We start from the raw sequence: 56333 nt of genomic DNA, 5'->3' as shown, positions 1-56333 counted from the left end.
GAGGTACGGGGAGTTGCCGCTGCGGCCGCGCAGGTCCTCGACGGAGAAGCGGCGTCGCGCCTCCGGGTCGTAGAGCACGACGTTCGCGGCGGCCCCGACACGACCCAGAAGGGCTCCTAGTCCGTGCCAACGACACGCCTCAGCACCGAACCCACCGCCGTCCTCGTCCTCGAGGACGGACGACGATTCCGGGGACAGGCCTACGGCGCCCGAGGCCGCACCCTGGGCGAGATCGTCTTCGCCACCGGCATGACCGGCTACCAGGAGACGCTGACCGACCCGAGCTACGCCGGCCAGATCGTCGTGCAGACCGCGCCCCACATCGGCAACACCGGGACCAACGACGAGGACATGGAGTCGCGCCGCATCTGGGTCGCCGGCTACGTCGTCCGCGACCCCTCCCGCGTCGTCTCCAACTTCCGCGCGCAGCGCTCCCTCGGCGACGACCTGGAGACCGACGGCATCGTCGGGATCTCCGGCGTCGACACCCGGGCGATCACCCGCCACATCCGCTCGGCCGGCTCGATGCGCGCCGGCGTGTTCTCCGGCGAGGACCTCGCCCTCCCCGAGGAGGAGCAGCTCGCGCTGGTCCTCGGCGGCCGGCAGATGCAGGGGCTCAACCTCTCCTCCTCGGTCTCGACCGACGAGCAGTACACGGTGCCTGCCCGCGGCGAGCGCGTCGGCTCGGTCGCGGTCATCGACCTGGGGGTGAAGACCTCGACGGTCAACTACCTCGCGGAGCGCGGCTTCGACGTCCACGTGCTGCCCGAGTCGGTGACCGCCGAGCAGGTGCTCGCGCTCGACCCGTCCGCGCTCTTCTTCTCCAACGGCCCCGGCGACCCCGAGGCCTCGGACCGCCACGTCGAGCTGCTGCGCACCACCCTGCGCGCCGACCTGCCGTTCTTCGGCATCTGCTTCGGCAACCAGCTGCTGGGGCGCGCTCTCGGCTTCGGCACCTACAAGCTCCCCTTCGGCCACCGCGGGATCAACCAGCCCGTGCTCGACAAGCTCACCGGCCGCGTGGAGATCACCTCGCAGAACCACGGGTTCGCCGTGGACGCGCCGATCGAGGGCGAGCTGGACTCGCCCGAGGGCTTCGGCCGCGTCGAGGTCAGCCACTACTCCCTCAACGACTCGGTCGTGGAGGGCCTGCGCTGCCTCGACATCCCCGCCTTCTCGGTGCAGTACCACCCGGAGGCGGCGGCCGGCCCGCACGACTCCAACCACCTCTTCGACCGCTTCCGCGAGATGGTCGTGCAGCGCACGGCCGGGCGCGGGGCCTCGGAGCCCACCGACATCCCCACGACCAGCAGCATCGGAGAGCAGAAGTAATGCCGCGCAGGGAAGACATCCAGAGCGTCCTGGTCATCGGCTCCGGCCCGATCGTCATCGGACAGGCCGTCGAGTTCGACTACTCCGGCACCCAGGCCTGCCGCGTGCTGCGCGCCGAGGGGGTGCGCGTAATCCTCGTCAACTCCAACCCGGCGACGATCATGACCGATCCCGACTTCGCCGACGCCACCTACGTGGAGCCGATCACGCCCAAGGCGATCGAGGCGATCATCGCCAAGGAGAAGCCGGACGCGATCCTGCCGACCCTCGGCGGGCAGACGGCCCTGAACGCGGCCATCCAGCTGCACGACCTCGGGATCCTCGAGAAGTACGGCGTCGAGCTCATCGGCGCGAGCTTCGAGGCGATCAACCGCGGCGAGGACCGGCAGATCTTCAAGCAGCTGGTGCTGGACGCGGGCGCCGACGTCGCGAAGTCCTACATCGCGCACACCGTCGACGAGGCGATCGAGTACGCCGAGGACCTGGGCTATCCCCTCGTCATCCGCCCGTCGTTCACCATGGGCGGCCTGGGCTCCGGCTTCGCCTACACCCGCGAGGAGCTGGTGCGGATGGTCGGCGACGGCCTGCACCAGAGCCCCACCACCGAGGTGCTCCTGGAGGAGTCGATCCTCGGCTGGAAGGAGTACGAGCTCGAGCTGATGCGCGACACGGCCGACAACACGGTCGTCGTCTGCTCGATCGAGAACGTCGACCCCGTCGGCGTGCACACGGGCGACTCGATCACCGTCGCACCGGCGCTGACCCTCACCGACCGCGAGTACCAGAAGCTGCGCGACATCGGCATCCGGATCATCCGCGACGTGGGCGTGGACACCGGCGGCTGCAACATCCAGTTCGCGATCGACCCGGCGGACGGCCGGATCATCGTGATCGAGATGAACCCGCGCGTCTCCCGCTCCTCCGCCCTCGCCTCCAAGGCGACCGGCTTCCCGATCGCCAAGATCGCCGCGAAGCTCGCCATCGGCTACCGCCTGGACGAGATCCCGAACGACATCACCAAGGTGACGCCGGCGAGCTTCGAGCCGACGCTGGACTACGTGGTCGTGAAGGTCCCGCGGTTCGCGTTCGAGAAGTTCCCGGCCGCCGACAAGACGCTGACCACGACCATGAAGTCGGTGGGCGAGGCGATGGCGATCGGCCGCAACTACGCGCAGGCGCTGCAGAAGGCGCTCCGCTCGCTCGAGAAGCGCGGCTCGTCGTTCCACTGGGGCGCGCAGGAGCGCTCGGTCGAGGAGCTGCTCGAGATCGCGAGGACCCCGACCGACGGCCGCATCGTCACCGTGCAGCAGGCGCTGCGCCTGGGAGCCACGGTCGAGCAGGCGTTCGAGTCCACGAAGATCGACCCCTGGTTCCTCGACCAGATCGTGCTGATCAACGAGATCGCCGACCTGGTGCGCGAGCACGACGGCCTCGACGCCGGACTCCTCCGCCTGGCGAAGGACCACGGCTTCTCGGACGCGCAGATCGCCGAGCTCCGCGGTCTCGACGAGGCGGAGGTCCGCCGCACCCGCTACGCGCTGGACGTGCGCCCGGTCTACAAGACCGTCGACACCTGCGCGGGCGAGTTCCCGGCGCTCACGCCGTACCACTACTCCTCGTACGACGAGGAGACGGAGGTCGTCGCCGCCGACCGCCGCAAGGTCGTCATCCTGGGCTCCGGCCCCAACCGCATCGGCCAGGGGGTCGAGTTCGACTACTCCTGCGTGCACGCCTCGTTCGCGCTCTCGGACGCGGGCTTCGAGACGATCATGATCAACTGCAACCCCGAGACGGTCTCGACCGACTACGACACCTCGGACCGCCTCTACTTCGAGCCGCTGACTCTCGAGGACGTGCTCGAGGTCATCCACGCGGAGTCGCAGTCCGGCGAGCTCGTCGGCGTCGTCGTGCAGCTGGGCGGCCAGACGGCGCTCGGGCTCGCCGCGGGCCTCGAGGCGGCCGGCGTGCCCATCCTCGGCACCACCCCCGCGAACATCGACCTCGCGGAGGAGCGCGGCGCGTTCTCGCGGATCCTCGACGAGGCGGGACTTCTCGCTCCGCGCAACGGCACCGCGACCGACCTCGACGGCGCCCGCGAGGTCGCGGTGGAGATCGGCTACCCGGTCCTCGTCCGTCCGTCGTTCGTCCTCGGCGGGCGCGGCATGGAGATCGTCTACGGCACGCCCCAGCTCGAGGACTACTTCGAGCGGATGGCCGGCGAGGGGATCATCGACGAGGCGCACCCGCTGCTGGTGGACCGCTTCCTCGACGACGCGATCGAGATCGACGTCGACGCGCTCTTCGACGGCGAGCAGCTCTACATCGGAGGAGTGATGGAGCACATCGAGGAGGCCGGCATCCACTCCGGCGACTCGGCGTGCACGCTCCCGCCGGTGACGCTCGGCCGCCGGCAGATCGACCAGGTGCGGGAGGCGACCCTCGCGATCGCGCAGGGCGTCGGCGTCCGAGGACTGCTGAACGTCCAGTTCGCGATCGGCCAGGGCGTGCTCTACGTGCTCGAGGCGAACCCCCGGGCCTCGCGCACCGTGCCGTTCGTGTCGAAGGCGCTGGGCATCCCGCTCGCGAAGGCCGCGTCGCGCCTGATGGTGGGCGAGACCATCGCCGCGCTGAAGGCCGAGGGCCTGCTGCCCGAGCGCGACGGCTCCGACGTCCCGATGGACTCTCCCATCGCGGTGAAGGAGGCGGTCCTGCCGTTCAAGCGCTTCCGCACCAAGGAGGGCCAGATCGTCGACTCGCTGCTCGGGCCCGAGATGCGCTCCACCGGCGAGGTCATGGGGATCGACCGCGACTTCCCGCGCGCCTTCGCGAAGAGCCAGGACGCCGCGTACGGCGGCATGCCGGCGAGCGGGACCGTCTTCATCTCGGTCGCCGACCGCGACAAGCGCTCGATCGTCCTGCCCGCGCTGCGCCTGCGTCAGCTCGGCTTCGACATCCTCGCGACCGAGGGCACGGCCGAGGTGCTGAATCGCAACGGGATCCAGGCCCGCGTGGTCCGCAAGTACAGCGAGACCGCCGAGGGCGACGCGCCCTCCATCGTCGAGCTGATCGCCCGCGACGAGGTCGACGTGGTGATCAACACGCCCAGCGGAGGAGCGACCCGCGCCGACGGCTACGAGATCCGCGCCGCCGCGGTCGCCGCGGACAAGCCGCTGTTCACCACGATCGCCCAGCTCGCGGCGGCGGTCGCCTCGCTCGACGCGGCGAACGAGCCCTTCGAGGTGACGAGCCTGCAGGACTACGCCCTGCGCCGCGCGGAGCGCACCGCGTGAGCGGCGGCGCGGCGGGCACCGCCTCCTTCGGCTCGCGCCTCGAGGCGGCGTTCGCCGCGCACGGCCGGCTCTGCGTCGGGATCGACCCGCACGCGTACCTGCTCGACGCGTGGGGCCTCGCCGACGACGCGGCCGGGCTCGAGAGCTTCGGCCGAACGGTCGTCGAGGCGGCGGCCGGCCGTGCGGGCGTGGTGAAGCCGCAGATCGCGTTCTTCGAGCGGCACGGCTCGGCGGGCTACGCCGCGCTCGAGCGCGTGCTCGCCGACGCCCGCGAGGCCGGACTGCTGGTGATCGCCGACGTCAAGCGCGGCGACATCGGCACGAGCGTCACCGCCTACGCCGAGGCGTGGCTCCGGCCCGGCTCGCCGCTCGAGGCGGACGCCATGACCGCGGCGGCCTACCAGGGGCTCGGCTCCCTCGAGGGGATGCTGACCCTCGCCGAGGAGGCGGGCAAGGGCGTGTTCGTCCTCGCAGCCACCTCCAACCCCGAGGCCCGCCCCGTGCAGCGCGCCCTCGTGCAGGACGGCGGCCGGGCGGGATCCACCGTGGCACGCGCGGTCGTGGCGGACGTGGCATCCTGGAACGACGCTCACGCTCGCGCGTCGATCGGCTCGGTCGGCGTGGTGCTCGGCGCCACTGTCGCCCTGGGCGACTTCGGCATCGGCATCGACGAGCCGCTGCACCCCGCACTTCCGGTGCTCGCGCCCGGCTTCGGCCACCAGGGCGCAGCCGTCGCGGACGCGCAGCGGCTGTTCGGCGCGCTGAGCGCCGCCACCATCGTCAGCGAGTCGCGCAGCGTGCTCGGCGCCGGCCCCTCGGGGATCGCGGCCGAGATCACCCGCCGCGCGACCGACATCCAGGAGACCCTTGTCCGCTGAAACCGTCAGCCCCGATCCCGGCGCCTCCTCGCGCCCGGAGGCCGTGCGCCGTCCCTCGCCGCCCGAGGTCGACCGGCGCGCCGCCTCCGAGGCCGCGATCGCGGCGCGCCGTGCCCGCGCCGCCGTCAAGAAGGCCGTCGCCGCCGGACGCCGCCCCGCGACCGCCGTGCTCGCGGCGGCCCAGGCCGAGCCGCTCGGAGTCGAGGGGCGGATGCGCGTCAGCGAGCTGCTCCGCGCCGTGCCCGCACTCGGCGTGGTGAAGACGCCCCGGGTGATGGACCAGCTGCGGATCGCCGAGTCGAAGCGCCTCGGCGGGCTCGGCCGGCGCCAGGTCGAGGGCCTGGCGTCGTTCCTCGAGGAGCGGGAGTCGCGGCAGCGCCGCCCCGGCCGCAACCGCCTGCTCGTCCTCGCCGGTCCGACCGCGGTCGGCAAGGGCACCGTGTCGACCTACATCCGCGAGAACTACCCGGACGTCCTGCTCTCGGTCTCGGCCACCACCCGGGCCCCGCGTCCGGGCGAGGTGGACGGCGTCAGCTACTACTTCGTCGACGACGCCGAGTTCGACCGGATGGTCGCGGCGGGGGAGTTCCTCGAGTACGCCGTCGTCCACAACGCTCACCGCTACGGCACGCCCCGCGGCCCCATCGACGCCGCGCTGGAGCAGGGCCGGCAGGTGATGCTCGAGATCGACATCCAGGGTGCCCGCCAGGTGCGCGAGCGGATGCCGGACGCGCGGCTGGTCTTCCTCCTGCCGCCGAGCTGGGACGAGCTGGTCCGCCGGCTGGTCGGCCGCGGCACCGAGAGCGCGGAGGAGCAGGAGCGCCGTCTGGCCACCGCGAAGGTGGAGCTGGCCGCGCAGGACGAGTTCGATTTCGCCGTCGTCAACAGCACCGTGCCCGAAGCGGCCCGCGAGGTCGTAGAATTGATGTCGCCTCGTGCCGACGGCGCGCCCGCTGACCCGGGCCGCTGACACCGGGCCACCGACCACCTCCGGGCCGACGCCCCGGGTCCCACCGGGCACACGCCCCTCGGAGCCCGCGCGCCGTGTTGCTCCGGAGCCGCAGATCGGCGCTGATGCGCCTGCAAGGAGACATCCATGGCCAACAACCTCGGCATCATCGACCCGCCCATCGACGAGCTCCTCTCGAAGGTCGACTCCAAGTACGCGCTGGTGATCTTCGCCTCCAAGCGCGCCCGCCAGATCAACGACTACTACGCCGACCTCCACGAGGGCAGCCTGTTCGACAACGTCGGCCCGCTGGTCGACTCCACCATCGACGACAAGCCCCTCTCGGTCGCACTGCACGAGATCAACGAGGACAAGCTCGTCGCCAAGCCCCTCGCCGAGTAGTCCCCTCCGGGTGGGCTCCTCTCTCGAGGCCGGCCGACGGCTCAACGTCGTCGTCGGCATCACCGGCGGCATCGCCGCGTACAAGGCCGTCGGAGTCGTCCGCGCGCTGGTCCTCGCGGAGCACGACGTGCACGTCGTCGCGACCGAGGCCGCGCTGCGCTTCGTCGGCAAGCCCACCCTCGAGGCCATCTCGCGGAACCCGGTGCACACCGAGCTCTACGAGGGCGTCGCCGAGGTCCGGCACGTGGCCATCGGCCAGGCCGCCGACCTCATCGTGATCGCGCCCGCGACGGCGCACACGCTCGCCAAGCTCGCCGCCGGCCTCGCCGACGACCTGCTCGGCAACACGGTGCTCGCGAGCACCGCCCCGCTCGTGGTCGCCCCCGCGATGCACACCGAGATGTGGGCGAACGCCGCCACCGTCGCGAACACGGCGGTGCTCCGCTCCCGCGGCGTGCACGTCGTCGGCCCCGCGGTCGGCCGCCTCACCGGCGCCGACTCGGGCCCCGGCCGCATGGAGGAGCCCGAGACGATCGTGGCGGAGGCCCTCGCCGTCCACGCCCGCTCCGCCTCCGCCCGCCGCGACCTCGCGGGCGTGCGCGTCCTCGTGACCGCCGGCGGCACCCGCGAGCCCCTCGACCCGGTGCGCTTCGTCGGCAACCGCTCCAGCGGCAGGCAGGGCGTCGCGCTCGCGCTGGCCGCTGCGGCCCGCGGCGCGGAGGTCACCCTCCTCGCCGCGAACCTCGACGTGCCGGCGCCGGAGGGCGTCACGGTCCTCCCGGTGGGCACCGCGCTCGAGCTGCGCGAGGCCGCCCTCGCCGCGGCCCCCGGCGCGGACGTCGTGATCATGGCCGCGGCCGTCGCCGACTACCGGCCCGCCGCGGTCGCCGACGCGAAGATCAAGAAGGAGCAGCAGGGCGACCGTCTCGTCCTCGAGCTCGTCAAGAACCCGGACGTCCTCGCCGAGATCTCCGCCTCCCGGCGGGAGGGGCAGATCGTCGTCGGCTTCGCCGCGGAGACCGAGCCGGACCGGGACGCGATGCTCGCCCTCGGCCGCGCCAAGATCGCCCGCAAGGGCTGCGACCTGCTCGTCCTCAACAGGGTGGGCTGGGCCGAGGGTTTCCAGAGCGACAGCAACGCCGTCGTGGTCCTCGATCGGGCCGGCGATATAGTTGGCGAGGCCTCGGGCAGCAAGGCGGAGGTGGCCGATCGCGTCCTCGACGCGGTCGTGCGCTAGCCCCGCCGGTCCGCCCGCCCAGGCGCCGATCGCCTGCCGCCCGGCATCGCGCCCGCCAGGCCACTCCCGGTACGAACGACCCCGGTCCGCACGAGCCGGGACGAGAAGAGAAGCATGACCTCCGGTCCCCTCCGCCTGTTCACCTCCGAGTCCGTCACCGAGGGCCACCCGGACAAGATCTGCGACCAGATCTCGGACCGCATCCTCGACGCCCTGCTCCGCGAGGACCCGCACAGCCGGGTCGCCGTCGAGACGCTGGTCACGACGGGGCTCGTGCACGTCGCGGGCGAGGTCTCCACGAGCGGCTACGTCGAGATCCCCAAGATCGTGCGCGACACGATCGTCGAGATCGGCTACGACTCCTCGGAGAAGGGCTTCGACGGCCGCTCCTGCGGCGTCTCGGTCTCGATCGGCCAGCAGTCGCCCGAGATCGCGGCGGGCGTCGACACGGCGCTCGAGGTCCGCTCCTCCGAGGCGGGCGAGGACGCCTTCGACCGCCAGGGCGCGGGCGACCAGGGTCTGATGTTCGGCTTCGCGACCGACGAGACCCCCGAGTACATGCCGCTGCCGAGCTGGCTCTCGCACCGCCTCGCCGAGCGCCTGGCCGCCGTCCGCAAGTCGGGCGAGCTCGACTACCTCCGGCCCGACGGCAAGACCCAGGTCACCATCGGCTACGACGGCACGACGCCGTCCACCATCGACACCGTCGTCCTGTCCACCCAGCACGCCGAGCACGTCAGCACCGAGACGATCCACGCGGACATCGCGGCGCACGTCATCCGCCCCGTGCTCGAGACGGTCGACCTCGACTCCTCCGCCGTGCGCCTGCTGATCAACCCGACCGGCCGCTTCGAGATCGGCGGGCCTCAGGGTGACGCCGGGCTCACCGGCCGCAAGATCATCGTCGACACCTACGGCGGAGCGTCCCGCCACGGCGGCGGCGCGTTCTCGGGCAAGGACCCGTCGAAGGTGGACCGCTCGGCCGCCTACGCCATGCGGTGGGTCGCCAAGAACGCGGTCGCCGCGGGGCTCGCCTCGCGGCTGGAGGTGCAGGTCGCCTACGCCATCGGCAAGGCGGCCCCGGTCGGCCTCTACGTCGAGACCTTCGGCACCGGCACCGTCTCCGACGAGACGATCACCGAGGCGATCCGCTCGGTCTTCGACCTGCGCCCGGCCGCGATCATCCACGCACTCGACCTGCTCCGCCCGATCTACGCGCAGACCGCGGCTTACGGCCACTTCGGCCGGGAGCTCCCCGACTTCACCTGGGAGCGCCTCGACCGGGTCGACGACCTGCGCTCCGCCGCGGGCCTCTCGTAGCGGGCGCGGCGGCGATGGCGACGAGCGGAGCCGTCGCGCGCGTGCTCCTGGACTCGCCCCTCCCGCAGCTCGACCGGCTCCTGGACTACGCGGTGCCGGAGGCGCTGCGCGGCGAGGTGGTCCCCGGCGTGCGCGTGCGGGTGCCGTTGCGGACCGGAGGCCGGATCGCCGACGCGTTCGTCGTCGAGACGGGGGAGGGGACCGAGCACGCCGGAGCGCTCAGCGGCATCGAGGAGCTGGTCTCGCCGCTCGTCGTGCTGACCCCGGAGGTCTGGGCCCTCGCCCGCCGGGTGGCCGACCGCGCCTCCGGAGGCGCGAGCGACGTGCTGCGCCTGGCCGTGCCGCGCCGCCACGTCCGCGTCGAGAAGGCGCGACTCGCCGCGGGTCCCGCTCCTGCGGCGCCCGCGGTCGAGGCGGGCGGCGGGACGGGCTACCCCGACGCCTCCTTCGCGGGACTCGCCGAGGGGGCCCGGCTGGCGGTCGGCGCCGTGCCGGCTCCCGTGAGGCTCGACTCGGGCGCGTGGGTCGGCGGCTGGGCCGTCACGCTCGCCGAGCTCGCCCGGGACACGCTCGCCGCGGGCCGCGACGCGATCCTGGCCGTCCCCGACTACCGCGACCAGGAGCAGCTGGAGCTCGCTCTCGCCGCCCTCGTCCCCGCGGAGGCGGTGGTGCGCCTCGATGCGCGGCAGAAGGGCGCCGAGCGCTACTCCGCCTTCGTCCGCTGCCTCGATCCCGGGCCGCGGGTCGTCGTCGGCAACCGCTCCGTCCTCTACGCGCCCTCCTCCGCCCTCGGCCTGATCGCGCTCTGGGACGACGGCGATCCGCTCTTCGCCGAGCCGCTCGCGCCCTACGCGCACGCCCGCGACGTCGCCCTGGTGCGGCAGGAGCAGAGCGGCGCCGGCCTCGTCCTGCTCGGCAACACGCGCACGGTCGAGGTCGAGCGGCTCGTCGAGATCGGCTTCGCGACCGAGGTGGAGCCGCGGCCGAGCCGCCGCCCGCACGTCGTGCCGACCGCCCAGCAGTGGGCGGCCGACGAGCACGACGCGGCAGCGCGCATCCCCTCCTCCGCCTGGCGGGAGGCGCGGAAGGCCCTCGACTCCGGTCCCGTGCTCGTCCAGGTCGCGCGCCCCGGCTACGCGCCGGTGGTCGCCTGCGCCCGTTGCCGGACCGTCGCACGCTGCAACCGCTGCCAGGGTCCGCTCGGCGTGCACTCCGAGGGCGGGCGGCCGAGCTGCGGCTGGTGCGGCCTGATCGCGGCCGACTGGACCTGCTCCGTCTGCGAGGCGACGGCTCTGCGCCTCGTCTCCCTCGGCGCGGGCCGCACCGCGGAGGAGCTCGGACGCGCCTTCCCGGGTGCCAAGGTGATCGTCGCCGACGGGCAGCGCCCCGTGCTCACCCTCCCCGACGAGCCCGCGCTCGTCGTGGCCACGCGCGGGGCGGAGCCGCGGGCCGACGGCGGCTACCACGCCGTCCTGCTGCTGGACGGCGAGCGGATGCTGGCCCGCGAGAGCCTGCGGGTCGCCGACGACGCGCTCCGCACCTGGTCGAACGCCGCGGCGCTGGCCCGCCCGGGCGCGCCGGTCCTCCTGGTCGGGGTCGGCGGCCGGCTCGCGACCGCCCTGGCGACCTGGCGGCAGGCCGAGTACCTCCGGGCCGAGCTCCAGGAGCGGCGCGCTCTGCGCTTCCCGCCCGCGGTGCGCCTGGCCACGGTGAGCGGCGACGCGCACGCGGTGGAGGAGGCGCTCGACGCGCTCGACGAGGACGACCGGCACGAGGTCCTCGGTCCTGTCGGGCTCGAGGACGGCTCCGTCCGGGCGATCGTCCGGTTCGACTACGCTCGCGGTGCGGATGTGGCCGCGCGCCTCCGCTCCGCCGTGATCCGCAACGCCACGCGCCGTCGTCGCCCGCCGACCACGCCCGGCCGCTTCCGGCCGGCCCCCCGGCTCCGGGTCCGTCTCGACGACCCCGACATCCTCTGACTCCCCAGGAGACCCCCGTGCGCCTCGTCTTCGCCGGCACGCCCGCCGCCGCCGTTCCGACCCTCCGCGACCTCGCCGCCTCCGCGCACGAGGTCGTGGCCGTGGTCACCCGGGAGGACGCCCCGGTGGGACGCAAGCGCGTGCTCACCCCCTCGCCGGTCGCCGTCGTGGCCGAGGAGCTGGGGATCCCGGTGATCCGGGCGAACCGCCTCGACGAGGACGTGACCGACCGGATCGCGGAGCTCGCCCCCGACCTCGGCGTGATCGTGGCCTACGGCGGCCTCGTCCGGCAGCGCCTGCTGGCGGTGCCGCGCCTGGGCTGGATCAACCTGCACTTCTCCCTGCTGCCGCGCTGGCGCGGGGCGGCTCCCGTCCAGCGGGCGCTGATGGCGGGCGACACGCGGATCGGCGCGAGCGTCTTCCAGCTGGTCGCCGAGCTCGACGCCGGTGACGTGTACGCCGAGCTCGCCGTCGACGCGGGGGAGCGCACCGCGGGCGAGCTGCTGACGGAGCTGGCCGCGAGCGGCGCCGGCCTCACCCTCGGCGTGGTCGGCGCGCTGGAGGAGGGCACGGCCGTCGCGACTCCGCAGGCCGGAGAGGCGACCCCCGCTCCCAAGCTCGACGCCGCCGACGGCCGGATCGACTGGAGCCTCCCGACCGGGCGGGTCCTCGCGCTCGTGCGCGGAACGACTCCCGAGCCCGGAGCCTCGACCGCGGTGGGGAACGCGCGCCTCAAGGTGCTCGCGGTCCGCGCGGCCGAGGGGGACCTCGCTCCCGGCGTCGTCCGCCTCGACTCGGGGCGCGCCCTCGTCGGCACCGCGGACGGAGCGGTCGAGCTGGTCACCGTCCAGCCCGCCGGCAGGACCCCGATGGCCGGCGCCGCCTGGGCCCGCGGCCTGCGCGAGAGCACGGTGCTCGCGTGAGCGCCCGTCGCGAGGCCGCTCCCGCCCGGCGGGTCGCCTACGACGTCCTGCTCGCGGTGAGCGGGTCGGACGCCTACGCCAACCTGGTCCTGCCCGCGCGGATCAGCGCCGCCGGCCTCTCGCCCGCCGACGCGGGACTGGCCACCGAGCTCTGCTACGGCACTCTGCGGATGTCCGGCTACTACGACCGCGTGATCGCCCTCGCGGCCGGCCGGTCCGTCGAGAGCATCGATGCGCCGGTGCTCGACGCGCTGCGCCTGGGCGTGCACCAGCTGCTCGCGACCCGCGTGGCCCCGCACGCCGCGGTGAACGAGAGCGTCGCGCTCGTCGCGGCCGGCTCCTCGCGGGGAGCGGTGGCCTTCGCCAACGCCGTGCTGCGCGCGGTCTCGCGCTCGGGCGCCGGCGAGTGGCGCGAGCGGGTCTCCGCGGCCGCGGTCTCCGGGGACGACCGGATCGCCGCGCTAAGCTCCCACCCCGTGTGGATCGTGCGCGCCCTGCGACGGGCGCTGGCGGCGGAGGGGGCGGCCGACGAGCTCGACGCGCTGCTCGCCGCCGACAACGCGGCTCCGCGGGTGAACCTGGTGGCTCTGCCGGGCCTGGCGTCTCCCAGCGAGATCGCCGACGCCGAATCCGACCGGTTCTCGCCGGTCGGCATGACCAGCACCGGCGGCGACCCGGAGGCGTTCCCCGCGGTGCACGAGGGCCGCGTGCGCGTGCAGGACGAGGGCTCCCAGCTCGCCGCTCTGGCGCTCTCCCGAGCACGGCCGGTCCGCCCGGGCGAGCGCTGGCTCGACCTGTGCGCGGGACCCGGCGGCAAGGCGGCGCTGCTCGCGGCGGAGGCGCGCGCAGGAGGGGCGGCGCTGCTCGCCAACGAGGTGGTTCCGGGCCGCGCGGGCCTGGTGCGGCAGGCGCTGGCCGCCGTCGATCCGTCGGTCGAGGTGCGCACCGGCGACGGGCGCGACCTGGGCGACGAGCAGCCGGGATCGTTCGACCGCATCCTCCTCGACGCGCCGTGCACCGGTCTCGGTGCGCTGCGGCGTCGGCCCGAGGCGCGCTGGCGCAAGTCCGCGGCCGACGTGGAGCCGCTGGCCGCCCTCCAGGGCGAGCTGCTCGACTCCGCGGTGAGGGCTCTCGCTCCCGACGGCCTGCTGGCCTACGTGACCTGCTCGCCGCACCTCGGCGAGACCCGGCGCGTGCTCGCCCTCGCGCAGGAGCGGCACGAGCTCGAGCTCGTCGACACGCCGGCCGTGCTGCGCGCGCTGACGGCGGACCCGCTCCCGCTGCCGGAGGGCACCCTCCACGTGCAGCTCTGGCCGCACCGGCACGGCACCGACGCCATGTTCGTGCAGCTCCTCCGCCGCCGGCCCCTCGAGGCGGCGTCCGGAGACGCCTGAACCCTCCGGAGCGGGAACGCGCTCGGCCGGGCGGACGCGGAGGACGCTCCGATCTAGGCTGGAGGCATGCCCGCACGGATCAACCCCAGCATCCTCTCCGCCGACTTCGTGAACTTCGAGGCCGAGCTGCAGCGCATCGCCGGAGCCGACCTCGTGCACGTCGACGTGATGGACAACCACTTCGTGCCGAACCTCACCTTCGGGCTGACCATGGTCCAGCGCCTCCAGGACGTCTCGCCCCGGCCGCTCGACCTGCACCTGATGATCGACGACCCCGACCGGTGGGCCCCCGACTACGCCGAGACCGGCGCCTTCTCCGTGACCTTCCACGCCGAGGCCGCGCGCGACGCCGTGGCCCTGGCGCGGCGCCTGCGCGAGATCGGCTCGCGGGCGGGGATCGCGCTCAAGCCGGGCACGATGGTGGACGACTACCTCGACCTCCTGCCCGAGTTCGACCAGGTCCTCGTGATGACGGTCGAGCCCGGCTTCGGGGGCCAGTCCTTCATGGAGGAGACGATGCCCAAGCTGCGCACCCTCCGGAACGTGGTGGACCGCACCGGGCTCGACGTCTGGCTCCAGGTCGACGGCGGGATCGCTCCCGGCACGATCGAGATCGCAGCGGAGGCGGGAGCCGACACCTTCGTCGCGGGCTCCGCGGTCTTCGGCGCGGACGACCCGGAGGCCGCGATCGCGTCGCTGCGCGAGACGGCGACCGCTCACCTGCACCGGCACTGAGGCGGCCCGCGCCCGGCCGCCGTATAGACTTCCCCGGTGAAAACTTTCGACGACCTCTTCGCTGAGCTGGGCGAGAAGGCCGCCGCCCGTCCCGAGGGTTCGGGCACCGTCCGCGAGCTCGACGCCGGCGTGCACTTCATCGGCAAGAAGATCGTCGAGGAGGCCGCCGAGGTGTGGATGGCCGCCGAGTACGAGGGCGACGAGCGCACCGCCGAGGAGATCTCGCAGCTGCTCTACCACCTGCAGGTGCTCATGCTCGCCAAGGGACTGACGACGGCCGACGTCTACCGGCATCTGTGAGCCCCGCCCCGCTCGCCGGGGTGCGTATCCGCTCCGCGCCGTCGCGCCCGCACGCTCCCCGAGGAGCCGTGCCGCCCCCTGAACAGCCGTCGAGTCATGAAGGACGTCCCGTGACCACCACCCCCGCCCCGGCGCTCCTGCGCGTCGCCGTCCCCAACAAGGGCTCCCTCTCGGAGACCGCCGGTCAGATGCTCGCGGAGGCCGGCTACACCGGCCGCCGCGACCCGAAGGAGCTGCACGTCGTCGATGAGCGCAACGGGGTGGAGTTCTTCTACCTGCGCCCGCGCGACATCGCCACCTACGTCGGCTCCGGCGCTCTCGACGTCGGGGTCACCGGCCGCGACCTCCTGATCGACTCCGGCTCCGAGGCGCGCGAGATCGCGAGCCTCGGCTTCGCGAACTCCACCTTCCGCTTCGCCGGGCCCGCCGGCCGCTACGACGAGCTCGCGCAGATCGACGGCCTCCGCGTGGCGACCAGCTACCCGGGCCTCGTGGGCCGCTTCCTCCGGGAGCACGGCGTCGAGGTGACGCTGATCCGCCTCGACGGCGCGGTCGAGTCCGCGATCCAGCTCGGCGTCGCCGACGTCATCGCCGATGTCGTCGAGACCGGCACCACGCTCCGCAAGGCCGGCCTCGAGATCTTCGGCCCGGTCATCCTGGACTCGACCGCCGTCCTGGTCTCCGCCGCAGGGGAGCCCGAGGGCATCCCGGTGCTGCTGCGCCGCCTGCAGGGCGTGCTGGTCGCCCGCGAGTACGTGCTGCTCGACTACGACTGCCCCGTCGCGCTCCTGGAGAGCGCCACGGCGATCGCCCCGGGCTTCGAGTCCCCGACGGTCTCGCCGCTGCACGACGCCGAGTGGGTGGCCGTCCGCGTGATGGTGCCGCGCTCGGACATGAACCAGGTGATGGACCGCCTGTACGACCTGGGCGCCCGCGCGATCCTAGTCACCTCCATCCACGCCGCGCGCCTGTAGAGGGGGAGCCGATGAGTCTCGCCGTCCGCGTCATCCCCTGCCTCGACGTCGCCGCCGGCCGCGTCGTGAAGGGCGTCAACTTCCAGAACCTGCGCGATGCGGGCGACCCCGTCGAGCTCGCCCGCCTCTACTTCGAGCAGGGCGCCGACGAGCTGACCTTCCTCGACGTCACCGCCACGGTCGACGACCGCTCGACCACCTACGACGTGGTGCGGGCGACCGCCGAGCAGGTCTTCATCCCGCTCACGGTCGGCGGAGGCGTGCGCAGCGCCGAGGACGTCTCGCGACTGCTCGCGCACGGCGCCGACAAGGTGGGCGTCAACTCCGCCGCGATCGCCCGGCCCGAGCTCCTCGGCGAGATCGCCGACGTCTTCGGCGCGCAGGTGCTCGTGCTCTCGCTCGACGTCAAGCGGAGCGACGCCACGGCGTCCGGCTTCGTCGTCACCACCCACGGCGGACGCCGCGAGACCGAGCTCGACGCCCTGGCCTGGGCGGCCGAGGCCGTCGAGCGCGGCGCCGGGGAGCTGCTGGTCAACTCCATCGACGCCGACGGCACCAAGCAGGGATTCGACCTCGAGCTGATCGCCGCGATGCGCGAGCTGAGCTCCGTGCCGGTCATCGCCTCCGGAGGCGCCGGCGCCGTCGAGCACTTCGCTCCGGCCGTCGACGCGGGAGCCGACGCCGTGCTCGCCGCCTCCGTCTTCCACAACCGCGAGCTGACGATCGGCGACGTCAAGCGCGCGCTCGCCGCCTCCGGGATCGAGATCCGATGACCCCCGCCGAGCTCGACGCCGTCCTGGACCGCGCCGCCTTCGATCCGACCGGGCTCCTGCCCGCGATCATCCAGCAGCACGACACCCGCGAGGTGCTCATGATGGGCTGGATGGACCGCGAGGCTCTCCGGCGCACCCTCACCGAGGGCCGCGTCACCTTCTGGTCGCGCTCGCGCCAGGAGTACTGGCGCAAGGGCGACACGTCCGGGCACGCGCAGTACGTGCGGGGTGCCGCCCTCGACTGCGACGCCGACACCCTGCTGGTCCAGGTCGAGCAGATCGGCGCAGCCTGCCACACGGGCGAGCACGCCTGCTTCGACGTCGACCCCCTCGTGCCGTTCACCGGCCTCGGCCCGGCGGAGTGAGCATGAGCGGACGGCGGCTGAAGTACACGGCGATCCTCGGGGTCGTGCTGCTCGCCGCGCTCGAGCTGACCGCCTCCACCCAGACCTGGTCCACGCTGACCCTGGCCGCGATCGAGGGGGAGGGCCAGCGGATCGACGTGGCCGGGACCGTCGCCGCGCCCGCGCTCTCCGCCCTGGCGCTCGCGGGCCTCGCTCTCGCCGCGGCCCTCGCCATCGCCGGCCCCGTCTTCCGGATCGTGCTCGGTGTGCTCCAGGCCGTCCTCGGCGCCTCGGTGGTGCTCGCGGCCGCGACGGCACTGGGCGACCCCGTGCGCGCCGGCGCCTCGCTGGTCACGGAGGCGACCGCCATCGCGGGGGAGCAGTCCGTCGCCGCGCTCGTGGCCTCGTCCTCCGCGACGGCCTGGCCCGTCGTCGCCCTGGTCTGCGGCGTGCTCACCGCGTTGCTCGGGATCGGCGTCCTCGCGACCTCGCGCCGCTGGCCGGGAGCGGCGCGGAAGCGCGCGTCCCGCTTCGAGCCCGCCGACGGCTACGGCCACGGCGCGTCGACCGTGCAGACGGACGACGGCGACATCGATCCGGTCGTCTCGTGGGACGAGCTCTCGCGCGGCGACGACCCCACCTCGGGCCGCTGACACCGGCCGGGGTCGTGTCCGGCGGTCCGGCATCCCCGCCTCCTGCAGGCGGCTGCGCAGGCGAGTCCGGGGCCGGGCGCTCAGGCGCCTCACGCTAGACTGCTCTGGTCCCGATGCACCCCCAGGAGGAGACCCATGAGCACCGAGCACGACGACGACAACCACGGCCACTCGCCCGCAGCGTGGACGGCCGTCGTCATCATGCTGGTCGGATTCACGATCGGCACGATCGCGTTCTGGTTCGACGTGCCCCTGGTGGTCTGGCTCTCGGCCGGCCTGGTCGTGGTGGGTCTGCTCGTGGGAATGGGCATGGCCAAGGCGGGCTACGGCGTCAACGGCGCGAAGGCGAACCCGAAGGCGCGCGCCTAGGTGCTCGCCGACCTCACCGCCGGCGCCCTGGCCGACGCGGCCCGGCGCCGCGAGAGCGCCCCGCTCGAAGCCGTCGAGCGCCGCGCGCTCGCCCAGGCGCCCGCCCTCGACGCCCTGGCCGCACTGGCCCCCGCCGAGCGCGTCAGGATCATCGCCGAGGTGAAGCGCGCCAGCCCGTCGCGCGGAGCCCTCGCCGACATCCCCGTCCCCGCCGAGCTGGCCGGACAGTACGAGCTCGGGGGAGCGAGCGCGATCAGCGTCCTCACCGAGGAGCGCCGCTTCAAGGGGTCCCTCGCGGACCTCGAGGCGGTCCGCGAGCGCGTGTCGATCCCCGTCCTGCGCAAGGACTTCGTCGCCGAGCCCTACCAGGTCCTCGAGGCCCGCGCGGCCGGAGCCGACCTGGTCCTCCTCATCGTCGCCGCGCTCGAGCAGCCCCTGCTCGCCGAGCTGCACGCCCTCGTCCTCGAGCTGGGGATGACCCCGCTCGTCGAGACGCACTCGGCCGACGAGCTCGAGCGGGCCGCCGACCTCGGCGCGCGGCTCATCGGCGTGAACGCCCGCGACCTCTCCACCTTCCAGCTCGACCGCGACCTCTTCGGCCGCCTCTCCGAGCGCTTCCCCGACGACGCGGTGAAGGTGGCCGAATCGGCCGTCCTCACCGCCGACGACGTCGCGCACTACCGCGGCGCCGGAGCCGACGTCGTCCTCGTGGGCGAGGCTCTCGTCACCGGCGGCGACCCCGTCTCCACCCTCGCCGGCTTCCTGGCGCACTGACCACTCCGATAGGCGGTACCCCCATGGCACTCCGGGATGAACTCGGCCCCTACTTCGGCGAGTTCGGCGGACGCTACGTCCCCGAGTCCCTCGTCGAGGCCCTCGACGAGCTGAGCGCCGAGTACGAGCGCACGAAGGTCGATCCCGCGTTCGCGGCAGAACTGATGGAGCTGCACCGCAGCTACACCGGCCGTCCGTCGATCATCACCGAGGTGCCGCGGTTCGCCGAGCACGCCGGCGGAGCGCGGATCATCCTCAAGCGCGAGGACCTCAACCACACCGGCTCGCACAAGATCAACAACGTGCTGGGCCAGGCGCTGCTCACCAAGCGGATCGGCAAGACCCGCGTCATCGCCGAGACGGGAGCGGGCCAGCACGGCGTCGCGACCGCCACGGCCGCCGCCCTGTTCGGCCTCGACTGCGTGGTCTACATGGGGGAGGTCGACACCGAGCGCCAGGCCCTCAACGTCGCCCGCATGCGCCTGCTCGGCGCCGAGGTGATCCCCGTGACGACCGGCTCGCGCACCCTCAAGGACGCGATCAACGACGCGATGCGCGACTGGGTGACGAACGTGGGCACCACGAACTACATCTTCGGCACCGTCGCGGGCCCGCACCCGTTCCCGGCCCTCGTCCGGGACTTCCAGAAGATCATCGGCGAGGAGGCGCGCGAGCAGGTCCTCGAGCTCACCGGCTCGCTGCCCACCGCGGTCACCGCCTGCGTCGGCGGCGGCTCCAACGCGATGGGGATCTTCCACGCCTTCCTCGACGACCCCGAGGTCCGCCTCGTCGGCTTCGAGGCCGGCGGCGACGGGATCGAGACCCCCCGCCACGCGGCGACCATCAGCAAGGGCCGCCCCGGCGTCCTGCACGGCGCCCGCAGCTTCCTCCTCCAGGACGAGGACGGCCAGACCGTCGAGTCGCACTCGATCTCGGCCGGCCTCGACTACCCGGGCATCGGCCCGGAGCACGCGTGGCTCTCGAGCATCGGCCGCGCCGACTACCGCGCGGTCACCGACTCGGCCGCGATGGACGCGCTCATGCTGCTCAGCCGCACCGAGGGGATCATCCCGGCGATCGAGTCCGCGCACGCGCTGGCCGGCACGCTGGAGCTCGGGCGCGAGCTCGGCCCCGAGGCCACCATCCTGGTCAACCTCTCGGGCCGCGGCGACAAGGACATGACGACCGCTGCGCACTACTTCGGCCTCATGGACCAGGGCGCGGTGCAGTCGTGAGCGGCCGCGGACCGAGCGTCGCCGAGACCGTCCGGCGCCGGAACGAGGAGGCGGCGGGCGCCCTGATCGGCTACCTCCCCGTCGGCTTCCCCGACCTGCCGACCAGCATCGACGCCGCCGTGGCCATGGCCGAGAACGGCGTCGACGCGATCGAGCTCGGTCTGCCCTACTCCGATCCGGTGATGGACGGACCCGTCATCCAGGAGGCGACCCAGGCCGCCATCGCGGGCGGCTTCCGCCTCCGCCACGGCTTCGAGGCCGTCCGCGAGATCCGGGCGCGCGTCGACGTGCCGGTCCTGGTGATGACCTACTACAACCCCGTCCTGCAGTACGGGGTCGAGCGCTTCGCCACCGATCTGGCCGAGGCCGGCGGGTCCGGCCTCATCACGCCCGACCTGATCCCGGACGAGGGCGCCGAGTGGCTCGCCGTCTCCGAGCGGCTCGGACTCGACCGCGTGTTCCTCGCGGCACCGTCCTCGACGGACACGCGCCTGCGCCAGGCCGTCGACTCGAGCCGTGGATTCGTCTACGCGGTCTCGACGATGGGCATCACCGGCGCGCGCACCGATGTCGACTCCGCGGCCCGCGCCCTGGTCGACCGCCTCCGCGCCGCCGGCTCCGAGAGCGCGTGCGTCGGCCTGGGCATCTCGACCGGCGAGCAGGTCGCCGAGATCCTCGCCTACGCGGACGGCGCCATCGTCGGATCCGCCCTGGTGCGGGCGCTGGCGTCCGGCGGGGTCGACGCGGTCGCCGAGACCTCCCGCGGCCTCGCCGAGGGCACCCGCCTGCGCTCCGCGCGCTGACACCCTCCCGCTACAATCGGGATGCCCACCGGGGCGCGGCCGAGCCGCGCCCGGGGGACCCCCTCCTTCGAAAGGTCGAGTACCGGTGTCCGTACCGCTGAGCATTCCGAGCCCCCCCGACGCGTGGAGTCAGTACGACCTCACGATCGGCACCTTCACGCTCGCGATCCACACCTACGCGCTCTGCATCCTCGCGGGGATCATCGTGGCGACGATCATGACGAACCAGCGCCTCAAGCGCCGCGGCGCGGAGCCGTGGGTCGTGCTCGACATCATCATCTGGGCCGTGCCGCTCGGCATCGTCGGCGCCCGCGCCTACCACGTGCTCACCCACCCCGGCGACTACTTCTACGACGGCGCCGACCCGTGGGAGGTCGTCCGCATCTGGAACGGCGGCAACGCAATCTTCGGCGGGCTCATCGGAGGCGCGGTCGGCGCGTTCATCGGCTGCCGCTGGACAGGAGTGCGCTTCTGGACCTTCGCCGACGCCCTCGCCCCCGGCATGCTCGCCGCTCAGGCGCTCGGGCGCCTGGGCAACTGGTTCAACCACGAGCTCTTCGGCCTGCCCACGACCCTGCCCTGGGGCCTCGAGATCGAGACCACCAACCCGGCCTTCCCCGTCGGCCTCCCGGCGGGCACGCTCTTCCACCCGACCTTCCTCTACGAGATCCTCTGGAACGTCGTCGGCATCGCGGTCATCCTCCTGCTCGAGCGCCGTCTCAAGCTGCAGTGGGGCACCGTCTTCGCCGCCTACCTGATCTGGTACGGGATCGGCCGCGTCTGGTTCGAGTCCATCCGGATCGACCCGAGCGAGTTCTTCTGGGGCATCCGCACCAACGTCTGGGCCGCGCTCATCGCCGTGGTCATCGGCCTGGTCCTCGTGGTGATCCAGAAGCGCGAGCACCCGGGCGCCGAGCCCTCGGCCTACCGGCCGGGTCGCGAGTGGACGCCCGCCCCGGCTGCGGTAGAATTCGAGGACGTCGAGTCCGACTCCGACGACACCACCACCCCTGCTTCCGGCACCGACGCCGAGAAGCCGACGGTCTCCCGCACCTGACGGAGGTCGCGGAGCCTCCGCGACCGCCTCCCGGGTGCCCGACACCTCCACGACCGCCCCATCGCGGCGCAGCCACGAGCGCTGCCGCGGGCGGGTCGTCGTGCAGGCACCGCCGGCGGCGCGCGACGCTCGCGCCACGGCAGAACCCTGCGGCCCTCCCGATCGGGGAGCCGCTCCTCCTCCACCACCGCGGGCCAGCGACGTCCCGATCAGCCATCACCCCCGTGAGGACGGTTCCCATGGCCTCCGCCCAGCCCTCGACCCCGGCCCGCGCCGTGCCCTTCCTGGGCATGCCGCCGGCGCAGGGGATGTACGACCCGGCCGCCGAGAAGGACGCGTGCGGTCTCGCGATGGTCGCCACCATGCGCGGCACCGCCGGCCACGACATCATCGACGCCGCGCTGAACGCGCTGCGCAACCTCGAGCACCGCGGCGCCGTCGGCTCCGACGCGGGAACGGGCGACGGCGCGGGGATCATCACGCAGATCCCGGACGAGTTCCTCCGCGCGGTCGCTCCCTTCGAGCTCCCGCCGCTGGGCCAGTACGCGGTGGGCAACGCCTTCCTCCCGGTGGACGTGTTCGAGCGCGAGCGGGTCAAGTCGACGATCGCCGACATCGCCCGCGAGGAGAACCTCGCCGTGGTCGGCTGGCGGTCCGTGCCCGTGCAGCCCGACGAGATCGGCACGCTCGCCCGGGCCGCCATGCCGGCGATCGAGCAGCTGTTCATCCGGAGCGAGCTGACCGACGAGAGCGGCACGCCCCTCTCCTCCGTGCGCCTCGACCGCCTGACCTTCCGCCTGCGCAAGCGCGTCGAGCGCGAGCTCGAGGTCTACTTCATGTCGCTCTCGAGCCGCACGCTCGTCTACAAGGGCATGGTGACGACGCTCCAGCTGGAGCCGTTCTACCCGGACCTGTCCGACGAGCGCTTCGCGTCGAAGCTCGCGCTGGTGCACTCCCGGTACTCCACCAACACCTTCCCCTCGTGGCCGCTCGCTCAGCCGTTCCGGATGATCGCGCACAACGGCGAGATCAACACGGTGCAGGGCAACCGCAACTGGATGCGCGCGCGCCAGTCGCAGCTGAAGAGCCGCGAGCTGGGCGACCTGGCCCCGCTGTTCCCGATCGTCTCGCCCGGCCGCAGCGACTCCGCCTCGTTCGACGAGACCGTCGAGCTGCTCAATCTGGCCGGCCGGTCGCTCCCGCACGCGATCATGATGATGGTGCCGGAGGCCTGGGAGAACCAGGACGGCGCGCTCGACCCGAAGCGCCGCGCGTTCTACGAGTACCACTCGATGCTCATGGAGCCGTGGGACGGCCCGGCCGCGATCGTCTTCACCGACGGCGAGCTCGTCGGCGCCACCCTCGACCGCAACGGGCTCCGACCCGGCCGCTACGTCGTCACCGACGACGGGCTCGTGGTGCTCGCCAGCGAGATCGGCGTGCTCGACATCGACCCCGCGAAGGTGGTCCGCAAGGGACGCCTGCAGCCCGGCCGCATGTTCCTGGTCGACACCGAGCAGGGCCGCATCGTCGAGGACGAGGAGATCAAGGGGCAGCTCGCCGCCTCCGGTCCGTTCGAGGAGTGGCTCGAGAAGGGCCGCATCAACCTCAAGGACCTCCCCGAGCGCGAGCACATCGTGCACACGCCCGCCTCGGTCAACCGCCGCCAGCGCACCTTCGGCTACACCGAGGAGGAGGTCCGCCTCCTCCTGCTGCCGATGGCGCGCGCCGGTGCGGAGCCGCTCGGAGCGATGGGCTCGGACACCCCCGTGGCCGTCCTGTCCAAGCGCCCCCGCCTGCTCTTCGACTACTTCACGCAGGCCTTCGCGCAGGTGACGAACCCGCCGCTGGACTCGATCCGCGAGGAGGTCGTGACCTCGCTCCGCCTGGGCCTCGGCCCCGAGCGCAACCTGCTGACCGCCGGTGCCGAGCACGCGCGCCAGGTCGTCCTCGACTTCCCGGTCATCGACAACGACGAGCTCGCGAAGATCCAGCACATCGCGCCGCGCCCGCTGAGCCACATCACCACGACGATCCGCGGCCTCTACCGCGTCGACGCGGGACCCCGCGCGATGCAGGACCGCATCGACGAGATGTGCGACGAGGCCGACGAGGCCATCGCCGCGGGAGCGCAGTTCCTGGTGCTCTCGGACCGCGACTCCACCAAGGACCTCGCGCCGATCCCCTCGCTGCTGATGCTCGCCGCCGTGCACCACCACCTCATCCGCACCGAGAACCGGATGCGAGTGGGGCTCGTGGTCGAGGCGGGCGACGTCCGCGAGGTGCACCATGTGGCGACGCTCATCGGCTACGGCGCCTCCGCGGTCAACCCGTACCTGGCGATGGAGACCTGCGAGGACCTCGTCCGCAGCGGCATGCTGTCGGACGTCTCGCCGGAGAAGGCCGTGAAGAACGTGATCAAGGCGCTCGGCAAGGGCGTGCTGAAGATCATGTCCAAGATGGGCATCTCCACCGTGTCGAGCTACGCCGGGGCGCAGACCTTCGAGGCCGTCGGCCTCAGCCAGGCGTTCGTCGACCAGTACTTCACCGGCACCGTCTCGAAGCTCGGCGGCATCGGCATCGACGTCGTCGCCGAGGAGAACGCCGCGCGTCACCGCGCCGCGTACCCCGAGGACGGCGCGATCGTCGCGCATGAGCGCCTGGCGGTCGGCGGCGAGTACCAGTGGCGCCGCGACGGCGCCCCGCACCTGTTCAACCCGGACACGGTGTTCCGCCTGCAGCACTCGACGCGCAACCGCCGCTACGACGTCTTCCGCGAGTACACGAAGATGGTCGACGACCAGGCGAGCTCGCTGATGACCCTCCGCGGCATGTTCAAGCTCGACACCGCGGGGCGCACGCCGATCCCGATCGACGAGGTCGAGCCGGTCGAGGCGATCGTCAAGCGCTTCTCGACGGGCGCGATGAGCTACGGCTCCATCTCGCCGGAGGCGCACGAGACGCTCGCCATCGCGATGAACCGCCTCGGCGCCAAGTCGAACACCGGCGAGGGCGGCGAGGACACCGAGCGGCTGCTCGACCCGGAGCGCCGCTCCGCGATCAAGCAGGTCGCCTCGGGCCGCTTCGGCGTCACGAGCATGTACCTCACCCACGCCGACGACATCCAGATCAAGCTCGCCCAGGGTGCCAAGCCCGGCGAGGGCGGTCAGCTCCCGCCCACGAAGGTGTACCCGTGGATCGCGCGCACTCGGCACGCGACCGCCGGTGTCGGCCTGATCTCGCCGCCGCCGCACCACGACATCTATTCGATCGAGGACCTGAAGCAGCTGATCTTCGACCTCAAGCGGGCGAACCCGTCGGCGCGCATCCACGCGAAGCTGGTCAGCCAGTCGGGCATCGGAGCGGTCGCCGCCGGCACCGCGAAGGCCCTCGCCGACGTGATCCTCGTCTCGGGTCACGACGGCGGCACCGGCGCGAGCCCGGTGAACTCGCTCAAGCACGCGGGCACGCCCTGGGAGCTCGGCCTGGCCGAGACCCAGCAGACGCTGATGCTCAACGGCATGCGCGACCGCGTGGTCGTGCAGGTCGACGGCCAGATGAAGACCGGTCGCGACGTCGTCATCGGCGCGCTGCTCGGAGCCGAGGAGTTCGGCTTCGCGACGGCTCCGCTGATCGTCGAGGGCTGCATCATGATGCGCGTCTGCCACCTCGACACCTGCCCGGTGGGCGTCGCGACGCAGAACCCGGAGCTGCGCCAGCGGTTCTCCGGCAAGCCCGAGTTCGTCGTCAACTTCTTCGAGTTCATCGCCCAGGAGGTGCGCGAGTACCTCGCGCAGCTCGGCTTCCGGAGCGTCGACGAGATCGTCGGCCACCGCGAGCTGCTCGACGTCGACCAGGCGATCGAGCACTGGAAGGCGAGCGGGCTCGACCTGACGCCGATCCTCGTCGGACCGGTCTTCACGGCGGAGGAGCCTCGCCGCCACGGCCGCGCGCAGGAGCACGAGCTCGAGCACCACTTCGACAACGAGCTGATCCGCCTCGCGGCGAACGTGCTCGACCACCGCGGCACCGTGCGGATCGAGCGCGAGATCAAGAACACCGAGCGCGCCGTCGGCACCATGCTGGGCCACGAGGTCACCGTCCGATTCGGCGAGAACGGCCTGCCGGCCGACTCCATCGTCGTGTCGCTCCGCGGCTCGGCCGGGCAGTCGCTCGGAGCGTTCCTCCCCGCCGGCATCACGCTGCGGCTCGAGGGCGACTCCAACGACTACGTCGGCAAGGGCCTCTCGGGCGGCCAGATCGTGGTGCGGCCGGACCGCCGCAGCACCTTCGACGCCTCGACGAACGTGATCGCGGGCAATGTGATCGGCTACGGGGCGACCCAGGGCACGATGTTCATCCGCGGGATGGTCGGCGAGCGCTTCCTGGTCCGCAACTCCGGCGCCACCGCGGTGGTCGAGGGAGTGGGCGACCACGCGCTCGAGTACATGACCGGCGGCCTGGCGGTGATCCTCGGCGAGACCGGGCGGAACCTCGGCGCCGGCATGTCGGGCGGCACGGCCTACATCCACGGCCTGCGCCGCGAGCTCGTGAACCGCGACGCGATCGCCTCCGGCGAGCTGACCCTCTCCGAGCTCGGCAGCGCCGACGTGGAGATCCTGCGCGACCTGCTCGAGCGGCACGTCGCGGAGACCGAGTCGACCCTGGCCCAGGGGATGCTCGACGATTTCGACGGAACGGTCTCGCGCTTCGTCAAGGTACTGCCCCGCGACTTCGCCGCGGTGCTCGCGACGCGCGCATCCGCTGTGGAGGAGGGGCTCGACCCCGACGGCGACGTCGTCTGGGGACGGATTCTGGAGGTGACCGGTGGCTGATCCCAAGGGGTTCCTGAAGGTGCAGGACCGGGAGCTGCCCAAGCGGCGTCCCGTGTCCGTCCGCCTGATGGACTGGAAAGAGGTCTACGAGCAGGGCGACTCCGCCGTGCTGCGCCGGCAGGCGGGCCGCTGCATGGACTGCGGCATCCCGTTCTGCCACAAGGGCTGCCCGCTGGGGAACCTGATCCCCGAGTGGAACGATCTGATGTGGCGCGGCGAGGGCCGCCAGGCGATCGAGCGCCTGCACGCGACGAACAACTTCCCGGAGTTCACGGGCCGGCTCTGCCCGGCGCCGTGCGAGTCGTCCTGCGTGCTCGGCATCAATCAGCCCGCCGTCACGATCAAGCAGATCGAGGTCTCGATCATCGATCAGGCCTTCGGCAACGACTGGGTGCAGCCGCACCCGCCGGAGCGCCTGACCGGCAAGACCGTCGCGGTCGTCGGCTCCGGCCCGGCGGGGCTCGCCGCCGCTCAGCAGCTCACCCGCGCCGGGCACACCGTCGCGGTCTACGAGCGCGACGACCGCATCGGCGGCCTCCTGCGCTACGGGATCCCGGACTTCAAGATGGAGAAGAAGCACCTCGAGCTCCGCCTGAACCAGATGAAGGCCGAGGGCACCCGGTTCCGCGCGGGCGTCGACATCGGCTCCGACATCACCTGGGACGACCTGCGGGCGCGCTACGACGCGGTCGTGGTCGCCACCGGTGCTCTCGTGCCGCGCGACCTGCCGATCCCGGGTCGCGACCTCGACGGCGTGCACTTCGCCATGGAGTACCTCGTGCAGTCGAACCGCGCGATCGCGGGCGACCGCGTCTTCGAGCAGATCTCGGCCGAGGGCAAGCACGTCGTCGTCCTGGGCGGAGGCGACACCGGAGCGGACTGCATCGGCACCGCCCACCGCCAGAAGGCCGCGTCGGTCACGAACCTGGCGATCGGGCAGCAGCCGCCGTCGCAGCGCCCGGACAGCCAGCCCTGGCCGATGGACCCGACCGTGTTCGAGGTCTCGAGCGCCCACGAGGAGGGCGGGGAGCGGATGTTCCTCGCGTCGACCGTGGAGTTCCTCGCGAACGAGGGCGGCGAGGTCCGCGCGGTGCGCGTGGCCGAGACCGAGTACCTCGACGGGCGCCGCGTCCCCAAGGCGGGCACCGAGCGCGAGATCCCGGCCGACCTGGTCCTGCTCGCCCTCGGCTTCACCGGCCCGGAGGCGGACCACCTCGGCCGCCAGCTCGACGTCCCCTTCACCGAGCGCGGCAACGTCGCGCGCGGCGACGCCTTCGAGACCACCGTCCCCGGCGTCTTCGTGGCCGGCGACGCCGGGCGCGGCCAGTCCCTGATCGTCTGGGCGATCGCGGAGGGCCGCTCCGTCGCGGCCGAGGTCGACCGCTACCTCGAGGGCACGACCCAGCTGCCGGCGCCGGTCGGCCCCAACGACCGGGGCTTCACGCTCTAGTCCCCGGGACGCGATAGTCTCGGCCCGCCAGCAATCAGCTCACCCTCCCCGCTAACGACGCGCCTCCGGGCGCAGAACAACGGAGCACCCCCTCAATGAGACGAGCGAAAATCGTCGCCACCCTCGGCCCGGCAACGTCGTCGTACGAGACCATTCGTGCGATCATCGACGCCGGCGTGGACGTGGCCCGCATGAACCTCAGTCACGGAAGCTACGACGTCCACGAAGGCATCTACCGCATCGTGCGGAAGGCCGCGGACGACGCCGGGCGCGCGGTCGCGATCCTCGTCGACCTGCAGGGTCCGAAGATCCGCCTCGGCAAGTTCGAGGGCGGCCCGTACGCCCTCGCCGAGGGCGACGTCTTCACCATCACCACCGAGGACGTCCTCGGCACGCGCGAGCTCTCGGGCACCACGTTCAAGGGCCTCCCGGACGACGTGAACCCGGGCGACATGCTCCTCATCGACGACGGCAAGGTCGCTGTCCGCGTCACCGCCGTCGAGGGCCCCCGGGTCGTCACCGAGGTCGTCGTCCCCGGCAACGTCTCGAACAACAAGGGCATCAACCTGCCCGGTGTCGCGGTCAACGTCCCCGCCCTCTCCCAGAAGGACGAGGACGACCTCCGCTGGGCGATCCGCCTCGGCGCCGACATCATCGCCCTCTCCTTCGTGCGCAACGCCAGCGACATCGAGCGCGTGCACGAGATCATGGCGGAGGAGGGCCGCAAGGCTCCCGTCATCGCCAAGATCGAGAAGCCGCAGGCGGTCGACAACCTGCAGGAGATCATCGACGTCTTCGACGGCATCATGGTCGCCCGCGGCGACCTCGGCGTCGAGCTGCCCCTCGAGGCGGTGCCGATCGTGCAGAAGCACGCCGTCGAGCTCGCCCGCCGCTGGGCGAAGCCGGTCATCGTCGCGACCCAGATGCTCGAGTCGATGATCGAGAGCCCCCGCCCCACGCGGGCCGAGGCCTCGGACGTCGCGAACGCCATCCTCGACGGCGCGGACGCGGTCATGCTCTCGGGCGAGACCAGCGTCGGAGCCTGGCCCGTCGTCACCGTGCAGACCATGGCCCGCATCGTCGAGTCCACCGAGGAGCACGGCCTGGAGCGCATCCCCCCGCTGGGGAGCAAGCCCCGCACCCAGGGCGGATCCGTCACGCTGGCCGCCGCCGAGGTCGCCGAGTTCGTCGAGGCGAAGTTCCTCTGCGTGTTCACCGAGTCGGGCGACTCGGTCCGCCGCATGACGCGCCTGCGCCACGGCATCCCGATCATCGGCTTCACCCCCGAGCCCGCCGTCCGGCGCCGCATGGCGCTGAACTGGGGCGTCCAGTCCTTCGTCACGCCGCGCGTCAACCACACCGACGCGATGTTCGCGCAGGTGGACGCGGTGCTGCTCCGCGAGGGCCTCGCCCAGGCGGGCGAGACCGTGGTCGTCGTCTCCGGATCGCCCCCCGGGCGCGCCGGCACGACGAACGACATGCGGGTGCACATCGTCGGCTCGTCCAGCTCGGCCGACAGGGTCGAGAACTGGGACCACTGAGTCCAGCACCCCCGGAGGGCCCGGTCGCGCGAGCGGCCGGGCCCTCCGGCGTTCCCCGGCGGTCCGCGTGGCGGGACGCGCCTCCGCGGGCGGATACCGTGGACCCATGCGACTCGGCGTGCTCGACATCGGCTCCAACACGGTCCACCTGCTCCTCGTCGACGCGCACCCCGGCGCCCGCCCGGTGCCCTACCGCTCGCACAAGCGGAGCCTCGCTCTCGTGGCGCACCTCGACGAGGCGGGGGAGATCACCGAGCGTGGCCAGCGCGAGCTGATCGCGTTCGTGACCGAGGCCGCCGAGGTCGCCCGCGAGCACCGCGCGGAGGACCTGCTGGCGTTCGCGACCTCGGCGATCCGCGAGGCCGGCAACGGCGCGGCGGTCCTCGACCGGGTCCGCGCCGAGACGGGCGTGCACCTCCAGGAGCTCGGCGGCGAGGCGGAGGCGTCGGCCACCTTCCTCGCCGTGCGCCGCTGGTTCGGCTGGGGCGCGGGCTCGATCCTGGACCTCGACATCGGCGGCGGCTCGTTCGAGCTCTCGATGGGCGTGGACGAGGTGCCCGAGCTCGCCGTGTCGGTCCCGCTCGGAGCGGGGCGGGTGACGCGGGACCTGCTGGTCGGCGATCCCGCCTCGGCCACGAGCGTGAAGGCTGCCCGGCGTCACGCCCGCGAGGTGCTCGCGGAGCCCGTCCGCGGCTTCCTCGCCCTGGGGCGCCCCGACCTGGTCGCAGGCACGTCGAAGACCTTCCGGTCTCTGGCGCGGATCACCGGCGCCGCTCCGAGCGCCGCCGGTCCGCTGGTGCGCCGGGAGCTGCACCTGGTCGACCTCCGGCTGTGGTCCGCTCGCCTCGCCGCGATCAGCGCGGCCGACCGCTCAGCGCTGCCCGGCGTCTCCGCTCTGCGGGCTCCGCAGCTGCTCGCGGGCGCTCTCGTCGCGGAGGCGGCCATGGACGCCCTCGGCATCGAGACGCTGGTGATCTGCCCCTGGGCCACCCGCGAGGGGCTGATCATCCGCCGCTTCGAGCTGCTCGACGCGCAGATCCAGCGCGAGGACGTTCAGCTCAGCGCGATGCTGTAGGACAGCGACCGCCGGCCGCCCGGCTCGAGGACGATCTGGCGCGGCTTGTCGACGATGTCGCCGTCCCAGCCCTCGGGGGTCGGGACGCTCCGCCAGGGCTCGAGGCAGACGAACGGGGCCCCGACGGGCTTCCACACGCCGACCACGTCGAAGTCCCCGGTGTCGACGACGATCGCGCGGGCGGCGCCGTCGGCCTCGAGCCGGAGGGTCCGCCGGCGCGGCTCGTCGAAGATCATCACGCCCTCCTCGAAGTGCGCGTCGTCCACTGTCAGGACCCCGTCCTCGAGCGGCGCCGGGTGGCGCGCCTCGAGCAGCAGGTTCTCCGGAGCGCGGCGGTACCCCTCCGGCTCGGGCTGCGCGAAGCGGATGCGGTGCTCGCCGCGGCCCTCGGGCAGCGGCAGCGCGAAGGCCGGGTGGTTGCCGAGCGAGAAGCCCAGCGGAGAGGGACCCCTGTTCTCGACGGTCTGGGTGATCCGGAGCGAGGCGCCGGTCACGGCGTAGGCGATGAGGAGCGTCCAGTCGAAGGGGAACACCGCGCGCGTGGCGTCGTCGCTCCGGAGCCGGAACACCGCCTCGTCCGCCGAGACGCCCGCGAGCTCGAAGACCCGGTCCCGCGCGAAGCCGTGCTGCCCCATCCGGTGGTCCGCGCCGTCGTGGTGCAGCGTGTCGCCGGGGAGGCGCCCGATGATCGGGAACAGGACGGGAGCGTGCCGGCGCCACTCCGGGCCGGCCTGCCACAGGTACTCGCGGCCCTCGTCGTCGCGGAGGGACGTCATCTCGGCCCCGGCGGTCGTCAGGGCGAGGCGCAGGCTCTCGCTGCCGAGGGTGAGGACGGTGGGCGCGGGGGAGTCGCTGCTGGTCATCCTCCGATTCTGCCCGTCACGCGGTGCGGGCGGGGGTGTCGGCGGCGCGTGGCAGCATGGGGCGGTGCCTCCCGAGTCGACCCCTTCCTCCTGGCGCGCCCGCGTCGGCGAGCTCAGCGGACCCGCCGAGGCCGAGTCGCCGCCCGTCCTCACTCCGATCGGGCTGCAGTTCGAGCTGCGCCGGCTGGTGCGCCGGGCCGACGATCCCTGGCGGGCGCCGGCGAGCGAGCGCGTCACGGCGAAGACCTACGACGCCGCCGAGCGCCGCGACCACCGTCTGGCCACCCGCCCCGTCGTCCGCGGGCGCGGGGGCGCCTGGAACCGCACCACCCTCACCTGGAAGTCGCTGAACTTCCAGACCCACCGGCTCTCGCTCGACCCCGCTCACCAGCGCTGGTTCGCCGAGTTCGCGGCCCTGCACCGCGCCACGCGCACCGTCCACCTGGGGCAGGACCCCGACTGGATCCACCTCGACGACTACGAGAGCCCGCTGCTCTGGCGGCTGCTCGAGCAGGCGCAGGCCGCCGGGATCCCGCTGCTCGCCCCGGAGAAGGGCGCGGTCCGCCTCGCCGGTCCCGCCCATGTGGCGGTGACGGTCTCGGCGGAGGCGGGAGGCCTGCGGCTGCGGCCCGTCCTGCGGATCGACGGCGCGGAGCACGCACCCGAGTCGGCGCGTCCGGTCGCCCGGCACGGCGTCTACGCGGTCGAGGGCGGCGATCCGTCCTCGCTCCTGCTCGCGCCCGCGTCCCTGCCCTTCGACGACGAGGAGCTGCGGCTCCTCGACCACCCCGAGGAGACGGAGGTCCCGGCGGAGGACGTGCCCGAGTTCGTCGGCGAGCACCTCCCCGCCCTCCGCGGCCGCGTCGCGGTGCGCGAGGAGGGCGTCGACCTCGTCCTGGACGATCCGGAGCCCCCGCGCCTGGTCTGCACGGTCTCGTTCGAGCCGCGGCGCGCCGTCAGCGTGGGCTGGCACTGGCGCCGCTCGGCCGATCGCGCGGGCGAGCTCGACGGCACGGCCGACGCCGCTCTCGAGCGCGCGGTGCTCCGCCGGGTGCGCTCGGTGCTCGGCGAGGCCGGGTCCGCTCTCGTGCCGGAGCCGGGGACGAGCGCGGTCCTGCGCGGGGCCGAGGCGGCGGTGTTCGTGGTGGAGCAGCTCCCGCAGCTGGAGGGGATCGGCGGGGTCCGGATCGAGCGCGAGGGCGCGGCCCCGGACTACCGCCTGCTGACCGGACCGCTCACGCTCACCATCACCGCGGTCGACACCGAGAGCGCCGACTGGTTCGACCTCGGCGTCGTCGTGACCATCGGCGACGCGACCGTGCCGTTCCTGCCCCTCTTCCGCGCTCTGGCCGCGGGCGGCGACCGCATCCGCCTGGTCGACCACTCCTACCTCTCGCTCGCGCACCCCGGCCTCGACCGGCTCCGGGAGCTGCTGACCCGGGCGGACGAGCTCGAGGAGTGGGAGACGGGACCGCGGCTCGGCCGGCACCAGGCCGGGCTGTGGAACGAGCTGGAGGAGCTCGCCGACGAGAGCGTCCCCTCCGACGCGTGGCGCGCCGTGCTCGACTCCGCGCTGGCCGCCGGGTCGCCGGAGGACGTGGAGCCGCCGGAGGGCCTGACCGCCCGGCTGCGTCCGTACCAGCGGGCGGGCTACGCCTGGCTCGTGCACCGCCTCCGTCACGGGCTCGGCGGGATCCTGGCCGACGACATGGGCCTCGGCAAGACCCTGCAGGCGCTGGCCATGATGCTCGACGCGGTCGAGGAGGCGGGCCGCGCCGGGATCCGCCGCGCGCCGTTCCTCGTGGTCGCCCCCACCTCGGTCGTGCCGGGCTGGCGCTCGGAGGCCGAGCGCTTCGCGCCCGCCCTGCGCGTCCACGTCGTCGCGAGCTCGCGGGAGGGCGCGCTCGACGCGATCCCGGCCGACGCGGACGTGGTCCTCACCAGCTACGCGGTCCTGCGCCTCGGCGGCGAGCGCTGGGCGTCGAGGACGTGGTCGGCGCTGATCCTCGACGAGGCCCAGTTCGTCAAGAACCCCGCCTCGCAGACGCACCGGGCCGCCCGCGGGGTCGGCGCGCCCGTCACGCTCGCGCTCACCGGCACACCGCTGGAGAACTCGCTCGACGAGCTCTGGGCGGTCCTCGCCCTGGTGGCGCCCGGGCTCCTGCCGCCGCTGCGCCGCTTCCGCGAGGAGTACACCCGGCCGATCCTGCACGCGGAGGCGCCCGTCGGCATCGCCTCGCCCGATCTGTCCGAGGGACGGACCGTCAGCCACACCGAGGGCGCGCGCCGCCGCCTCGAGAGACTGCGCCGGCGACTGCGTCCGTTCCTGCTCCGCCGCACCAAGGAGGCGGTGGCGCCGGAGCTCCCCGAGAAGCAGGAGCAGACGATCGAGGTCGCGCTGACGCCCGCCCACCGGGTGCTCTACGACGGCTACCTCCAGCGCGAGCGGCGGAAGCTCCTGGGCCTGGTCGACGACCTCGACCGGCAGCGCTTCACGGTGTTCCGATCGCTCACCCTCCTGCGCCTGCTCGCGCTCGACGCGTCCCTGGTCGACCCGGCCTACCGGCACGTCCCGTCCGCGAAGCTCGACGTGCTCGTCGAGCAGCTCGACGACGTGATCGCGGAAGGCCGTCGGGCCCTCGTCTTCAGCACCTTCACCTCGTACCTGGAGCGGGCGGGGGAGCGGCTGCGTCGGCGCGGCATCCCGTTCGTGCAGCTCGACGGCTCCACGCGGGACCGCGCGGGAGTGATCGAGGAGTTCCGCTCGGGAGCCGCGCCCGTCTTCCTGATCAGCCTGAAGGCGGGCGGCACCGGGCTCACCCTCACCGAGGCCGACCACGTCTTCATCCTCGACCCGTGGTGGAACCCGGCGGCCGAGGCGCAGGCCGTCGACCGCGCGCACCGCATCGGCCAGGAGCGGCGGGTGAACGTGTACCGGCTGGTGGCGACGGACACGATCGAGGAGAAGATCGTGCGCCTCCAGGAGCGCAAGGGCCGCCTCAGCACGGCGGTGCTCGACGAGGGCGAGCTCTTCGCCCGGGCGCTGTCGGCCGACGACGTCCGCGAACTGCTGGCCGAGTGACCACGGCCCCACGAAGGGTGACAGAACGGCCAGCCGCGGCCCAGGATCCGAGCGCACACTGAGCGGATGAGACGCCGCCGCCCCCGCCCCCGCGCCGACTGGATCGTGGCACTCGAGAAGGGCGACGACGCCGGGCTCTTCGGACCGGGCAGCGCGGTCTGGGCGGTCAACGGCGGCCTGCCCACGATGATCGCCGGAGTGCGGGCTCTGCTCATGCAGACCCTCCACGCCGGAGCGATGGCCGGTGTGCACGACCACTCCCGCTACCGCGAGGACCCGATGGGCCGGCTCGACAACACGGTCCGCTGGGTCCTGACCACCAGCTTCGGCGACACCGCCGCGGCGAGCGGAGCGGCGCGCTGGGTGACCGGCGTGCACGAGCGGATCGTCGGCTCCTACGAGGACGCCGGCGGGCGTGAGCGCTCCTACTCGGCGCAGGACCCCCGCCTGCTGCTCTGGGTGCACGACGCCTTCACCGACGCGTTCCTCGGCGCCCACGAGATCTGGGGCGGACGGATCCCCGGCGGCCCCGACGCCTACGTGCGCGAGTGGGCCGCCTCCGGCCGGCTGCTCGGAGTGCAGGATCCGCCCGAGAGCGTCGCGGAGCTCCGCGCGCAGCTCGCCGGATTCGCGGGCGAGCTCAAGCCCGACGCACGCGTGCACGAGGCGGTCGGCTTCCTCCGCGACATCCGGCTGCCGGGCGAGGCGGGCGTGGTCTACCCGCTGCTGTTCGCCGGCGCGGTCGCCTCACTCAGCCCCGAGGTGCGGAGGCTCCTGGGCCTCCGGCGCCCGTGGTGGCCCGCGATCACGGCGAACCGCCTGCTGTTCGTGTTCCTGGGCCGGTATCTCGGCCGGGTCTCGCCGAGCGAGCAGGCCGCGATCGACCGCATCGCCGGCCTCGACCAGGTTCGTACGGGCGCCTGACGCTCTTCCCGTACACCTGTCCGGGAAGTGGTAGACTGACGTCGATGACTCCCGCCCGCCTCGCCTCCGTGCCCGCGGCGGAGTCCCCCTCGGCGCTCGGCTCCGCCGATCCGCGAGCCCGGCGCACCCGCCGCCGCGTGTTCGACGCGGTCGAGCGGCTCGTCATGCAGAGCGACGGCGAGAGGGCCGAGGGCATCGCGGTGAGCGACATCGTGCGCGAGGCCGGGATCAGCCGCAGCTCGTTCTACGCCCACTTCGACGACGCGGCGGGAGTCGCCTCCGCGCTGCTCCGCCAGGACCTCGTGGTCGCCGACGTCGCCGAGGGCGATCCCGCCGACCGCTCCGGAGCCGACGCCCTGCAGCGCGGCTACTCGCGGCTCGTCGAGCGGCTGGTCGACCGCCACGCCTTCCATGCCCGGCTCCGCGCGCGGCCCTCCGCCCGGGTCGCCTCCGACGACGCCGTGCTCGACACGGCGCTCGCCCTGCACCGCGAGGTGCTCGCCCGGGTCGACGTCCCCGCAGCGGTCGACCCCGAGCTCACCGCGGTCTTCGCGGCCGGCGGCGTCCTCTCCGTGGTCGGCGCCTGGCTCGCCGGCTCCCTCGACGGCACCGACGAGGAGCTGGTCGAGCACCTCGTCGCGCTGCTCCCGGCCTGGCTCGCCGCGGCGCCGCTGCGCCCCCTGGACTCCTCACTCCCACCACGCCCCACGACGAAAGGCACGACATGATGACATTCGAGGTCGGCGAGACCCTGGTCTACCCGCACCACGGAGCGGTGACGATCACCGGGCTCGAGAAGCGCTCGGTCAAGGGCGTCGAGAAGACGTTCATGACGATGAACGTGCACACGAGCGAGCTCACCATCACCCTCCCCGTCGAGAACGCCGAGCTCGTCGGCGTCCGCGAGATCATCGACGACGCCGGAGTCCAGGCGGTCTACGACGTCCTGCGCAGCGACGTCGCGGAGGAGGCCAGCAACTGGTCCCGCCGCTTCAAGGCCAACCAGGAGAAGATGGCCAGCGGCAGCGTGTACCGCGTCAGCGAGGTCGTCCGCGACCTGTGGCGCCGCGAGCAGGCGGGCGGCGTCTCGGCCGGCGAGAAGCGGATGCTCCTCAAGGCGCGTCAGATCCTCGTGTCGGAGCTCTCGCTCGCCCTGAAGGGCACCGACGAGGAGGCCTCGGCCAAGCTCGACGAGGTCCTCGCCTCGGCGATCTGACCCCGCGTCGCGGCGGGTCGGCTCACTCGGGCCGGCACGCCGCGATGATCCTCGCGGCGACCTCGTCCTGCGAGGCGGAGCCGTCGATCCGCACCAGGAGCTCGCGCTCGTCGTAGACCTCCGCCAGAGGAGCCGTCTCGCGCTCGTAGACCTCGATCCGGTTCCGCACCACCTCGGGGTCGTCGTCGGCGCGGTCCTGCTCCTGCGCCCGCACGTGCAGCCGCTCGAGGACCACGTCCGCGTCGGCCGTCAGCAGCACGACGCACGAGAGCGGCGTGCCCCGCTCCTCGAGGAGCTCCGCCAGCGCGTCCACCTGGGCGAGCGTGCGCGGGTAGCCGTCGAGGATGAACCCGTCCCGGGCGTCCTCCTCGGCGATGCGCTCGGCGACCAGGGCGTTCGTCAGTTCGTCCGGCACGTACTCGCCGGCCTCCACGAGCGCCCGCAGACGCCGTCCGAGGTCGGTGCCGTCGGCGACGTGCGCGCGGAACAGATCGCCGGTGGAGATCGCCGGCACCCCCAGCTCGCGCGACAGCACGGCCGCCTGGGTGCCCTTGCCCACGCCGGGCGGGCCCATCATGATGACGCGCATCGCTCGTCCTCCTCGGTGTCGTCAGGCGATGCTAGCGGTGCGGAGCGGGGTGGCCGGTGCACACCGCGCCCGTAGGCTGGCGGGACGAGCCGAGGAGGAGCGATGCCCGCAGCACCCGGGGCCGAGCAGGCCGCCGCCGATCTGGCCGCGCTCCTGCGCGAGCTCTCCGCAGAGCTCGACGCCCGCGGCATCGCCGACCAGGCCGTCGCCGAGCTGCGGACGCCGCGCGCGATCCTCGGCTTCCGCCGCAAGCCGGTGATGGCGCCGGTGACCCGCGCGTGGCGCCTCGGCGTGGTGCTCCTCGGACGCGAGGGCGAGCTCCTCGCGACGGGATCGGTCACTCGTGCCGTCGCTCCGCTGCACGCCAACAACCAGTCCGAGTCGCAGGAGGCGCGCCGCGAGATCCGGCGCGCCGCCTTCGACGGTCCGTTCCAGGAGGGCGAGATCGTCAACTACGGCTGGCGGCGCCTCGCACTGGACGCCGCAGCGCTCGAGTCGGGCCAGGAGCCGCTGGCCCTGCGCGGCTCCGAGGTGCTCGTGCGCTGGGCGCCCGGTCTGGGCGAGCAGGGACTGATGCCGCTGCGCCGGTACCTGGCCGACCGCCTCGACCTCCTCGAGGCCGACTAGCGCCGGGTCACTCCTCCTCGGCCACCGGGTGGAACCACGGCGGGTAGACGGCGACGCGGGGAGAGGCGTCGATGCCCTCGAAGAGAGCCTTGACGCGGTTGCGGGCGGCGACCGACGCCACGCCGACCGTCGCGACGCCCTCGAGCGGGAAGCGCTCGGGCACGAGCGCCTCGGCGCTGCGCAGGGCCGGCTCGTCGACCAGGAGGCGCGCGAAGGTGCGCACGAGCGCGTCGCCCTCGGTGAAGCGCGTGAGGACGTGGGAGGCGTCGCCGTCGCTCAGGACCGGGGCGGAGGCGAGCGAGCCCACCAGGACGACGTACTGCGAAGCGGTGGTCTCGTGGGCGCTCGGCGACCAGTGCGGAGCGACCCGCTCGCCGCGCAGGTCGGCCCAGAGGGCGGCGTCGGGGGAGAGGAAGAAGGGCACGAAGCCGGCGACGCTGACGCCGTCCTTCACCTGCACGGCACGGCGGTGCTCGCGGGTGGTCTCGGCGCTGACGTCGATCGCGGGGCGCTCCTGGAGCTGCTGGTCCGCCAGGATCGCGCCGGCGGCGACGATCGCCTCGAGGTTGTCGAGGTGGGTGACGTGGTAGATCCGCTGCGCGGCGATGTCGACCTTCGGCAGGGGCTTCTCGCGCGCCGTGCCGCGGGCGGCGGCGCGGGCGGTGGCCGCACGGGAGGTCCCGGGCACGCGCGCGGGGGCGCGGGTGGCACGGCCGACCTGCTCGGGGAGCTTCTTCGGGGTGCAGACGTCGCAGAGCGCGATGTCGAGGCCGTGGATGCATTCGGTGGGCACTCTGGATTCCTTCTGCGCGCGGGCTCGGGGTTCCGCCGCAGGGACGACGTTACGCGACCGGGGCCCCCGCGCGTCCCGGCGGCGGGGATCTGCGGAGCCGCGGCGTCCGCCCGGGCATCCTCTGGGAGGCGCCGGAGCACCGCTCCCCGCCGCGTAGCGTGAGCGGGATGAAGCGCGTGCCGCCCGCCGAGGGCCAGGAATCCGTCTGGGACTACCCGCGACCCCCGAGGGTCGAGACCACCACCGAGCACGTGGTCGTGCGGCTGGGCGGCGTCGTCGTCGCCGAGTCCCGCGACGCTCTCCGCGTCCTCGAGACGAGCCACCCTCCCGTCTACTACCTCCCCGTGTCCTCGTTCGCGCCCGGGGCGCTCGAGCCCGCGCCCGGCCGCAGCATCTGCGAGTTCAAGGGCGCGGCCTCCTACCTGACCGTGCGCGGGGGAGGAGGAGCGGTCGCGGAGGCGGCGGGCTGGACCTACCCCGAGCCGATGGCCGGCTTCGAGGCCCTCGTCGACACCGTCGCCCTCTACCCCGGCCGGATGGACTCCTGCACGGTCGACGGCGAGGCGGTCCAGCCGCAGCCGGGCGACTTCTACGGCGGCTGGATCACCTCGCGCGTGGTCGGTCCGTTCAAGGGCTCGCCGGGCACGATGTTCTGGTGAATCAGACGGGGGAGGGCGGACCGAGCGGATCCTGGACGAGGACCGCTCGTGCGGCGTCGATCCCCGAGGCCTCCAGCGTCCATTCCGGCCGCACCAGGGTCTCCGGTGTGACGCGGAACCGCAGCTCCTCGACCGGCGCACCGTCCGGACCGACGATCCGGTGCGTCCCGTTCGGCCGGTAGCCGAGGGCCTCCGAGACCCGGATCGAGCGGGTGTTCCAGGCGAGAGCGGCGCTCTCGGCGACCTCGGCTCCGAGGTGGTCGAAGGCGAGGAGGAGGACGGCCGCTCGCATCTCCCGCCCGAGGCCGCGGCCCTGCGCCGAGCGGGTGAGCCACGAGCCCGAGGTCAGGGTGCGGGTGGCGGCGAAGGACTCGGCGACCACGTCCTGGCAGCCGACGACCCGGCCGTCCTCGACCACGGCGAACGCGACGCGCCACGACTCCCGCGTCGTCTGCGCGCGCTGCGACCAGTGGAAGCGGGCGAGCTCGCCGGGCAGGCGCTCCGCCGGCGCCTCGGCCCAGGGGGAGGGGAACGGCGAGCGGCCGCTCTCGTGCACGCCCGCGAGGGCTGCCTCGGCGAGAGGGCCGAGGTCGGCGTCGCGGACCGGATGCAGCTCGAGCCGCGGCGTGCGCAGCTCCAGCGAGAACAGGGGCCAGGGGTCGGTGCTCATCCGACGACGCTAGCGAGCGGAGGCGCGCACCGCGCGACCAGGCGGGTACCGGTGGTGGGACTCGAACCCACAAGCCCTCTCGGACAGAGCATTTTGAGTGCCCCGCGTCTGCCATTCCGCCACACCGGCTCATCACCAGCCCGTCGAGAATACCGTAGGCTCATCGGCGTGACTGACCAGGAACCCTCGTCGACCGCACCCCGTCGGGTCGTCGTCGCCGAAGACGAATCCCTCATCCGCCTCGACATCGTGGAGATCCTCCGCGACAACGGCTTCGAGGTCGTCGGCGAGGCCGGCGACGGCGAGACCGCTGTGGCCCTCGCCACCGAGCTGCGCCCCGATCTCGTCATCATGGACGTCAAGATGCCCCAGCTCGACGGCATCTCGGCGGCCGAGCGCCTCTCGAAGGCGCACATCGCGCCCGTCGTCCTGCTCACCGCCTTCAGCCAGAAGGAGCTCGTCGAGCGCGCCAGCGAGGCCGGAGCGCTCGCCTACGTCGTGAAGCCCTTCACGCCCAACGACCTGCTGCCCGCGATCGAGATCGCCCTCTCGCGGTACGCCCAGATCCTCACCCTCGAGGCCGAGGTCGCCGACATGGTCGAGCGCTTCGAGACCCGCAAGCTCGTCGACCGCGCCAAGGGCCTGCTCAACGAGAAGATGGGGCTCACCGAGCCCGAGGCGTTCCGCTGGATCCAGAAGGCCTCCATGGACCGCCGGCTCACCATGCACGACGTCGCGCAGGCGATCATCGAGCAGCTGAGCACGAAGAAGGCCTAGCGCGAGGCCGGGCCCGAGGGCCCACGGCCTCAGGGCCAGAGGCGGGTGCGCTCCCACGGGGAGCCGCCCGCCTCCGTCGTTCCCGGGCGGTACTCGAGACGGGTGTGATCCTGCTCCGGCGCGGTCGAGCCCTGCCAGAACTCGATGCGCTCGGGCACGACGCGGTAGACGGCCCACTCCCGGTCGAGCGTCGCGGGCGAGCAGCCCACGGCGACGCTGGTCTGGAGCGTGACGAGGCCGAAGTCCTGCGCGCTGCGCATCGGCTCGCTCTGGCGTCCGACGAGCAGGGCGGTGCGAGCGGCCTCGGAGCGGCGGCGGAAGTCGTCGGCCGACTCCTGCGCGGAGGCGCGCTCGACCCGGCCCTCGACCCGGACCTGACGGCCCTGGACCGGCCAGAAGAAGGTCAGCGCGGCGTGCGGGTTCTCCTCCATGGCGCGTCCCTTGGGGCTGGTGGCATGGGTGGAGAACGCCCAGCCCGCCTCGTCGATCTCGCGCAGCACGAGCACGCGCGCCGAGACGGTGCCGTCGTCGGAGGCGGTGGAGAGCGTGGCGCCGTGGGGGAGGAGCTGGCCCGCGTCCTTCGCCTCCTCGAGCCACTGCGCGAACAGCTCGAGAGGATCGGCCGGAGCCGCCTCCGCATCGAACGAGGGCAGCTCGGAGGGCATGGACGGGAGGCTCTTGAGGAGATGGCGAAGGCTCATCCGCTCAGTGTCGCCCTTCGGGCACCACCGGGCACAGTCGCGCGCCGTCGCTTGACAGTGCCGCTCGCCGCGGTGCCGGGTCCCCGAGCGGCGCGGCCGACCGGTCGATCCCCCGTCAGTCGCAGGCACGGGCGGTCCCGACGGCGGTCGCGGTCCTGGGCGTGGTCGTCGCCCTCCACTCCCGCGAGGGGGACCCGTCCGCTCCCGTCAGCGGGCGTCGCGGATGATGTTGGTGATCCGCACGGTGGAGAGGCGGCGCCCCTCCTGGTCGCGCACGACGATCTCGTGGGTGGTGAGGGTGGAGCCCAGGTGGATCGCGTCGCAGGTGGCGATCACGAAGCCCGAGTGGACCGACCGGCTGTGGCTCGCGTTCAGCTCGATGCCCATCGCCAGGCGGCCCGCGCCGGCGTGCACGTTCGCCGCGATCGAGCCCATCGACTCGGCGAGCACGACGTGTGCGCCGCCGTGCAGGATGCCGACCGGCTGCCGGTTGCCCTCGACGGGCATCGAGGCCACCGAGTGCTGCGGGGTGAGCTCGTGCCAGAGGATCCCCATCCGCTCGGCGAGCTCGCCCATGCCGCGGCCGATCCCGGCGACCAGGTCGAGCGCGGGCGGGCGGTTCCAGGCGGTCGTGGTGGGGGTCGGCTCGGTCACGTCGCTCCTCGCGCTGGAGCCTCGGAGCGGCCCTGACCGGCGGGCGCGAGCGGGCCGATCCGGTGTCGGAGGCGCTGTGTAGTCTGGCCCTGTGTCAGATCCGGAACAGCCTACCCTCCTGCTCGTCGATGGCCATTCCCTGGCGTTCCGGGCGTTCTACGCGCTCCCGGTCGACAGCTTCCAGACCCGCGAGGGCCAGCACACGAACGCCATCCACGGCTTCCTCTCGATGCTGATCCTGCTGCTGAAGAACGAGAAGCCGACCCACCTCGGCGTCGCGTTCGACATCTCCCGCTACTCGTTCCGCACCCGCGAGTACCCGGAGTACAAGGGCACCCGCGGCGAGACGCCGCCCGAGTTCAAGGGCCAGGTCCCCCTCCTCGAGGAGGCGCTGCACGCCATGAACATCCGGACCGTCTCGAAGGAGGACTTCGAGGCCGACGACATCCTCGCGACGCTCGCGCGCCAGGGGGCCGAGGCCGGCTTCCGCGTGCTGGTCGTCTCGGGCGATCGCGACACCATCCAGCTGGTGACCCCGGACGTCACCCTGCTCTACCCCTCCACCCAGGGCGTCTCGCAGCTCACCCGCTACGACCGCGACAAGGTGTTCGAGAAGTACGGCGTCGAGCCGCACCAGTACCCCGAGATCGCCGCCCTCGTCGGCGAGACGAGCGACAACCTGCCCGGCGTCGACAAGGTCGGCCCCAAGACGGCCGCGAAGTGGGTCAACCAGTACGGAACGGTCGCCGACATCATCGCCCACGCCGACGAGATCAAGGGCGTGGTCGGCGAGAAGCTGCGCGAGCAGAAGGAGAACGCGCTCCGCAACCGCCGCCTCAACCGGCTGGTGACGGACGTCGAGCTCCCCCTCGGGCCGCACGATCTGACGCGCCGTCCGATCGATCCCGACGCGGTCCGCGAGATCTTCAGCCGCCTCGAGTTCAAAACCCTGCAGGAGCGGGTCCTCACGATCGCCGCGGAGGAGGGCGTCGACGGCGCTGCCGCGGCCCTGGCGGGCGACGTGGTCACGACCTCCGCACCCGCCGTCCGCACCCTGGTCGACGAGGAGCTCGCGCACTGGCTCGACCGCGTGTCGGCGAAGGGCACCGCGCCGGTCGCCGTGCAGGTCCTGCTCGGAGCCGGCGGGCTCGAGGGTGTGGGCCTCGCGGTCGAGAAGGAGACGGCGTTCGTCCCGTGGGCCGCCGAGCGGCCCGACTACACCGCGCTCGAGCAGTGGCTGGCCGGGCCCGCCCCCAAGTACTTCGCCGACGCGAAGCCCCAGATCAAGGCGCTGCGGAGGGCCGGACTCCCCGTCGCGGGGCTCGCGTTCGACACCCGCGTCGCCTCCTGGCTGGTGCAGCCCACCGGGCATCCGGCCACGCTCGCGGCGCAGGTCGCGCAGCACCTCGACGAGACCATGGCGCAGGGCGACCCGAACCAGCTGGTCCCCACCGTCGAGCCGATGGGGCCCGCCACCGAGGCCTGGTACGCGTACCGGCTCGTCGCTCCGCTGCGCGAGCGGCTGGGCGAGGGGATGCTCTCGGTGCTCGTCGACATCGAGCTGCCGATCGTCCAGGTCCTCGCGACGATGGAGCTCACCGGCGTCGCGATCGACGCCGACGTGCTGGCGCGCCTCCGCGCCGAGCTGACCGTCTCGGCCGCCGACCTCGCGAGCCGCGCGTTCGCCGAGATCGGCCACGAGATGAACCTCGGCTCGCCCAAGCAGCTGCAGCAGGTCCTCTTCGAGGAGCTCGACATGCCGCGCACCCGGGCCACGAAGACGGGCTACACCACCGACGCCTCCGCCCTCGCCGACCTGCAGGAGTCCCACCCGCACCCGTTCCTCGGGCTGCTCCTCGAGCACCGCGACGCGACCAAGCTCAAGCAGATCATCGAGACGCTCGAGAAGTCGGTCACCGCCGACGGCCGGATCCACACCAGCTACGACCAGACCGGCACGGCCACCGGCCGGATCTCCTCCAACGACCCGAACCTGCAGAACATCCCCGTCCGCAGCGAGGTGGGCCGCCGCATCCGCACCGCCTTCGTCCACGGAGCGGAGGCGAGCACCCTCCTCACCGCCGACTACTCGCAGATCGAGATGCGGATCATGGCGCACCTGTCCGGCGACGCCGGGCTGATCGAGGCCTTCCACTCCGGCGAGGACCTGCACCGCTTCGTCGGATCGCGGATCTTCGGCGTCGATCCGGGCGACGTCACCTCGGCCATGCGCAACAAGGTCAAGGCGATGTCGTACGGCCTCGCCTACGGCCTGAGCGCCTTCGGCCTGTCGAAGCAGCTGCGCATCTCGAGCGCCGAGGCCAAGCAGCTGATGACCGACTACTTCGTCCGCTTCGGCGCGGTGCGCGACTACCTCCGCAGCGTCGTCGAGCAGGCCCGCGAGACCGGCTACACCGAGACGATCTTCGGTCGCCGGCGTCCCTTCCCCGACCTGCAGAGCGCGAACCGCGTCCTCCGCGACAACGCCGAGCGGGCGGCGCTCAACTCGCCGATCCAGGGCTCGGCCGCCGACATCATGAAGCGGGCGATGATCGGCGTGCAGGCCGACCTCGACGAGCAGGGGCTCGGCTCGCGGATGCTCCTCCAGGTGCACGACGAGCTGATCTTCGACGTCGCCCCCGGCGAGGAGGAGCCGCTCGAGGCGGTCGTCCGCGGCCGGATGGCGGGTGCCGCCGACCTGAGCGTCCCGCTCGAGGTGCAGGTGGGCCACGGGTCCGACTGGGACGTCGCCGCGCACTGAGCCGGCCGCAGGGCCTGGCTAGGCTCGGAGGCATGAGCACCGACACCCCCCGCGAGCCCACCGCCGTCGACGCCGTCGCCGAGCGCTGGGTCGACACGCTCGTCGACCTCGACCCCACCCTCGGCACCGCGATCGGACGCAGCGGCGCGAACGGCCGTCTGGGCGACTACTCGCCGGCCGGTCTCGAGCAGGCCCGGGCGGCGACCGCCTCGGCCCTCGCCGAGCTCGAGGCCGCCGACCCCGTGGACGACGTCGACCGCGTCACGGCCGCCGACCTCGGCGCCGAGCTCCGGCTCTCCCTGGAGGGGCACGACGCCGGTCTGCCGCTGCGGGACCTCAACGTGATCGCGTCTCCGGCGCAGGAGCTGCGCGACGTCTTCGACCTGATGCCGACGGACGAGGTCGCCGACTGGGAGGCGGTCGCCGAGCGGCTGCTGGCCGTGCCGGCCGCCCTCGAGGGCTACGCGGAGACCCTGCGCGAGGGGATCCGCACCGGCGTGGTCCCCGCCCGCCGCCAGGTCGAGCTCGTCGCCGAGCAGGCGCGGAAGATCGCCGCTCCCCGCGGGTTCTTCGCCGAGCTGGCCGCGGAGGCCGCTCCCGCCGCCGGATCCCTGCCCGCGTCGCTCGCTCAGCGACTGGAGGACGGCGCCCGCCGTTCCTCGGCCGCCTACGGGTCGCTCGCGCAGTTCCTCCGGGGCGAGCTCGCCCCCGCCGCGACCGAGCAGGACGCCGTCGGCCGGGAGCTGTACGCGCTGCACTCCCGCCGCTTCCTCGGCGCTGTCGTCGACCTCGACGAGACCTACGAGTGGGGGATCGAGGAGCTGGCCCGCATGACGTCCGAGCAGGAGGCGATCGCGCGCGAGATCCTGCCCGGCGCCTCCGTCGCCGAGGCGATCGCCCACCTCGAGGCGGACCCGGCCCGCACTCTGCACGGCGTCGACGCTCTGCAGGCCTGGATGCAGGAGACCAGCGACCGCTCCGTCCGCGAGCTCGCCGGCACCGCCTTCGACATCCCGGAGGAGGTGCGCCGCCTCGAGTGCAGGATCGCGCCGACCCAGGAGGGCGGCATCTACTACACCGGTCCGAGCGACGACTTCTCGCGCCCGGGGCGGATGTGGTGGTCGGTCCCGGCCGGAGTCACCGAGTTCGCCACCTGGCGGGAGCTGACCACGGTCTACCACGAGGGCGTCCCGGGCCACCACCTGCAGATCGGCCAGGCCGTCCACAACCGCGCCCGCCTCAACACCTGGCGCCGTCAGCTCGCCGGGACCTCCGGCCACGCCGAGGGCTGGGCGCTCTACGCGGAGCGGCTGATGGAGCGCTTCGGCTACCTCGACGACCCGGCCGACCGCCTGGGCATGCTCGACGGACAGCGGATGCGCGCGGCGCGCGTCGTGCTGGACATCGGCGTGCACCTCCAGAAGCCGATGCCGGGCTCCGGCACCGTCTGGACCGCCGACTCGGCCCTCGACTTCCTGCGGGCCAACGTGAACATGGACGACGCGTTCGTGCGCTTCGAGGTGAACCGGTACCTCGGCTGGCCGGGGCAGGCTCCGTCCTACAAGATCGGGCAGCGGATCTGGGAGCAGCTGCGCGACGAGGCGGAGGCGCGCGAGGGCGCCGCGTTCTCGCTCGCGGCCTTCCACCGGAGGGCGCTCGACCTCGGCGGCGTCGGTCTCGACACCCTCCGCTCCTCCCTCGCCGGCTGACTCCGGAACCCGCGCCTGGACGGGCGCGGCGAGATTGCCGTGCGCCTCCCGGGGCGTCTAAGCTGGGGTGTCACATCTGTGGCGCCGCCGTGCCCGCGGCGCGCGAGGAAGGCCGGTCCTCCGGCCGGCCGAGCGCGGCTCCCGGGCCGGAGGCACATCCCTCACCACCGCAGTGGTCACCACTCCGCCGAGCCGCGAGGCCCGCAGGCGGCCGCCGCCCGAGACCCATCCATCCTGGAGCATCCCTTAATGACAACCGCAACGACCGACAAGGCAACCAAGCAGGTCGCGATCAACGACATCGGGTCTGCTGAAGACTTTCTTGCCGCGGTCGAAAAGACTCTGAAGTTCTTCAACGACGGAGACCTCATCGAAGGCACCGTCGTGAAGATCGACCGCGACGAGGTCCTCCTCGACGTCGGCTACAAGACCGAGGGCGTCATCCCCTCGCGCGAGCTCTCCATCAAGCACGACGTCGACCCCTCCGAGGTCGTCAACGTGGGCGACAGCGTCGAGGCCCTCGTCCTCCAGAAGGAGGACAAGGAGGGTCGCCTGATCCTGTCCAAGAAGCGTGCGCAGTACGAGCGCGCGTGGGGCGACGTCGAGAAGATCAAGGAGTCGGACGGCGTCGTCACCGGCTCGGTCATCGAGGTCGTCAAGGGCGGTCTCATCGTCGACATCGGCCTCCGCGGCTTCCTCCCGGCCTCGCTCATCGAGCTGCGCCGCGTCCGCGACCTCACGCCGTACCTCGGCCAAGAGATCGAGGCGAAGATCCTCGAGCTCGACAAGAACCGCAACAACGTGGTCCTGTCGCGTCGCGCGCTCCTCGAGCAGACCCAGTCCGAGAGCCGCACCACGTTCCTGAACAACCTGCACAAGGGTCAGGTCCGCAAGGGCGTCGTGTCGTCGATCGTCAACTTCGGCGCGTTCGTCGACCTCGGCGGGGTCGACGGTCTCGTCCACGTCTCCGAGCTCTCCTGGAAGCACATCGAGCACGCCTCCGAGGTCGTCGAGGTGGGCCAGGAGGTCACCGTCGAGATCCTCGAGGTCGACCTCGACCGCGAGCGCGTGTCGCTCTCGCTCAAGGCGACCCAGGAGGACCCGTGGCAGGTCTTCGCCCGCACCCACGCGATCGGACAGGTCGCGCCGGGCAAGGTCACGAAGCTGGTCCCGTTCGGTGCCTTCGTCCGCGTCGCGGACGGCATCGAGGGCCTCGTCCACATCTCCGAGCTGTCGGGCAAGCACGTCGAGCTCGCCGAGCAGGTCGTGTCGGTCGGCGAAGAGGTGTTCGTCAAGGTCATCGACATCGACCTCGACCGTCGCCGCATCTCCCTCTCGCTCAAGCAGGCGAACGAGAACGTCGACCCCGAGGGCACCGAGTTCGACCCGGCGCTCTACGGCATGGCCACGGAGTACGACGACCAGGGGAACTACAAGTACCCCGAGGGCTTCGACCCCGAGACCAACGAGTGGCGCGAGGGCTTCGAGTCGCAGCGCGAGGCCTGGGAGCTGGAGTACGCCGCTGCTCAGGCGCGCTGGGAGGCCCACAAGGCCCAGGTCGCCAAGTCGCAGGAGGAGGCGGCCACCGTCTCCGAGGGCGTCTCGGTCGGCGCCGGCTTCACCAGCGAGTCGACCACCGGCGGCACCCTCGCCGACGACGAGTCGCTCGCCGCGCTCCGCGAGAAGCTGTCCTCGAACAACTGATCGCGAGCACATCGCATCGAACGGCCGGTCCCCTCGGGGGCCGGCCGTTCGGCGTTCCGGGCGACGGCGCTGGGTAGGGTGGCCGGGTGCATCTCGTCGCCCTCACCGGAGGCATCGCCTCGGGCAAGTCCACCGTCGCCCGCCGTCTCGCCGAGCACGGAGCGGTGGTGGTCGACGCCGACGTCCTCGCGCGCGAGGTCGTCGAGCCGGGGGAGCCGGCGCTGGCGGCGATCGCCGAGCGCTTCGGCCCGTCCGTGATCCGCGCGGACGGCGCGCTCGACCGCCCGGCGCTCGGCGCGATCGTCTTCTCGGACGCGGCGGCCCGCGCCGACCTCAATGCGATCACCCATCCGGCGGTGACGCTCCGCTCGCAGCGGCTGTTCGCGGAGGCCGCCGAGGCGGACCCGGCCGCGGTGGTCGTCTACGACGTCCCCCTCCTCGCCGAGGGCCGTGGAGCGGGGGAGTTCGACGAGGTGGTCGTCGTGCACGCGCCGCAGCACCTCCGCATCGAGCGTCTCGTCGCCCTCCGGGGACTGACCGAGGAGGAGGCTCGTGCGCGGGTCTCGTCGCAGGCGAGCGACGAGGAGCGCCTCGCCCTCGCCGACGTCGTGATCGACTCCTCCGGCACGCTGGAGGAGACGCTCGCTCGGACCGACGCGCTGTGGGAGCGTCTCGCCCGCTGACGGTCCGTCCCGGACACCCGCCCTCGTGGCCGAGCGGCCCGGCCGGAGAGCGCAGCCCCGTTCGCCGCCAGCGCACGCGCCGTCCGGTGTCGGTGGTCGCGGCTACGCTTCGAACCATGGAGCCAACCCGTGCCGTGCACCCGTTCGAGGTCATCAGCGAGTACAAGCCGAGCGGTGACCAGCCCGGCGCGATCGCCGATCTGAGCGCCCGCATCAACGCCGGCGAGACCGATGTCGTCCTGCTGGGCGCCACCGGGACCGGCAAGTCCGCGACCACGGCCTGGCTCGTCGAGGCCGTGCAGCGCCCCACGCTCGTGCTCGCGCACAACAAGACCCTCGCCGCGCAGCTCGCCAACGAGTTCCGCGAGCTGTTCCCCAACAACGCCGTCGAGTACTTCGTCTCGTACTACGACTACTACCAGCCCGAGGCCTACGTCCCGCAGACCGACACCTTCATCGAGAAGGACAGCTCGGTCAACGCCGAGGTCGAGCGGCTGCGCCACTCCACCACGAACTCGCTCCTGAGCCGCCGCGACGTGATCGTGGTGTCGACCGTCTCCTGCATCTACGGCCTCGGCCAGCCCGAGCAGTACCTCGAGGCGATGGTGGCGCTCCAGGTCGGCCAGCGGGTCGACCGGGACCGCCTCATCCGCAAGTTCGTGTCGATGCAGTACGCGCGCAACGACGTCGACTTCGCCCGCGGCACCTTCCGGGTGCGGGGCGACACGATCGAGATCATCCCGATGTACGAGGAGCTCGCGATCCGGATCGAGATGTTCGGCGACGAGATCGAGGCGCTCTACACGCTCCACCCGCTCACCGGCGACATCGTCCGGAAGCTCGACTCCGTGTCGGTCTTCCCCGGCTCGCACTACGTCGCCAGCCAGGACGTCATGCACCGTGCGATCGACACCATCCAGCAGGAGCTCGAGGTGCGCCTGGCCGACCTCGAGAAGCAGAACAAGCTCCTCGAGGCGCAGCGCCTGCGGATGCGCACGACCTTCGATCTCGAGATGATGCAGCAGATCGGATTCTGCTCCGGCATCGAGAACTACTCCCGCCACATCGACGGCCGCGAGTCGGGCGAGGCCCCGCACTGCCTGCTCGACTACTTCCCGGACGACTTCCTCGTCGTGATCGACGAGTCGCACGTGACGGTGCCGCAGATCGGTGCGATGTACGAGGGCGACGCGTCCCGCAAGCGCACGCTAGTCGAGCACGGCTTCCGCCTGCCCTCGGCGATGGACAACCGGCCCCTGAAGTGGGAGGAGTTCAAGTCGCGCGTCGGTCAGACCGTCTACCTCTCGGCGACCCCGGGCCGCTACGAGATGGGCATCGCCGACGGCATCGTCGAGCAGATCATCCGCCCGACCGGCCTGATCGACCCCGAGATCGTCGTCAAGCCGACGAAGGGCCAGATCGACGACCTGCTCGAGGAGATCAAGCGCCGCACCGAGCGCGACGAGCGCGTGCTCGTCACGACGCTGACGAAGCGCATGGCCGAGGAGCTCACCGACTTCCTCACGGAGGCCGGCGTCCGGGTCCGCTACCTGCACTCCGACGTCGACACCCTGAGGCGCGTCGAGCTCCTCTCGGAGCTGCGAGCGGGCGTGTACGACGTCCTGGTCGGCATCAACCTGCTGCGCGAGGGGCTCGACCTGCCCGAGGTCTCGCTCGTGGCGATCCTCGACGCCGACAAGGAGGGCTTCCTCCGCTCGTCCACGTCGCTCATCCAGACGATCGGCCGTGCGGCGCGCAACGTCTCGGGCGAGGTCCACATGTACGCCGACAAGGTGACGGACTCGATGCGGCTCGCGATCGACGAGACCGACCGCCGACGCGAGAAGCAGGTCGCCTACAACCTCGACCACGGCATCGACCCGACGCCGCTGCGGAAGAAGATCGCCGACATCACCGACGCCCTCGCCCGCGAGGGGGCCGACACCGCCAAGCTGCTCGCCGGGCGCGACGCCAAGAAGAAGAGCCCGACGCCGAACCTGCGCCGTCAGGGTCTCGCCGCGAACGGCGGCAACGACCTCGAGGCGATCATCTCCGACCTCAACGGGCAGATGCTCCAGGCGGCGGGCGAGCTCAAGTTCGAGCTCGCGGCCCGGCTGCGGGACGAGGTCCAGGAGCTCAAGCGCGAGCTCCGCCAGATGGAGAAGGCCGGGCACCTGTCCTGATCGGGGGCGCTGATCCGCAAGGGGAGGGGCCCGCGGATCAGCGCCCAGCGAACGCCACGGGCGATGTCGGTGGCTCCGCATACACTTTCGGAGTGTCGATCCTGAACGCCGTTACGGACCCCTCCTCCACCCCCTCTCCCTCCTTCCACCGCTTCGTCTCCTCGCTCGACGAGTCGTCCTCGAAGCTGGTGGTGAGCGGCGCGCGGGTGCACAACCTGCAGAACGTCGACCTCGAGATCCCGCGCGACTCGATGGTGGTGTTCACCGGTCTCTCGGGCTCGGGCAAGTCCTCCCTGGCCTTCGACACGATCTTCGCGGAGGGCCAGCGGCGCTACGTCGAGTCCCTCTCCGCGTACGCCCGCCAGTTCCTCGGGCAGGTGGACCGGCCGGACGTCGACTTCATCGAGGGCCTCAGCCCCGCGGTCTCGATCGACCAGAAGTCGACGAACCGCAACCCGCGCTCGACCGTCGGCACGATCACCGAGATCTTCGACTACATGCGTCTGCTGTGGGCGCGCATCGGCGTCCCGCACTGCCCCATCTGCAGCGAGCGGATCTCCGCGCAGACCGTGCAGCAGATCGCCGACCAGCTGATGGAGCTCGAGACCGGTACCCGCTACCAGATCCTCAGCCCCGTCGTCTCCCAGAAGAAGGGCGAGTTCGTCGACCTCTTCAAGGAGCTGACCGCGGGCGGCTACTCCCGCGCCATGGTGGACGGGAAGCTCGTCCAGCTGAGCGAGCCGCCGGTGCTCAAGAAGCAGTACAAGCACGACATCTCCGTCGTGGTCGACCGGCTCGTGGCCGGCCCCGACGTCCTCGGGCGCCTCACCGACTCGCTCGAGACGGCCCTGCGGCTCACCGACGGCATCGTGCAGATCAACTACGTCGACGGCGAGGGCGACGGCGCCTGGACCACCTACTCCGAGAAGCTGTCCTGCCCCAACAACCACCCGATCTCGCTGACCGAGATCGAGCCGCGGACCTTCTCCTTCAACGCGCCCTTCGGCGCCTGCCCGGAGTGCTCGGGCCTCGGCACGCGCATGTCGGTCGACGACGAGCTGCTGCTCGGCGACCCCGACCTGAGCATCGCCGAGGGCGTCATCATCCCCTGGACCACCCAGGGCAAGGGCTTGTTCCAGTACTACGAGAAGCTGCTCGACGGCCTCTCCCGCGACCTCGGCTTCACGCTCACCACCCCGTGGAAGCGCCTCAGCACCGAGGTGCAGCAGGCCGTCCTCCACGGCGACAACTTCGAGGTCAAGGTCAAGTGGAAGAACCGCTACGGCCGCGAGATGAGCTACACCTCGGGCTTCGAGGGCGTCGTGCCCTACATCGAGCGCCAGTTCGTCCAGGCCGAGACCGACGTCCAGCGCACCCGCTGGTCCGAGTTCCTCCGCGAGGTGCCCTGCCCCGTGTGCAAGGGCTCCCGCCTGAAGCCGGAGGTGCTCGCCGTGCTCGTGCACGGGGCGAGCATCGCGGACGTGGCCGACCTCAGCCTCGGCGACGCCCAGGACTTCATGAGCCGGCTCGAGCTGACCGACCGCGAGGCGCACATCGCCGCGCAGGTGCTGCGCGAGATCCGCGCGCGCATCGACTTCCTCATCGAGGTCGGGCTCAACTACCTCAACCTCTCGCGCGCCGCCGCCTCCCTGTCGGGCGGCGAGGCGCAGCGCATCCGCCTGGCGACCCAGATCGGCTCCGGGCTGACCGGCGTGCTCTACGTGCTCGACGAGCCGAGCATCGGCCTGCACCAGCGCGACAACCGCCGCCTGATCGACACCCTCATCAAGCTGCGCGACCTGGGCAACACGCTGATCGTGGTCGAGCACGACGAGGACACCATCCGCACCGCCGACTGGATCGTCGACATCGGCCCGGGCGCCGGGGTCAACGGCGGCAAGGTCGTGCACTCCGGCTCCTACGAGTCGCTGCTCGAGAACACCCACTCGCTCACCGGCGACTACGTCTCGGGCCGCAAGGCGATCGAGGTCCCGAAGAAGCGGCGGAAGATCGACCGCAAGCGGATGATCAAGGTCGTCGGGGCGAACGCCAACAACCTCCGCAAGGTCGACGCGGAGTTCCCGCTCGGCACGTTCGTCGCGGTCACCGGGGTCTCCGGCTCCGGCAAGAGCACCCTCGTGAACGACATCCTCTACCGCGTGCTCGCCAACCAGCTCAACGGCGCCCGCAAGGTGCCGGGCAAGCACACGCGCGTCACCGGCCTCGAGAACCTCGACAAGGTCGTGCACGTCGACCAGAACCCGATCGGCCGCACGCCGCGCTCGAACCCCGCCACCTACACGGGCGTGTTCGACCGCATCCGCAACCTCTTCGCCGAGACCACCGAGGCGAAGGCGCGGGGGTACCTGCCCGGACGCTTCAGCTTCAACGTCAAGGGCGGCCGCTGCGAGGCCTGCTCGGGCGACGGCACCATCAAGATCGAGATGAACTTCCTGCCCGACGTCTACGTGGCGTGCGAGGTCTGCGGGGGAGCGCGCTACAACCGCGACACACTGACCGTGCACTACAAGGGCAAGAACATCGCCGAGGTGCTCGACATGCCGATCGCCGAGGCGGCCGACTTCTTCGAGCCCATCACGGCGATCCACCGCTTCCTCCGCACGCTGGTGGAGGTGGGCCTCGGCTACGTCCGCCTCGGCCAGAGCGCGACCACGCTCTCCGGCGGCGAGGCGCAGCGCGTCAAGCTGGCCACCGAGCTCCAGCGCCGCTCCAACGGCCGCAGCGTCTACGTGCTCGACGAGCCGACGACGGGCCTGCACTTCGAGGACGTCCGCAAGCTCCTCCTCGTCCTCAACGGCCTGGTCGACAAGGGCAACACGGTGATCACCATCGAGCACAACCTCGACGTCATCAAGTCCGCCGACTGGCTGATCGACATGGGTCCCGAGGGCGGCGCCGGCGGCGGACAGGTGGTCGCGGTGGGCACCCCCGAGCACGTGGCGAAGGTCGAGGGCAGCCACACCGGCATGTTCCTCGCCGAGATCCTCGGCTGACGCGAGCGAGAGGCATGGCGCAGACAGTCGACTTCCGGCCGAAGCCGGGTGAGATCCCGACCCTCCCCGGCGTGTACCGCTTCACGGACGCCCGGGGGCGGGTGCTCTACGTGGGCAAGGCCAAGAACCTCCGCGCGCGGCTGAGCAACTACTTCGCCCCGCTGCCGAGCCTGCACGAGCGCACCCGCCGAATGGTCACCTCGGCCTCCGGGGTCGAGTGGACCGTCGTCGGCACCGACGTCGAGGCCCTGCAGCTCGAGTTCACCTGGATCAACGAGTTCGATCCCCCCTTCAACGTCAAGTTCCGCGACGACAAGTCCTACCCCTACATGGCGGTGACGCTCGGCGACGAGGCCCCGCGGGTGATGGTCACGCGGAACGCCAAGATCAGGAAGGCCCGCTACTTCGGGCCCTACCCGAAGATCTGGGCGATCCACGAGACGATCGACCTGATGATCAAGGCGTTCCCGATCAGGACCTGCAACGACTCCAACTACAAGCGCGCCATGCAGAGCGGCAAGCCCTGCTTCGCGTCGCAGATCGGCCGCTGCGGCGGGCCCTGCTCCCACCGTGTCACCTTCGCCGAGCACCGCGAGATGGTCGACCGCTTCGTCGCCTTCATGGGCAGCCACGACCGCCGGATGATCGGCGAGCTCGAGAAGGAGATGCGCGAGGCCGCCGCGGCGATGGAGTACGAGCGCGCCGGCAAGCTGCGCGATCAGGCCGCCGCCCTCGACGCGGTCCTCGCCAAGAGCGCGGTCGTGCTCAAGGACAACGTGGACGTCGACCTCTACGCGATCGTCCACGACGAGCTCGCCGCCTCCGTGCAGCAGTTCCGGGTCCGCGGCGGGCGCATCCGCGGCGAGCGGGGCTGGGTCGTCGACAAGGAGCTCGACATGAGCACGGCGGAGCTCGTCGACACGGCCCTCCAGGCCGCCTACGAGACCGGCGACGTCCCGCCCCGGGAGGTCGTCGTGCCGGAGCTGCCCGAGGACACCGAGGCGCTCGAGGAGTGGCTGAGCGGACTGCGCGGCACGAACGTGCGCCTCCGAGCGGCCCAGCGCGGAGACAAGGCCGCCCTCCTCGAGACGGCGACGCAGAACGCGAAGCACTCGCTGATGCTCTACAAGACCCGCCGCTCCGCCGACTTCACCGCTCGGACGCAGGCCCTGGAGGACATCCGCGACGCCCTCGGCATGAGCGAGGCGCCGCTCCGGATGGAGTGCTACGACGTCTCCCACCTCAGCGGCACCAACATCGTCGCCTCGATGGTGGTCTTCGAGGACGGGCTCGCGCGGAAGGACCAGTACCGGCGGTTCTCCATCGCGGAGTCGACGGACGACACCGAGTCGCTGCACCAGGTGCTCACCCGCCGCCTCGCGTACCTCCGCGAGCCGGTCGAGCCCGCGGCGGTCGACCCCGAGACCGGCGAGGCCAAGCGGCGCAAGTTCTCGTACCCCCCGCAGCTGCTGATCGTCGACGGCGGCCAGCCGCAGGTCGCAGCCGCGCAGCGCGCGCTCGACGAGTCCGGGGTGACCGGCATCACCCTCTGCGGGATCGCCAAGCGCCTCGAGGAGATCTGGCTGCCGGACTCCGACTTCCCCGTCATCCTGCCGCGCAACAGCGATGCGCTCTTCCTCTTCCAGCGCATCCGCGACGAGGCGCACCGCTTCGCGATCACCCACCAGAGGACGCGTCGCAAGCGCGACATCTCGTCGCAGCTGGCCGAGGTGCCCGGGCTCGGAGGCACGCGAGTTCGCGACCTGCTGAAGCACTTCGGATCCGTCGCCCGGCTCCGCGAGGCGGGCGAGGCCGAGATCGCCGAGGTCAAGGGCATCGGCCCGACGCTGGCGGGCGCGATCCACGCGCACCTGCATCCGGACGGATCCGCCGTCGGGGGCACGCCTTAGGCTGGAGGCCCGCGCTCCGGGGGAGAGCGGCCGGTGCCCGGCACCGAGGACACGAGCAGACACGAGCACGGAGAGCGCATGAGCACGGAGAGCGAGCAGCAGGACGTGCTGATCGTCACGGGGATGTCCGGAGCGGGCCGGTCCACGGCCGCGAACGCGCTGGAGGACCTCGGCTGGTACGTCGTCGACAAC

At 72.4% G+C, this 56333-nt stretch carries 46 protein-coding genes and 1 tRNA gene (1 of these 47 only partly in view); 40 read left to right on the top strand and 7 right to left on the bottom strand.

What is annotated here, in order from left to right; genetic code table 11:
• Positions 1-123: 123 nt before the first annotated feature.
• The 25 genes from carA (at position 124) to C5C99_RS02675 (ending at position 30622) form a co-directional block, all read left to right on the top strand.
• Positions 124-1332, top strand: coding sequence for a glutamine-hydrolyzing carbamoyl-phosphate synthase small subunit (gene carA / locus C5C99_RS02795; RefSeq protein WP_104225321.1), 1209 nt, complete (start codon positions 124-126; stop codon positions 1330-1332).
• Positions 1332-4622, top strand: coding sequence for a carbamoyl-phosphate synthase large subunit (gene carB / locus C5C99_RS02790; RefSeq protein WP_104221829.1), 3291 nt, complete (start codon positions 1332-1334; stop codon positions 4620-4622). Before carA ends, carB begins: the two co-directional genes overlap by 1 nt.
• Positions 4619-5500 (top strand): orotidine-5'-phosphate decarboxylase, encoded by an 882-nt coding sequence (gene pyrF, locus C5C99_RS02785; protein WP_104246781.1) that lies wholly within the window; start codon positions 4619-4621, stop codon positions 5498-5500. Before carB ends, pyrF begins: the two co-directional genes overlap by 4 nt.
• Positions 5501-5543: 43 nt before the next feature.
• A complete protein-coding gene (gmk, locus tag C5C99_RS02780) occupies positions 5544-6470 on the top strand; it encodes a guanylate kinase (RefSeq protein WP_104354723.1) in 927 nt (308 codons plus the stop codon).
• A gap of 126 nt (positions 6471-6596) precedes the next feature.
• Positions 6597-6851, top strand: a complete 255-nt coding sequence (rpoZ, locus tag C5C99_RS02775; RefSeq protein WP_104221835.1) for a DNA-directed RNA polymerase subunit omega — start codon at positions 6597-6599, stop codon at positions 6849-6851.
• A 10-nt stretch (positions 6852-6861) separates the two neighbouring features.
• Positions 6862-8088, top strand: a complete 1227-nt coding sequence (gene coaBC / locus C5C99_RS02770; protein WP_104237507.1) for a bifunctional phosphopantothenoylcysteine decarboxylase/phosphopantothenate--cysteine ligase CoaBC — start codon at positions 6862-6864, stop codon at positions 8086-8088.
• Positions 8089-8202: 114 nt separating this feature from the next.
• Positions 8203-9408 carry a methionine adenosyltransferase gene (gene metK / locus C5C99_RS02765; protein WP_104221839.1) on the top strand — a complete coding sequence of 402 codons (1206 nt, stop codon included), beginning with the start codon at positions 8203-8205 and terminating at the stop codon, positions 9406-9408.
• 14 nt (positions 9409-9422) lie between these two features.
• Positions 9423-11387, top strand: coding sequence for a hypothetical protein (locus C5C99_RS02760; RefSeq protein ID WP_104339558.1), 1965 nt, complete (start codon positions 9423-9425; stop codon positions 11385-11387).
• A 17-nt stretch (positions 11388-11404) separates the two neighbouring features.
• A complete protein-coding gene (locus C5C99_RS02755) occupies positions 11405-12310 on the top strand; it encodes a methionyl-tRNA formyltransferase (RefSeq protein ID WP_104339557.1) in 906 nt (301 codons plus the stop codon).
• Positions 12307-13704, top strand: a complete 1398-nt coding sequence (locus C5C99_RS02750; RefSeq protein ID WP_104339556.1) for an RsmB/NOP family class I SAM-dependent RNA methyltransferase — start codon at positions 12307-12309, stop codon at positions 13702-13704. Before C5C99_RS02755 ends, C5C99_RS02750 begins: the two co-directional genes overlap by 4 nt.
• Positions 13705-13770: 66 nt before the next feature.
• On the top strand, positions 13771-14439 hold the full coding sequence (gene rpe, locus C5C99_RS02745; protein ID WP_104257836.1) for a ribulose-phosphate 3-epimerase: 669 nt from the start codon (positions 13771-13773) through the stop codon (positions 14437-14439).
• 36 nt (positions 14440-14475) lie between these two features.
• Complete coding sequence (locus C5C99_RS02740) at positions 14476-14739, top strand: phosphoribosyl-ATP diphosphatase (RefSeq protein WP_055791842.1); 264 nt, start codon at positions 14476-14478, stop codon at positions 14737-14739.
• Between the two features lie 110 nt (positions 14740-14849).
• Positions 14850-15713 (top strand): ATP phosphoribosyltransferase, encoded by an 864-nt coding sequence (gene hisG / locus C5C99_RS02735; RefSeq protein WP_104221851.1) that lies wholly within the window; start codon positions 14850-14852, stop codon positions 15711-15713.
• Positions 15714-15724: 11 nt separating this feature from the next.
• Positions 15725-16486, top strand: a complete 762-nt coding sequence (gene hisF / locus C5C99_RS02730) for an imidazole glycerol phosphate synthase subunit HisF (protein ID WP_104221853.1) — start codon at positions 15725-15727, stop codon at positions 16484-16486.
• Entirely contained in the window at positions 16483-16851 is a 369-nt protein-coding gene (gene hisI, locus C5C99_RS02725) for a phosphoribosyl-AMP cyclohydrolase (protein WP_104221855.1), read from the top strand. Before hisF ends, hisI begins: the two co-directional genes overlap by 4 nt.
• A gap of 2 nt (positions 16852-16853) precedes the next feature.
• Positions 16854-17483 (top strand): Trp biosynthesis-associated membrane protein, encoded by a 630-nt coding sequence (locus tag C5C99_RS02720; RefSeq protein WP_104292125.1) that lies wholly within the window; start codon positions 16854-16856, stop codon positions 17481-17483.
• Between the two features lie 135 nt (positions 17484-17618).
• Positions 17619-17852 (top strand): DUF6704 family protein, encoded by a 234-nt coding sequence (locus C5C99_RS02715; protein ID WP_104221860.1) that lies wholly within the window; start codon positions 17619-17621, stop codon positions 17850-17852.
• Complete coding sequence (gene trpC / locus C5C99_RS02710; protein ID WP_104309120.1) at positions 17853-18626, top strand: indole-3-glycerol phosphate synthase TrpC; 774 nt, start codon at positions 17853-17855, stop codon at positions 18624-18626.
• Between the two features lie 23 nt (positions 18627-18649).
• Complete coding sequence (gene trpB / locus C5C99_RS02705) at positions 18650-19861, top strand: tryptophan synthase subunit beta (RefSeq protein ID WP_104225310.1); 1212 nt, start codon at positions 18650-18652, stop codon at positions 19859-19861.
• Positions 19858-20664 (top strand): tryptophan synthase subunit alpha, encoded by an 807-nt coding sequence (gene trpA, locus C5C99_RS02700; protein ID WP_104339555.1) that lies wholly within the window; start codon positions 19858-19860, stop codon positions 20662-20664. The genes trpB and trpA overlap by 4 nt, the downstream gene beginning before the upstream one ends.
• An 85-nt stretch (positions 20665-20749) precedes the next feature.
• Positions 20750-21721 carry a prolipoprotein diacylglyceryl transferase gene (lgt, locus tag C5C99_RS02695; protein ID WP_258059820.1) on the top strand — a complete coding sequence of 324 codons (972 nt, stop codon included), beginning with the start codon at positions 20750-20752 and terminating at the stop codon, positions 21719-21721.
• Positions 21722-21960: 239 nt separating this feature from the next.
• On the top strand, positions 21961-26556 hold the full coding sequence (gene gltB, locus C5C99_RS02690; protein WP_104221865.1) for a glutamate synthase large subunit: 4596 nt from the start codon (positions 21961-21963) through the stop codon (positions 26554-26556).
• Positions 26549-28006 carry a glutamate synthase subunit beta gene (locus C5C99_RS02685; protein WP_104246790.1) on the top strand — a complete coding sequence of 486 codons (1458 nt, stop codon included), beginning with the start codon at positions 26549-26551 and terminating at the stop codon, positions 28004-28006. Before gltB ends, C5C99_RS02685 begins: the two co-directional genes overlap by 8 nt.
• Before the next feature lie 95 nt (positions 28007-28101).
• Positions 28102-29547, top strand: coding sequence for a pyruvate kinase (gene pyk, locus C5C99_RS02680; RefSeq protein WP_104339554.1), 1446 nt, complete (start codon positions 28102-28104; stop codon positions 29545-29547).
• A gap of 106 nt (positions 29548-29653) precedes the next feature.
• The gene (locus C5C99_RS02675; protein WP_104232654.1) at positions 29654-30622 is read left to right on the top strand and encodes an exopolyphosphatase; all 969 of its coding nucleotides are present in this window, start codon (positions 29654-29656) and stop codon (positions 30620-30622) included.
• On the opposite strand, the gene C5C99_RS02670 is transcribed toward C5C99_RS02675, so the two are convergent.
• The gene (locus C5C99_RS02670; RefSeq protein WP_104221873.1) at positions 30601-31485 is read right to left on the bottom strand and encodes an aldose 1-epimerase family protein; all 885 of its coding nucleotides are present in this window, start codon (positions 31483-31485) and stop codon (positions 30601-30603) included. The genes C5C99_RS02675 and C5C99_RS02670 overlap by 22 nt on opposite strands.
• A 64-nt stretch (positions 31486-31549) precedes the next feature.
• Here C5C99_RS02670 and C5C99_RS02665 point away from each other — a divergent pair, with 64 nt between their 5' ends.
• From C5C99_RS02665 to C5C99_RS02650, 4 genes are all read left to right on the top strand, one after another.
• Entirely contained in the window at positions 31550-34567 is a 3018-nt protein-coding gene (locus C5C99_RS02665) for a DEAD/DEAH box helicase (RefSeq protein ID WP_104339563.1), read from the top strand.
• 66 nt (positions 34568-34633) lie between these two features.
• Positions 34634-35491 carry an oxygenase MpaB family protein gene (locus C5C99_RS02660; protein ID WP_104221875.1) on the top strand — a complete coding sequence of 286 codons (858 nt, stop codon included), beginning with the start codon at positions 34634-34636 and terminating at the stop codon, positions 35489-35491.
• Positions 35492-35535: 44 nt separating this feature from the next.
• On the top strand, positions 35536-36219 hold the full coding sequence (locus tag C5C99_RS02655) for a TetR/AcrR family transcriptional regulator (RefSeq protein WP_104339553.1): 684 nt from the start codon (positions 35536-35538) through the stop codon (positions 36217-36219).
• Positions 36219-36707: a CarD family transcriptional regulator gene (locus C5C99_RS02650; RefSeq protein ID WP_068257183.1), complete on the top strand. Its 489-nt coding sequence runs from the start codon at positions 36219-36221 to the stop codon at positions 36705-36707. The genes C5C99_RS02655 and C5C99_RS02650 overlap by 1 nt, the downstream gene beginning before the upstream one ends.
• Positions 36708-36729: 22 nt before the next feature.
• Here C5C99_RS02650 and C5C99_RS02645 read toward each other — a convergent pair whose 3' ends face one another.
• Positions 36730-37296 carry an adenylate kinase gene (locus C5C99_RS02645; RefSeq protein WP_104221879.1) on the bottom strand — a complete coding sequence of 189 codons (567 nt, stop codon included), beginning with the start codon at positions 37294-37296 and terminating at the stop codon, positions 36730-36732.
• Positions 37297-37398: 102 nt separating this feature from the next.
• Between C5C99_RS02645 and C5C99_RS02640 the strand changes: the two genes are divergently transcribed.
• Positions 37399-37923 (top strand): hypothetical protein, encoded by a 525-nt coding sequence (locus C5C99_RS02640; RefSeq protein WP_104225304.1) that lies wholly within the window; start codon positions 37399-37401, stop codon positions 37921-37923.
• A gap of 7 nt (positions 37924-37930) precedes the next feature.
• Here the strand turns inward: C5C99_RS02640 and C5C99_RS02635 are convergent, their stop codons facing one another.
• Positions 37931-38716: a DarT ssDNA thymidine ADP-ribosyltransferase family protein gene (locus tag C5C99_RS02635; RefSeq protein ID WP_104221883.1), complete on the bottom strand. Its 786-nt coding sequence runs from the start codon at positions 38714-38716 to the stop codon at positions 37931-37933.
• 167 nt (positions 38717-38883) lie between these two features.
• Here C5C99_RS02635 and C5C99_RS02630 point away from each other — a divergent pair, with 167 nt between their 5' ends.
• A complete protein-coding gene (locus C5C99_RS02630; protein WP_104221885.1) occupies positions 38884-39375 on the top strand; it encodes a DUF427 domain-containing protein in 492 nt (163 codons plus the stop codon).
• Position 39376: 1 nt separating this feature from the next.
• Here the strand turns inward: C5C99_RS02630 and C5C99_RS02625 are convergent, their stop codons facing one another.
• Entirely contained in the window at positions 39377-40045 is a 669-nt protein-coding gene (locus C5C99_RS02625; protein ID WP_104246795.1) for a GNAT family N-acetyltransferase, read from the bottom strand.
• Between the two features lie 46 nt (positions 40046-40091).
• Positions 40092-40174 (bottom strand) — tRNA-Leu (locus C5C99_RS02620).
• Positions 40175-40213: 39 nt separating this feature from the next.
• On the opposite strand from C5C99_RS02620, the gene C5C99_RS02615 reads away from it, so the two are divergent.
• Positions 40214-40822, top strand: coding sequence for an ANTAR domain-containing response regulator (locus C5C99_RS02615; RefSeq protein ID WP_104221889.1), 609 nt, complete (start codon positions 40214-40216; stop codon positions 40820-40822).
• 29 nt (positions 40823-40851) lie between these two features.
• Here C5C99_RS02615 and C5C99_RS02610 read toward each other — a convergent pair whose 3' ends face one another.
• Both C5C99_RS02610 and C5C99_RS02605 read right to left on the bottom strand, forming a co-directional pair.
• Positions 40852-41523: a pyridoxal 5'-phosphate synthase gene (locus C5C99_RS02610; protein WP_104232645.1), complete on the bottom strand. Its 672-nt coding sequence runs from the start codon at positions 41521-41523 to the stop codon at positions 40852-40854.
• Positions 41524-41730: 207 nt separating this feature from the next.
• Positions 41731-42099: a PaaI family thioesterase gene (locus C5C99_RS02605; RefSeq protein ID WP_104222132.1), complete on the bottom strand. Its 369-nt coding sequence runs from the start codon at positions 42097-42099 to the stop codon at positions 41731-41733.
• A 169-nt stretch (positions 42100-42268) separates the two neighbouring features.
• Between C5C99_RS02605 and polA the strand changes: the two genes are divergently transcribed.
• The 8 genes from polA to rapZ form a co-directional block, all read left to right on the top strand.
• A complete protein-coding gene (polA, locus tag C5C99_RS02600) occupies positions 42269-44938 on the top strand; it encodes a DNA polymerase I (RefSeq protein ID WP_104267313.1) in 2670 nt (889 codons plus the stop codon).
• Positions 44939-44970: 32 nt separating this feature from the next.
• Positions 44971-46647 (top strand): DUF885 domain-containing protein, encoded by a 1677-nt coding sequence (locus tag C5C99_RS02595; protein ID WP_104339552.1) that lies wholly within the window; start codon positions 44971-44973, stop codon positions 46645-46647.
• Between the two features lie 249 nt (positions 46648-46896).
• The gene (rpsA, locus tag C5C99_RS02590) at positions 46897-48351 is read left to right on the top strand and encodes a 30S ribosomal protein S1 (RefSeq protein ID WP_104225298.1); all 1455 of its coding nucleotides are present in this window, start codon (positions 46897-46899) and stop codon (positions 48349-48351) included.
• Between the two features lie 86 nt (positions 48352-48437).
• Entirely contained in the window at positions 48438-49034 is a 597-nt protein-coding gene (gene coaE, locus C5C99_RS02585) for a dephospho-CoA kinase (RefSeq protein WP_104221899.1), read from the top strand.
• Between the two features lie 116 nt (positions 49035-49150).
• Positions 49151-51217: an excinuclease ABC subunit UvrB gene (gene uvrB / locus C5C99_RS02580; protein WP_104221901.1), complete on the top strand. Its 2067-nt coding sequence runs from the start codon at positions 49151-49153 to the stop codon at positions 51215-51217.
• Between the two features lie 188 nt (positions 51218-51405).
• The gene (uvrA, locus tag C5C99_RS02575; RefSeq protein ID WP_258063608.1) at positions 51406-54231 is read left to right on the top strand and encodes an excinuclease ABC subunit UvrA; all 2826 of its coding nucleotides are present in this window, start codon (positions 51406-51408) and stop codon (positions 54229-54231) included.
• A 14-nt stretch (positions 54232-54245) separates the two neighbouring features.
• A complete protein-coding gene (gene uvrC, locus C5C99_RS02570) occupies positions 54246-56141 on the top strand; it encodes an excinuclease ABC subunit UvrC (protein ID WP_104268633.1) in 1896 nt (631 codons plus the stop codon).
• A gap of 78 nt (positions 56142-56219) precedes the next feature.
• Positions 56220-56333, top strand: the 5' end (the start) of a protein-coding gene (rapZ, locus tag C5C99_RS02565) for an RNase adapter RapZ (protein WP_097166020.1). 762 nt of this gene lie beyond the right edge of the window; the window shows 114 of its 876 coding nt (coding positions 1-114); it begins with the start codon at positions 56220-56222; its stop codon lies beyond the right edge, outside the window.

Source organism: Rathayibacter sp. AY1C4, from assembly GCF_002932195.1.
In the GTDB taxonomy this organism is placed as follows: Bacteria; Actinomycetota; Actinomycetes; order Actinomycetales; family Microbacteriaceae; genus Rathayibacter.
The sequence above is the reverse complement of the archived record's forward strand: the minus strand, read 5'-3'. Positions and strand labels throughout refer to the sequence as shown.

Coding starts and splice junctions, on each gene's coding strand:
- carB (WP_104221829.1), top strand. CDS start 1,332: ATGCCGCGCAGGGAAGACATCCAGAGCGTCCTGGTCATCGGCTCCGGC.
- rpoZ (WP_104221835.1), top strand. CDS start 6,597: ATGGCCAACAACCTCGGCATCATCGACCCGCCCATCGACGAGCTCCTC.
- metK (WP_104221839.1), top strand. CDS start 8,203: ATGACCTCCGGTCCCCTCCGCCTGTTCACCTCCGAGTCCGTCACCGAG.
- C5C99_RS02760 (WP_104339558.1), top strand. CDS start 9,423: ATGGCGACGAGCGGAGCCGTCGCGCGCGTGCTCCTGGACTCGCCCCTC.
- rpe (WP_104257836.1), top strand. CDS start 13,771: ATGCCCGCACGGATCAACCCCAGCATCCTCTCCGCCGACTTCGTGAAC.
- hisF (WP_104221853.1), top strand. CDS start 15,725: ATGAGTCTCGCCGTCCGCGTCATCCCCTGCCTCGACGTCGCCGCCGGC.
- hisI (WP_104221855.1), top strand. CDS start 16,483: ATGACCCCCGCCGAGCTCGACGCCGTCCTGGACCGCGCCGCCTTCGAT.
- C5C99_RS02720 (WP_104292125.1), top strand. CDS start 16,854: ATGAGCGGACGGCGGCTGAAGTACACGGCGATCCTCGGGGTCGTGCTG.
- C5C99_RS02715 (WP_104221860.1), top strand. CDS start 17,619: ATGAGCACCGAGCACGACGACGACAACCACGGCCACTCGCCCGCAGCG.
- trpB (WP_104225310.1), top strand. CDS start 18,650: ATGGCACTCCGGGATGAACTCGGCCCCTACTTCGGCGAGTTCGGCGGA.
- gltB (WP_104221865.1), top strand. CDS start 21,961: ATGGCCTCCGCCCAGCCCTCGACCCCGGCCCGCGCCGTGCCCTTCCTG.
- pyk (WP_104339554.1), top strand. CDS start 28,102: ATGAGACGAGCGAAAATCGTCGCCACCCTCGGCCCGGCAACGTCGTCG.
- C5C99_RS02675 (WP_104232654.1), top strand. CDS start 29,654: ATGCGACTCGGCGTGCTCGACATCGGCTCCAACACGGTCCACCTGCTC.
- C5C99_RS02670 (WP_104221873.1), bottom strand. CDS start 31,485: ATGACCAGCAGCGACTCCCCCGCGCCCACCGTCCTCACCCTCGGCAGC.
- C5C99_RS02660 (WP_104221875.1), top strand. CDS start 34,634: ATGAGACGCCGCCGCCCCCGCCCCCGCGCCGACTGGATCGTGGCACTC.
- C5C99_RS02655 (WP_104339553.1), top strand. CDS start 35,536: ATGACTCCCGCCCGCCTCGCCTCCGTGCCCGCGGCGGAGTCCCCCTCG.
- C5C99_RS02650 (WP_068257183.1), top strand. CDS start 36,219: ATGACATTCGAGGTCGGCGAGACCCTGGTCTACCCGCACCACGGAGCG.
- C5C99_RS02645 (WP_104221879.1), bottom strand. CDS start 37,296: ATGCGCGTCATCATGATGGGCCCGCCCGGCGTGGGCAAGGGCACCCAG.
- C5C99_RS02640 (WP_104225304.1), top strand. CDS start 37,399: ATGCCCGCAGCACCCGGGGCCGAGCAGGCCGCCGCCGATCTGGCCGCG.
- C5C99_RS02630 (WP_104221885.1), top strand. CDS start 38,884: ATGAAGCGCGTGCCGCCCGCCGAGGGCCAGGAATCCGTCTGGGACTAC.
- C5C99_RS02625 (WP_104246795.1), bottom strand. CDS start 40,045: ATGAGCACCGACCCCTGGCCCCTGTTCTCGCTGGAGCTGCGCACGCCG.
- C5C99_RS02610 (WP_104232645.1), bottom strand. CDS start 41,523: ATGAGCCTTCGCCATCTCCTCAAGAGCCTCCCGTCCATGCCCTCCGAG.
- C5C99_RS02605 (WP_104222132.1), bottom strand. CDS start 42,099: ATGGGCGAGCTCGCCGAGCGGATGGGGATCCTCTGGCACGAGCTCACC.
- C5C99_RS02595 (WP_104339552.1), top strand. CDS start 44,971: ATGAGCACCGACACCCCCCGCGAGCCCACCGCCGTCGACGCCGTCGCC.
- rpsA (WP_104225298.1), top strand. CDS start 46,897: ATGACAACCGCAACGACCGACAAGGCAACCAAGCAGGTCGCGATCAAC.
- uvrB (WP_104221901.1), top strand. CDS start 49,151: ATGGAGCCAACCCGTGCCGTGCACCCGTTCGAGGTCATCAGCGAGTAC.
- uvrC (WP_104268633.1), top strand. CDS start 54,246: ATGGCGCAGACAGTCGACTTCCGGCCGAAGCCGGGTGAGATCCCGACC.